Here is a 57,671-nt window from a genome sequence, read left to right as displayed (position 1 = left end):
GGATGACGGCCTTGTAGACGTCGGACCAGTGGTCGGGCAGCTCAGTGATGGGCTTGGAGTTGTGCCGTTTGAACCACTCGTCGGAGGCTTCGCCCTTCTCAACACGACGGGCGAGAACAATTTCGAATGCGCGCTCGCCGAGAGCAAGTTCGGGGACTTCTTTTTCAGGGGTTCGAAGGTCTTCTGAGTGCAGGTGGTAGAGCGAGTAGGTCTGCCAGTCCAGCTCCTCCTGGAGCGAAATCATGCGGGCGCGAGTAGATTCCCATTTTGCGCGTGCTTCACTGAGGAAGGAAAACGTAGGAGTTGGAGCGGAAATAATTTTCTGTGTTGAAGGGGTCGAGGTGGAGAGCTGCTGAGCGTGAGCGTCCAAGGCGGCGCTCAGAGTTATCGGATAACGCTCAGGTACGGGGAAATGCTGAAGTTTGGTTCCTGTGAATTCGTAGAACTGCTCCCAGAGTTCTGTTTTGATTCCGGATTGATGCCCCTCTGTTCCTTTGCTGTGGCTCATCATCTTGAGCCAGAAGCACGCGGTGGAAGTGTTGAGAAGTCCTAGGAGGCCGAGGTGTTGTGTCTTGTTCTCCGCATCCCGCAATTTGATCACGGGTGCATGGCGATTGAAAAACCTGCCTCCATAATCCAAGACGAAGTGATTGTGCGTTGCGACGCAAGCAAAAGCTATAGAGAGGGGCGTGCGTAGCTTGCTGGCTGTCAGGCGTCCATATTCAGACCACAGTAGTCCTCCTTGGATCTTCGTCTTCCCGCCGAACAAGATGCTTCGGGAAATTTCCGTCCTTCCTGGCCACATGTATCGGTGCAGCTCGCGATTTGATTCGACATTAATGGCTGAGAGGTTCGAGTCGTAGGGGAATACGGCCGTTTCCATCTCCCCCTCGGACCAGTCCCGCAATGTGTCGCCGGTTACCATGGGGCGTGTGAAGGCGTCCGGTAGTCTGTTTCTGTGTGCGCTATGAAACGGCAGAAGATATAGATCATCACTGAGGGTGAACCCTGTAATTCCCACGGAACTGGCAATGCTGCTGATGCGACTCTTGGTGCTGGCATTGATTTTTTTAACCATTTCTAGCCCGCCGTCGGCCAGCATCCATGGCTGCTTGCCAAAATACTCTTCGCGTCCCAGGTTATCTACAGACACCCATTGGCTAGTTGACCCAGGGTCATCGATCTGCTTGGTAATGGCCCTCCAGACCAAGCCTTCTTCAGCGTGTTCCGGTGTGGCCGGCTCGCCCTGGATGCTGCGAACGGTCCGCACTGAATCCGCGCGAATGCTTCCAGCTCGTCGCCGCCCAACAAGAATGACAGTCGGTGTTCCATGCCCCGGGATAAAAGCCCCAGAGGTATCGATGACTTCTGTCAATTCGACCTTATGGGCGAAGTACTCTTCAATCAGCTGGGTTCCGAACTCTCGCTTCATGAACGAATTGGCGGTGATCTGGCCAACCATGCCGTACCCCCGCCCACCAGGTCCACCTGTCTTTGCTAGCTGGAAAAAGCGCTCAGCAAAAGGAACGGATAGCGCGTATTTGCCAGCGCAAGACAAGTATAGTTCTCGATATAGTTTATTAAGGTTTTTGTCTTTGACTGTGATGTAAGGCGGATTTCCTACGACTACGTCGTACCGGCCCCGAGTCAAGATCCCCTTATGGTCGCGGATGTCTTCCGTGGCGTAGGAGAATTCCGCCAGCTCGTCCTTTTGGTCGGTGACGAACTCTAGTTCACTCTGTCCCTCGGTTCCGCGTACGCCGATCTCAAGCTGACGGTCTTGGATAAGCGAGTCCCCGACTGCCAGGTGGATAGGCCAGTCGTACTTGCTGGCCTTTGTCAGCGTCCGCACATTCGCAGCAGCCATCCCAGCCATCAACAACCGGAACCGCGCAATCGCCACCGCGAACGGGTTGATGTCCACACCGTGCACCGCGTTCAGCGCATCCCGCACCCGCTCGTGCACGTCCCGCCCCGGCTCTCGCTCCGCGAACAGCCGGACCATCCGCCGAAACGCACCCAGTACAAAGTGCCCCGACCCGCACGTCGGGTCGATCATCTTCAGCTCGCCGAACGTGCCGCCCAGCTCCCGTACCACCGGGTCCATCGTCCGGTCGAGGATGAACTCCTCCACGAACTCCGGTGTCTGAAGCAGCGCATACGTCTTCCGCGCCGACTCCGACAGCCACTGGTACAGGTCACCCAGGAACCGGGTGTCCCACCCCTTCGTGGGGTCGTCCTCGTCCAACGGGTCGGTGAAGTCATGGACCAGCCGGTCAGCGTCCTCGCCCTCACCCCGCTCGCGCCAGAACTCCACCAGCGCCCGCGCCGCATCATGTGACAGCGGAATCTGGTACAGCGGATTGCGCCGCTTGTCGAACAGCAGCTTCCCGGCTTGCCCCGCGCCCAGTTCCTCGAACGCCCGCTCCAGCCACCCGCGATACGTCGGGTCCGGGTCCTCCTCCACGTACTGCGCATACCGCGCCTCCGCCAGGTCCCGACGCTCTGCATCCGGCCCCGTCAGATACGGCTCGGCAATCAGCCGGTTGTCCTCACAGAACCGCACGAACACCGTGCCCAAGACCCATGCCACGGCGACCTGCGTGACCCGTTCGTCCAGCCACGCGTTCCACGTCGCCGCCGTACGACCCAGCTTCCGCGCCTCGTCGTACTCGGCCCGCAGCCGACCCGCGACCGCGTCGGCCGCCCGTACCCGCTCCACGCGGTCCGCCGACAACTCACTCTGAGCCGAACCCGACCCCAACCGCGCGTCCAGCCACGCACTCCACCTCGGAGTCGCTGGATCCGCCTTGCTCGCCTCCTCGTACTCCTGCCGCAGCGGTTTGAGGACCGACTCCCCGTCCTTGACCTGCTTGGCGAGATCCACCTCGATCGCCTTGACCTGCTTGATCAGGTCGGTCCGCAGCGCTGGAGCGTCAATCACGTCGTCACAACTCCCGTGTTCCCCGTTGTCCCCAATGTGCCCATTGCCTCGGCGGCTCCCACCCCGCCACTAGCCGTCCCCCGACAGGCCCGCGCGCGCCGCCAACGCCTCGGCCCGGTGGGCGTTGGCCACCCACGACTCGGGCAACTCGACCCATTCTCCCAGCCCGGACTGATACGGCACAGCAACCGCGCCCAGCCTCGGCGGTCGCGCCGGGTCGCTCTGCGGGCACAGCAGCCACAGCCCGCGTCCACCGTCCCGCGCCGCGTCGGCCAGCCGTTCCAGCACCGCCATCGCGTCGTACCGGGCGAACGCGCCCGCGTCCGTCAGCAGCACAGGAGACCCCGAGCCCGGCCCCCGCGCCCCCGACACCAGCTCCCGCAGCCGGGGCTCCACCGCGCCCCAGCTGGTCCGCGCGTACTCCCCGAACCGCATCGCCGCCTTCGAGCCCGGCTCCGCCGCGTCCGCGCGCAGGATCGTCTCCCACGTCGGCTTCGGTCGCGGGTCCACCTGTTCGTGCAGGGCCCGCACAAACAGGTCGGTCACCGACACCGCCTCCGCGCCGAAGCGTTCCGACGTCAGCTCGCCCACCGCGCGGCTCGCCAGCCCCGTCCGTACCGTCAGCACCCGGAAGCCGTCCCGGCGGGCCGAGGCGAGCAGCCGCTCCTCGGCCACGGCCGCGCCCGCGAGTTGCGGGTCGTCGGAGTAGCGGTGGGCGGTGAGGACGCCGGTGGCCTGGCGGGCGGCGTCCGACGACAGGTACGTGGACTGGCCGTCCCGCTGGCGCGGGATGTAGCGCAGCGTCCCGTGGCCCTCGCGGGTCTTCAGCTCCAGGTCGAATCCGGCCTCCCGCAGCGCCCGCGTCAGCGGCCCGTCCGTCGGCAGCGCGTGCCCGCGCCGCTCGTTCAGCAGCTCGGGGAAGCGGGCCCGGACCCGTTCGTGGATGTCCTTGGCCGTGAGCCCCGGCTGCCGCTCGTCCGGCACGCCGGGGATGCGCGGCACCAGGCCGGCCTGGGTGAGGCGCAGCGCCCGTACGAGCGGCAGATCGCGGGGGTAGATCTCCAGGCGGGGCGTCGCGGCGGCCCGGCGCGAGGCGGCGGCGGCGATCTCGACGATGCGCCGCTCGTCCCATTCCACGGCCGGGCTCGGAGGCGCGATGGCGCCCAACTCGGCAAGCACCGTGGCCGCCGTCGGCAGGGTGTCGAGGTCCGCCAGCCGGTCGGCGACCTTGCCCAGCCGCTGCGCGTAGTGGAGCAGACCCGGCCCGGAGGGGGTCTCGGGAGCGTCGTCGGGGCCGACCTCCAGGGCCAGGAGCCCCGCGCCCATGCCCTCGTCGGCCGCGTCACGGTTCGGCGTGTGCTGGAACTCGGCCTCGTCCGGTACGAGTTGCTCGACCTCGACCACCGCGCGTACGGCGGCCAGCGCCAGCGCCCGGCGCTGCTCGCGCTCCGGGAGCTGGGTGCCGCGCCGCACCGCCAGGGCGTCGGCGATCTCCGCCGCGGAGGCGACCCGGCCCAGTTCCCGCAGCAGGTCCAGGATCTCGGCGCGCAGCACCCGCACCGCCGGGTGCTTCTTCCACCCGGTGCGCTGCTTCTTCAGCATCTGCGGGATGCGGCCCGCCGACAGCCCCAGCGCGCTCGCCACATCCTTCTGCTTGGGCCAGACGCCGATGTCGGGCAGGGCGCCCCGCTCGTCGGGGAGCCGGAGCAGCAGCCGCACCATCTCGCACTCGTTGCGGTTCGCCTCGTCCTTCTTCAACTCCGGTACGAAGATGGTCGCGAGCGTGTCCAGGGTGACCCTGCGCAGGGCGCGTTCGGGCAGGCCCTCGGCGTCGCCGTTCTCCGCGATCGCGGTCGCGAGTGCGGCCTCCGCGACCGACAGCTCCTCCTTCGCGTCCTTGCGTCCCTCGGGGGTGAGCGGGGCGGCGGGCTGTTCGGCGAGCCGCTGCCGCCATTCCTTGATGCGGCGGAGGACTTCCTTACGGGTCTTGGCGCCCAGGCCGGGGGCGTTGACGAGCTGGTGGCGGCTGTAGTCGAGCAGGCCACCGACGTCGTTGACGTGCAGGCCGTAGACGAAGGACTGGGCGGCGGGGCTGAGGCCCGAGGCCGAGATGGGGGTTTCCCGGTCGGCCTCGGCCGCCAGCCGGTCGCGCTGCTGCTCGGCGCTCTCCTCCTCGGCGGCCGGGATCGGGGCTTCCTGAGCCTTTGCGGGCGACTCCCCGGTGCCGCCCGTACTGCCCGTACCGGCCGCGCCGCTCGCACCGCCCGGCGTGGCGGTGGGCTGACGGGAGCGGCGCGACGACGGCTTCGCCTCGTCCATGGCCAGGAAGATCTTCTTCCAGGCGTCCCGCATCGGCTTGAGATCGGGGTAGCGCCGGCCCGCGTCCCGGTGCAGCGCCTTGCGGAAGAAGTCGACGAGGCCGTCGCGCACCGCCGGATCGAAGGCATCGGCCGCGATCTTCGGGTACGGCTCCTTCTCGGCATCGGTCTGGCGCGGCGAGACCCGGCCGTCGCCCCAGACCGGAAGCTCCCGGGAGGCCATCTCGTGGAGGGTGACGGCCAGGGCGTACCGCTCGGCGTGCCCGTCGTAGACCGAGCGCTCGGTGAGCGTGCCGATGAACGGGTCCAGGTAGCCGTCCGTCCCGGCCCCGGTCTCCTGCACCGGATAGGCGGCCAGCGAGAAGTCGATGAGCACCAGCTCACGGGTGCGGTTCGGGCGGATGCGGATCGCGATGTTGTCCGGCTTGATGTCGCGGTGCCACACGCCCTCGCCCTCGAGGAAGTCCACCGCGCCGAACAGGTAGTCGCCGTACGCCTCGAGCTGGTCCACGGACAGGCGGCCGAACTCCCGGAGCTGGCGGGCGACGGTCTCCTCGCGCCGCCTGCTCCTGCGCTCCCCGGGCCCGGCTGGTGCGCCGTCCTCGGCTTCGCGCTCGTTCCCGACGTACTCCATGACGAGAACGGTGCGGCCGCCGATGCGCTGCGGCTCCGGCTCGACGAGGCGGATGATCCGCGAATCGGGGCGCAGCCGTCCCATGATCTCCGCCTCGCGGGCGAGCATCTCGCCCTTGCTGTCGGAGTTGGCGACCTTCAGCACCGCGAGGGTCTTCGAGAAGCGCACCTCCGGGCCCGCCGTCAGGTCCCGTACAAGGAAAGCGCGGCTTGTCGACCCCGTACCGAGGCGGCGCCTGACCTCCCAGCGGCCGGCCAGCACATCGCCCGCGACCGCTTCCAGCGGATCCTTCTCGGGCTGGGCCGGCCGGGCTGGCTCCGCGGGGGCGGGCTCGGTCAGGTCCGCCTCGACGACCTCCAGCATCTCCAGGAAGTCGTCCACCGAGTCCAGGCGGTGGTCGACGTGGTAGGCGGTGGCCGCCTGCACCAGCTCGTCGATGTACCCCGACAGGCCATCCACCACGGCGCTCGGCCGCAGCCCCTCGCCCGCCTCGTACCGGGCCAGCAGCTCGGCCTGGCTGGCGGCCGGGGCCTTGCCGGTGGCCAGCAGGTAGGTGAGGACGCCGAGGCCGTAGATGTCCAGCGCCACGGGGTCGGCCTTCAGCGCGGTCAACTCGGGGGCGAGATACGGGTCGGCGCCCTCCGCGAGATGGGCGCCCGCGCGGGAGAGCGTGGTCGGCGCGAACCGCTCGCCGCTGCTCGGCGTGCCGGACCCCGGGCCGCGCTGGACGGCGACCTGCCAGTCCGAGATCTGCAGATACGGGGTGAGCCAGGCCGCCTCCTCGCCGTTCCCGTTGGTGTGCGTGCTTCCGTCCGCGCCCGCCGCCTGCTTCCGGGGGCGGGGCATGACGTGGATGGCGCGGGCCGCGAGCGTGCGGTGGTAGATCCGGCGGCCGTGCGCCGAGCGCACGGTCTCGGCGAGCTGCCGGACCAGCGCCATGCGGCTGAGGATATCCAGCTTCTCGCCGTACTGCGCCAGGTACTCGTCCAGGCGCAGCGCCCGCGGATCGAAGTCGAAGATCAGCGCGGGGCCCGCCGAGTGCCCGGCCGGGTCGTACTGCTTGAGCTGGACGACCCCGGGGTGCCGGAAGCGCCGCAGCACCGCGGCCTCGCGCCGCGCCGCCCGCTCCACCGAGGCGCGCAGCTCGGCGTCCGAGCCGCGCTCCCGCAGGTAGACGCGGATCCGGGCGGCCTCGGGCAGCTCGCTGTGCCGGGCCAGGTAGTCCGCCCAGGTCGGGCCGGAGTCGAAGGACTTCCGGTGCAGCAAGTAGGGGCCGACCTTGTACTCGGCGTCGCTCCGGCCGATGCCCACCCCCTCCAGGGCCGACGTGATCCGGCGCGACCGGGTCCGGTCGATGCGGCGGCGCTCGTCGTGAGGGGGCTCCGCCAGCATCCGGGCGAGCTGGTGCACGGTGTAGAGGCCGTGCTGGTCGTGGGCGGGCAGCCGGTTCCTCAGCGAGGAGTCGGTGAAGCAGACGGCCTCCGACACCCATACCCGCTCGCCCTCCTGGGCCAGCAGGCCGGCCAGCTCCTTGGCCTTCTTGTTCGCCAGGTGCAGCGGGTTGCCGTGGGTGATCTGCCGACCGCTGGGCTGAGTCTGAAGCCAGGTGCCGTTACGGGACTCGACCGAACCGTGCCAGTCCTTCAGCTCGATCAGATGCACACCGCCGGGGGCGACCACCAGGAGGTCCACTTCCCTGACGTGGCCGCTGTGCGCGGTGAAGGTGAAGTTCGACCAGGCCCGCCACGGGTCGTTGTCGGGGAGCTTCTCGCGGATGGCCTCCAGCCCCCGGCGCTCGTGCTGGAACTCGGATTCGGTGACCGTGACCCACCGGCCGTCCCGCATGCGCCATCCCCGCTTCGTGTCTGTCGTCGATCTGTACCGATTGCGGCTGCTCGGCAGCAATATCCCCGGCCCAGATCGTATCGGTTACGAGGTGGGAGTCGGCAGCGCTGCGACGTGCTGCCCGCAGGGGCCTGGAATCGCCGTGGCGGGAGGGGCCGAGCGGGCCGCGCGGGTCCCAATTAGTGCGCTTCATGCGATTTTGCCCTGACTGAGAAGGCTCCTGTCGCGAGCTGACGACGCGCCAGTCATTGATATGATTATGTGTTCACGGCGACGCGGGGCCGCGTCGACCAGTGCGTCAGCGATGTGCATGTGACCCCTCACCTGTATGGAGACCGCTCCGTGCCACTCCTTCGCATGTCCGGACTTTCCCTGCTGGAGCGCAGCAACGCCGGAGTGCTCGTCACGGACCTCACGGAGCAGTACCGATCCGCACTCTTCAGCAGCCCTTCCTTCAGAGAGCAGCGGTCCTGGGAGAAAAGCCTCACCGCGCTGGGGGAGGTGCTGCGTGACGCCGGGCTCGGCCAGGTGGAAGTGCTGATCGAGCAGCGGTTGCCCTTGTCCAGTCTGCGTGCGGACGCTGTCCTCGCCGGTGTGCATCCGGAAACGGGCAAGCCGTCGTATGTAGTCGTGGAGCTGAAACAGTGGAGCGCGGCAAGGCTTGTGCCGTCCACGGACGACCTGTGTCTCGTGGAGAAGCTCGACGACCAGGCCCTGCTGCACCCCGTTTCCCAGGTCCGCCGGTATTGCGAATTCCTGGAGAATTTCACCAGTGTGCTGGAATCGGGAAAATATGACGTCTCCGGGATCGCTTACCTGCACAATGCCGATGACAGGAACGTTGCGGAGCTGTTCAGGCTGCCCGATGCTCGCGCGCAGCTCTTCACGAAGACGACGCGCGGCGCATTGATGGATCATCTGCGACGCTGTCTCGCTCCAACGACAGGAGCCTCGGCCGCGGACTTTCTGCTGGACAGTCCCCGTGAGCCGAGCCGCCCCCTGATGGATGCGGTCGCGGACGAGATAATAGACGGCGGTGAATTCACGCTCCTGGACGGGCAGCAGGTCGCCTTCTCTCTGGTCAAACGCGCGGTGGACCTGTCGCGTCAGTCCGACACGAAAGAAGTCATCGTCGTTTCAGGGGGCCCCGGATCCGGGAAAAGTGTCATCGCCGCGCAGGTCATGGGGTACTTGGGTCGGAACCGTCAAAGCGTTGTGCATGCCACCGGCTCCAGATCCTTCACCACGACGCTGCAGACGGTGGTCGGCAAGAGAAATGGAAGTGTTGCGGGACTGTTCACGTACTTCAACAGCTTCGCGGCGGCCGACCGTAACGGGCTCGACGTCCTGATCTGTGACGAGGCCCATCGAATCCGGGAAATCTCCCACACCGGAAAAGGTCGGCAAATAGATGAACTCCTTGACGCGGCCAGGGTTCCTGTTTTTCTGCTCGATGACTACCAGGGCGTGCGTCCTCGAGAAATAGGCAGCGTCAAGAAGATAAGCGATGCCGCCGCCGCGCGTGGACATACTGTCCGGCGTGTCGACTTGAATGAGCAATTCCGCTGCGGCGGTAGTCGCGCATATGAGAAGTGGGTTCTCCGTCTTCTGGGGCTTGAGCCCGGTGGTCCCCTGCGGTGGACCAATGAGAAAAACTTCCAGGTATATGTCGCCGACTCCCCCCAGGAGATGGAGGATTTTCTCCGAGTGCGGCAGGAGGCCGGACTCACCGCGCGGATGACGGCGGGCTTCTGCTGGGACTGGAGCAAGCCGAAAGCCGATGGAACTCTGGTTCCCGATGTGGATATCGATGGGTGGCGCAGGCCGTGGAACGTCGATAGTAAGCGATCCCTGAACGGAGCGCCCGCTTCATCGCTGTGGGCCACCGATCCGGCGGGCTTCGGCCAGATCGGTTGTATCTACACCGCTCAGGGCTTCGAGTACGCCTGGAACGGGGTCATCTTCGGTAAGGATCTGGTGTGGGCCGGCAACAAGTGGCGCGGGAACCAGGCAGAAAGCAGGGACACATCCGTTGCGGCCCGCACGAAGCCGGCTGAATTCGAGAGACTCATCCGCCATACCTACAAGGTTCTTCTTACCCGCGGCCTGGCGGGAACGGTTCTGTACTCGGATGATCCGGACACACAGGCCATGCTGCGCGAAATGGTCAACAGTGATATCCGTGCGCCGTGGCCATCGGAAGATGCGGAAGCCACTCAAGGTATGGAGCGCTGATGTCCACAACCGCGTACATCTACGTCTCCAAGCCCTCGAGCGGCAACCTTGAAATCGGACTCAGCCGTGGCCTGTGGGGCTGGCACACCAGCGGCCTGGACCGTGCCAACCACCGCGCTGCCGTCCAGTCCCTGGAGGAGGGCGACCTCGTCGTCTTCGGGTACGGGGGCCCTGCGAATCGTGTGCCGCCCGGAGAGTGGGCCGATGTCAGCCTCCGGCGTGTCGTCGTCACCCAAGTCAACAAGCCCTACTTCATCGAGCGCACGCCGGTATGGCCGGACGCCGAATACCCCGAGCGCATCGGCATCGACGTTCTCGACGAAGAGGAGGACGTCCACGGCAGTGCTTTGGGTGCCGACGGCATGGAAGCCCTCCGGCTGTCCTCGAACAAGCAAGGCGCTGCCATCCTGCAGGCCGGCACCGCGGTTGTCGCGAACCTGGCCGATGCCCTTCCCCCAGTGGAACCCGGTTCTGGGAACGGCAGCATCGATCACGACGGGGAAGAAAACGCGGTTGCTCAGGTGCTCGTCCGACGCGAGCAGGCCAAGCTCCGTAGGCGTCTCCTCAAGGGCGCTGCCCAGGCCACGTGCGCCCTGTGCGGACGCACCCTCCCTGTCCGCTTCATCCGTGCCGCCCACATCAAGCGTCGCAGCGCCGCCAGCCGCGAAGAGCGCCTCCAGCTCGCCAATATCATGCCGGCTTGCCTCCTCGGCTGCGACGAGCTCTTCGAGCATGGCTACGTGCACGTCACGAGCGACGGCAGTATCGCCGTGAGCGACAAGGCCAACACCACCCCGCACCTCGCGGAGGCGGCCAAAGCCCTCGAAGGGCGGACAGTCGCCGACTACGGCCCCAGCCGGGAGCCCTTTTTCACCTGGCACTGCGACAACGTCGCCGGCTGAACTCGGGATCAACCGCCGATGTGGCTCTAAGCCGTTCTGCGTGGCCGCCAGGCAGCGACATCGTGCCTGCTGAGTCCATGAGAGGCCCGCAGCTCGTCCAGGTGATGCTCGAATTCCTCGGCGTCTTGAGCTTCCCACTGGCGGACCCAGGGGAGCAGTTCCTGGATACCCGCGAGAAGGGGAGTCAGCTGGTACACGGTCGTGGCGCCTTCAGGGCAGGAGACGAAGCGTTCCCGTGGGATGTCCAGGCTGCCTCGGTGCAGCCAGTAGGCAGCATGCCGGAAGTCGTGCGCGCTGAACTTGGGCGGGACCGGGAGCCCGAGCGCCTCGCCCGTCCGGTCCTCGCTGCGCTGCCGTTCCCAGACCTGTTCCCACTGGGCGCGCTTGCGCGGCCCCGACTCCTTGTACCGCAGTGCCGAGACACAGGGCACATGCTCGGTGGCCAGGACCGCCGCCAGCACGTCACCGAGAGCCGGGTCCCGCATCCCCAGGTGATCTGCCGCGTAGAGGGCGGCGACGGAACGCAGGGCGGCGTCGTCACCGACCTCCTGAGCGAGCTGGCCTGCCGTCAGGGGGCGCGGGCGGGCAGCACCGCTCCCGCGGTCGAACCACAGCCGTTCGTCCTCACAGCGGTCGAGCAGCCAGGAGCGCAACGCTCGTTCCTCGCGCTGCTCCCACGGCTCCGAGGACCACCGACGCCTGCACTCCGGGCGCTCGACGAGAGTGATGGCCGGGTGCGACTCGACGGCGTCAATTCTTGCCTGCACGATTTCCCGACAGGCGGTCGGCCAGTGTGACGGGGGCTCGGTGATGCGCGTCGCACCGTTTCTCGTGAACCAGGAGTCCGTTGCTTCTTTGTCGTCCACCTTCCGGGCCAGCACGATTTCGAAGGCGCGCTCCCCGGGGCGCAGCGGAGGCGGCGCGGAGCCAGGAGGCATGGTCAGACGGGTTTGGTCGTCAGCGGTTAGCAGCCCGTAGGAGCCGTATACCTCCCAGTCCAGTTCCTCCTGATGAGCGATCATTTGGTGACGCAGTTCTTCGTGCGAACTTCGGGCCGCGTCCAAGGCGTCCCGGTCGAGCGGGCGCTGCTGCGCGCACACGGCGCTTGGTTCACGGGCAGCGAGGCTCCGTCCGAGGACGTGCAACGCCCGCGCATGGTCGAGCGGAGGGGCGGCGGGCAGCGGAAACCGCGAGAAGGATGCCGTTGCGAACGTGCAGGACCATGCCCATTCCTCGCCCGGCAGCGGAATGCCCAGCCCATCGGATCCGATGCTGGAGTTGACCTGCTTGAGCCAGAAGCAGGCCGTTGACGAGTTGAGGACTCCCAGGAGGCCGACATACTCCTCCTCGCCCGCGGTCGAGGGCAGCCGCAGGACCGGAGCGGTTTGGCTGAATGCTTTTCCGTCCTCCTCCAGCGCGAAGTGGTTGTGTGAGGCCATATACGCGAACGTGATGGCCGGCCCCTGGATCCCGCCGTGGGGCCAGCGCCTCCAGGCCCACCAGGGCCTTGCCCGCGACGACTGCTGAGACCCGGGTGCCGCTCGCAGTACCTGTCGTATCGTCCACAGATGTCTCCCCCACGAGGTGGTGAGGTCAGGGGGGAGGGGCCCGCGATCCGCGTCATAGGGAGCCAAGACTTCCGCCGCCACACCCGCACGCCAGTCCCGTACAGTGTGGCCCGCGACCATGCCGCGACCCAGCGCGGCCGAGTCGGGATGCCTAGTGAACCAGGGTCGGCCGAGAGTGAAGACGTCGTGCCTCCCCGGGTCGGTAAGGACGCTGACCGGAGCGGCGAGAACGTCGGCCAACTGGCGTGGAGCCCAGGAAAGCACGTCCATGAGGTCCGCTCCTCCACCACCCGTGAGAGTCCACGGGAAGCGGTGGAAGCGCTGACGGGGTTCGTCCTGGACACTCGCCCATTCAGAGGTGGTGCCGGGCTGGTCCACTTGGTCGAGGATCGCCTTCCACACGATCCCTTGGGCCGGATACACCGGCTGCCTCGGTTCTCCGTGCACGCCGAGGACCGATCGCACCGGCGTGTCGCGCATGCCCGGTGCATTGCGCCCCACCAGGATCAGAGTGGGGGTCCGATGACCTGCTACGAAGAGCCTTGAGGTCCGAGCCGGAAGCCGTAAATATGCGTCGTGTGGGGCCTGCTGGAGGTGGGGGCGCCAAGCTCCTGTGCGGCATCAGTTTGTCGACGCAGTGCGACCGATGGAAGACGATCAGGGACGCCGGTAGGTCCGGTCGGGTGGCTGGCGCCGACCGAGTGCCGGAGCTCGACCGGGCGCCCCGCTGGATGGGGTACGTCCAGCGGGGCCGGGCGTGGAAGCCTGAGTTGCGGGACTACGGCTCAGCCGAAGTTCACGTCGCTGCACAGGAAGTACGTCTGGTCCATATGCGATGCCTGCCAGATCGTGTAGACGACGTGGCGGCCGGTGTAGCCGGAGGTGCTGACGTCGATCGCGTAGTTCTGGTTGGGGGCGTACTTGCCGGTCGTGGTGACCAGTTGCAGGTCACTCCACTTGAGCGGCTGGGTGGTGGGGTCGTACCCCTGGCGGGACACATACACCTTGAAGTAATCCGCACCGTGGCTGGCCTGGTCGTACAGCTTGACGGTGAACTTGCCGCCGATGTTCGTCGTCTGCCAGGCGCCCGGAGTGTCCAGCGAGTTGTAGCGGCCGCCCTCGGTGTGGCCACCGCTGCACAGCTGCCCGTCCGGAATCACCGCCGGGAAGTTACCGGCGGAGCCGTTGCGGTACAGCCCGTTCCGGTTCCACATGGTGTTCGGGTTGTCCTGCCACGCCTGCCAGCACATGAGGTCCAACTGAGCCATCTCGGGGTTCTGGAAGTCGTCTCCCCAGCGCAGCCAGCAGCCGTAGTTGCGGGACGCGGGGTCGACGACGGATCCATGGGCGCTCGCGGTGGTGGACCACGGGATCAGACAAAGCAGCGCCGCGGCCAGCAGGCCGAGGGCGCGAGATGCCCAACGTAAGGAATTGCCGCGTTCATGACACATCATTTCGCGATCTTCCTCCATCGTCCTAGAGGGAGTGAGAGAGTGATGGGAGCGCTCCCAAAGTGGGGGGTTCCCCGAGAGGGAGCCCTCAAAGCGTAGAGCCCGAGATGGAGCCTCAGGCAGGGGACGCATCAAGGGCCGGTTCCCAGTAGAGGCCACAACTCGCCGAAGCTCAGAAGGCACTGAGCGGATCCCGTGTCCAGACTGCTGGCACCCCCCCTCTCATACATGACCGACCTGAGATGCCGCTCCCAACAACGGCTGCCCGCTGCCGGACCGGGCGCCTCTTGGGCGTGGTGTTGTTTGAGCAGCGGGCCGACATGCAAAAGGACCCCGATCTCAGCGTCTCCGCTGGTGACGGGGTCCATCAGGCACTCGCACGAGTGCCCCCGGCAGGATTCGAACCTGCGCACACGGCTCCGGAGGCCGTTGCTCTATCCCCTGAGCTACGGGGGCCTGTCGCCGCTGTCTCGCGGCGACAGGTAGAACACTATCAGCTCGCAGAGGGTGGTCATGAACGCTTATCGGGAGCTGGTGGGAGGGGGAGCGGAGGGGCGTATACCGCATGTGGAGGTGGGGGCGCAGGGGTCTTGGGGAAAGGTCCCTCGCACGGGGCGGAAGTGGGGAAAACCCGGACGCGGCCGTGGCTGCGCGCCTACTCTTCAGGGTGTGCCTGGCTTGTCCGGCCGGGTCCTTGTCGTCGACGACAACAAGGTCATCCGGCAGCTGATCAGGGTCAACCTCGAGCTGGAGGGCTTCGAGGTCGTGACCGCGGCCGATGGTGCCGAGTGCCTGGAGATCGTTCACCAGGTGCGGCCCGATGTGATCACTCTCGATGTCGTGATGCCCAGACTCGATGGGCTGCATACGGCGTCGAGGCTGCGCGCTGATGCTCGAACGTGTCATGTGCCCGTCGCGATCATCAGTGCGTGTACGCAGTACGAGATGGACAGCGGGAAGGCGCTGGGCGTCGATGCCTTCCTCGCGAAACCCTTCGAGCCCGTCGATCTTGTCGAGCTCGTACGGAGGCTGATGCGGCAGGGGGCGGCCGGTGCGGCGGCTCCTGGTGATGCCGAGCCGGTTGTGGGGCCCACCGGGTAGTGGTGGGCCCCAGGGCCGACCTGTCGCTTCCGGGCTGAGGGTCTCGGCTTTGGCTCTGTGTCGGTGCGCCCTGTGTCGGTGCGCCCCGCGCGCTCGTCCGAAGGGCGAAACCGGTTCGCTTTCGTACCCCCCTCCTCCCATACGCTGGTCCCGTGACTCCCGCCCAGCTCTCCCGCACTGTGCTGCACACCGTGCGTCGTGCCGTTGAGGACGACGAGCTGTGCGTTGCCGTGCCGGAGCGGGTGAAGGTGCGGACGCCTCCTCGGCCCGGGTGTGGGGATTACGCCACCAATGTCGCCCTGCTGCTGGCCAGGGGTGAGGGGGACGCGCTCGTTATCGCCGAGGTTTTGCGGCGGCGGCTTGTTCGCGCTCCTGGGATCGCCCGCGTTGATGTCGCCGCTCCTGGGTTCCTCAACATCACCCTCGAGGGCACCTCCCATGCTCAGCTCGTGCGGGCCGTCCTTTCCCAGGGGCTTCGCTACGGGCATGGGGATGCGCTCGCCGGGGTGTCGGTTCCGCTCGGGGCCAGTGATGAGGTCCGGGCCGCGCTCGTCGCCCATGTGGTGCGGGGGCTTGTCGACGCCACCGGGGGAGTCGTTGTTCCTGGTGACGGGCCCGTCGTGCGGGCCGTTCCGGTCTCCGGGCGTGATCTGCTCACCCGCCTCGGGCCCGACGCCGCCCGCTGGGCGCTGCTCCGGCCCGCCGGGCGCGATCTGCCCGATCTCGACCCCGCCCACCTGCTCTCCCAGCGCGAGGACAACGCCCTCTTCCGGGTTCAGTACGCCCATGCCCGCACCCGGGCCCTGATGCGGAACGCGAGCCAGTTCGGCATCACCCCCGAGCCCCAGTCCGAGGCCTACGACGACCCCGAGTCCGGTGCCTACGGCCATCCCGCCGAGACCGCCCTGCTCGCTCTCCTCGCCGATCACCCCCGCACCCTCGAGGCCGCCGCCCGGCACCGTGCGCCCGATCGGCTCGCGCGGCACCTTGTCGCCACCGCCGACGCCTTCTTCCGGTTCCATGACGACTGCCCGGTCCTCCCCTCCGGGGAGTCCTCCGGCGAGCGCAAACCCTCGGCCGTCCACCGTTCCCGGCTGGCCCTTGCCGACGCCGCCGGGGCGGTGCTCGCCGGCGGCCTGCACCTGCTCGGCATCAGCGCACCCGAACATCTGTAAGACCTTGTGTAAGACCTTGAGAGAGACAGCAGAGACAGCATGAGCCGATCCGCCCATCCCGCCGGGCCCCGCCACGCCGATGTCCTTCCCGAGGGGCACTACGCCGCGCCGCCCGCCGATCTCAATCAGCTCGACCCCCGCGTGTGGTCCCATACCGTCGGGCGGAACGCCGACGGCGTCGCCACCGTCGGCGGGATCGACGTCAAGACGCTCGCGGAGGAGTTCGGGACCCCCGGCTACTTCCTCGACGAGGCCGACTTCCGGGACCGCTGCCGGGCCTGGCGGGAGGCGTTCGGGGAGGACGCCGACGTGTTCTACGCCGGGAAGGCGTTCCTCTCCCGTGCCGTCGTGCGCTGGCTGACCGAGGAGGGGCTCAATCTCGACGTGTGCTCCGCCGGGGAGCTGGCGACCGCGCTCGCCGCCGGGATGCCCGCCGAGCGGATCGCGCTGCACGGGAACAACAAGTCCACCGGTGAGATCGAGCGGGCCGTCGAGGCGGGTGTCGGGCGGATCGTGCTCGACTCGTTCCAGGAGATCGCGCGTGTCGCGCACATCGCCCAGCGGCTCGACAAGCGCCAGCGGGTGCAGATCCGCGTCACCGTGGGTGTAGAGGCGCATACCCACGAGTTCATCGCGACCGCCCACGAGGACCAGAAGTTCGGCATTCCGCTCGCGGGCGGGCTGGCCGCCGAGGCCGTACGGCGGGCGCTCAAGCTCGACGGGCTGGAGCTCATCGGGATCCACTCGCACATCGGGTCGCAGATCTTCGACACCTCGGGCTTCGAGGTGGCAGCCCACCGCGTCGTCGGGCTGCTGGGGGAGATCCGGGACGAGCACGGCGTCGAGCTGCCCGAGATCGACCTCGGTGGCGGCCTCGGCATCGCGTACACCTCGGAGGACGACCCCCGCGAGCCGCATGAGATCGCCAAGGCGCTGCGCGACATCGTCCACCGGGAGTGCGATGCGGCCGGGCTCGCGGTGCCGCGGCTGTCGGTCGAGCCGGGGCGGGCGATCGTCGGGCCGACCGCGTTCACGCTCTACGAGGTGGGCACGGTCAAGGAGCTGCCGGGGCTGCGGACGTACGTCAGCGTCGACGGTGGGATGTCCGACAACATCCGTACCGCGCTCTACGACGCGGAGTACTCCGTGGCGCTGGTCTCCCGCTCCTCCACCGCCGAGCCGATGCTCTCCCGCGTCGTCGGCAAGCACTGCGAGTCCGGCGACATCGTCGTACGGGACGCCTTCCTGCCCGCCGATCTGGCGCCCGGCGACCTGATCGCCGTCCCCGCCACCGGCGCGTACTGCCGCTCGATGGCGAGCAACTACAACCACGCGCTCCGGCCGCCCGTCGTCGCCGTACGGGACGGGCAGGCGCGCGAGATCGTCCGGCGCGAGACGGAGGAGGATCTCCTGCGGCTCGATGTCGGCTAGCGAGAAAAGGATCTCGGATACTGGACCTGGGGCAGGAAATCCCGTCCAGTGCCTGAGACTGGTGCACTAACGCGCTGATGCATGAACGCGATGGATGAGAAACGAGGTCGGATGATGCGTACGCGTCCGCTGAAAGTGGCGCTGCTGGGCTGTGGAGTGGTCGGCTCAGAGGTGGCGCGCATCATGACGACGCAGGCGGACGATCTCGCGGCGCGCATCGGGGCCCCGGTCGAGCTGGCCGGGATCGCCGTGCGGCGCCCCGGCCGGGTCCGGGAAGGGGTGCCGGCGGAGCTGGTGACCACCGATGCCACGGCCCTGGTCAAACGCGGGGACATCGATGTGGTGGTCGAGGTCATCGGCGGGATCGAGCCCGCCCGCACCCTCATCACCACCGCCTTCGACCACGGCGCGAGCGTGGTGTCCGCCAACAAGGCGCTGGTCGCCCAGGACGGCGCCGCGCTGCACGCCGCGGCCGAGCAGCGCCGTGCGGATCTCTACTACGAGGCCGCGGTCGCGGGGGCGATCCCGCTGGTGCGGCCGCTGCGCGAGTCGCTCGCCGGCGACAAGGTCAACCGCGTCCTCGGCATCGTCAACGGCACCACCAACTTCATTCTGGACCGGATGGACGGCAGCGGCGCCGGCTACAGCGAGGCGCTGGACGAGGCCACGGCCCTGGGCTACGCCGAGGCCGACCCGACCGCGGATGTCGAGGGCTTCGACGCCGCCGCGAAGGCCGCGATCCTCGCCGGGATCGCCTTCCACACCCGGGTCACCCTCGACGATGTGCACCGCGAGGGCATCACCGAGGTGACCGCCGCCGACATCGCCTCCGCCAAGCGCATGGGCTGCACCGTCAAGCTGCTCGCGATCTGCGAGCGGGCCGCCGACGGCCGCTCGGTCACCGCGCGGGTGCATCCGGCGATGATTCCGCTGAGCCACCCCCTCGCCTCCGTCCGCGAGGCGTACAACGCGGTCTTCGTGGAGGCCGACGCCGCGGGGCAGCTCATGTTCTACGGACCGGGCGCGGGCGGTTCGCCGACCGCCTCGGCCGTCCTCGGCGACCTCGTCGCCGCCTGCCGCAACAAGCTGGCGGAGGCCACCGGACCCGGGGAGTCCGCGTACAGCAGGCTCCCGGTGAGCCCGATGGGCGATGTGATCACTCGCTATCACATCAGCCTGGACGTCGCCGACAAACCGGGAGTTCTCGCACAGGTCGCCACAGTCTTCGCCGAGCATGGCGTGTCCATCGATACGGTCCGCCAGCAGGGGAAGGACGGCGAGGCGTCCCTCGTCGTCGTGACCCACCGCGCGAGCGACGCCGCGCTGTCGTCGACCGTGGAGGCGCTCCGCCGGCTCGACACCGTCCGCGATGTCGCGAGCATCATGCGGGTCGAGGGCGAGTAGAGGCCGGGTAGCGGCCGCGCTGAGGCCGAACAGAGGGTGAGCGGAGAGTAAGGGAAATCATGAACGCAATCGCCGACGCCGGGCCTCGAATGTCCGGCACCCGCCAGTGGCACGGCTGGCGGGGCATCATCGAGGAGTACCGCGACCGTCTCCCGGTGAGCGGGACGACGCCCGTCGTCACCCTGCGCGAGGGCGGTACGCCGCTGGTTCCCGCGCAGGTGCTCTCCGAGCGCACCGGCTGCGAGGTGCACCTCAAGGTCGAGGGCGCCAACCCCACCGGGTCGTTCAAGGACCGCGGGATGACGATGGCCATCAGCGAGGCCAAGGAAGCCGGCGCCAAGGCCGTCATCTGCGCCTCCACCGGCAACACCTCGGCCTCGGCGGCGGCGTATGCCGTACGGGCCGGGATGGTCTGCGCGGTGCTGGTCCCGCAGGGCAAGATCGCGCTGGGCAAGATGGGGCAGGCGCTCGTCCACGGTGCGAAGATCCTCCAGGTCGACGGCAACTTCGACGACTGCCTGACGCTGGCTCGCGGCCTGTCGGAGAAGTACCCGGTGGCGCTGGTCAATTCGGTCAACCCGGCCCGGATCCAGGGGCAGAAGACCGCCGCCTTCGAGATCGTGGACATGCTCGGGGACGCGCCCGACATCCATGTGCTGCCGGTGGGCAACGCGGGCAACATCACCGCCTACTGGAAGGGCTACAAGGAGTACGCGGCGCCGTTCGCCGACAGCGAGCCGCGCGCCTCCCGTACGCCCCGGATGTGGGGGTTCCAGGCGTCCGGCTCGGCGCCGATCGTGCGCGGTGAGCCGGTCAAGGAGCCGAGCACCATCGCGACCGCCATCCGCATCGGCAACCCGGCCTCGTGGACCTACGCCGAGCAGGCACGCGACGAGTCCGGCGGCTTCATCGACGAGGTGACCGACCGTCAGATCCTCGCCGCCTACCGGCTGCTCGCCGCGCAGGAGGGCGTCTTCGTGGAGCCGGCCTCCGCGGCGAGCGTGGCGGGTCTGCTGAAGGCGGCCGAGCAGGGGCTGGTCGACCCCGGCCAGCGCATCGTCTGCACGGTGACCGGAAACGGGCTCAAGGACCCGGACTGGGCGGTGGCGGGTGCGCCGCAGCCGGTCGTGGTCCCGGTGGACGCGGACGCCGCGGCCGTACGGCTCGGGCTGGTCTGATCCGGCCCCGCGAGGGTCTCGACACGGCGTGCCCCGGCCCGGCCCGGAACGGGGCCGCGACCTGGGGCGATGAGGGCTTCGGCGGGCCGCCGCTCCGCGGCTCGCCGGGCCTCCTCCAGGTCGTTCTCTAAAGATCCACTCAAGTGATGGCAGAGCAGGCGAGGGCGCGCGGAGCGACCCAGTAGAGTGGTCGCGGATGGTTGCAGGGAGCGCGACACGCATCGTGCGCCTCCCGTGCGCCCTATGTCGCCACAGAACCTTCCTTCGATAGGCTGTACTGAATCCGCCCCGACGCAGAGCGCTCGCCTCTGCGCGGCGTCGCCGTACGTGTCGCGGCCCCCGCGGTGTTCCGTACCTCTTCGAGCAATCACACGTCACCACAAGGAGAGTCATCGAGCGATGGCCGGTCCAGCGTTCCGCGCCGCCGCCGTCCGAGTGCGCGTCCCCGCATCGAGCGCCAACCTCGGTCCCGGCTTCGACGCCCTCGGTCTGGCCCTGGGCCTCTACGACGACGTGGTGGTCCGGGTGGCCGACTCCGGTCTGCACGTCGACATCGCCGGCGAGGGGGCGGAGACGCTGCCGCGCGACGAGAGCCATCTGCTCGTACGCTCCTTGCGCACCACCTTCGACCTGCTGGGCGGGCAGCCCCGCGGCCTCGAAGTGGTCTGCGCCAACCGCATCCCGCACGGCCGGGGCCTGGGCTCCTCCTCCGCCGCCATCTGCGCCGGGATCGTCGCCGCGCGCGCGGTGACCATAGGCGGCGCCGAGCGGCTCGACAACGAGGCGGTGCTGGAGCTGGCCACCGAGATCGAGGGCCACCCCGACAATGTCGCCGCCTGTCTGCTCGGCGGCTTCACCCTTGCCTGGACGGACGCGGGGTCCGCCCGGGCGATCAGGATGGACCCTGCGGATTCCATCGTTCCGGTGGTCTTCGTCCCTGGCCGGCCGGTGCTCACCGAGACCGCCCGCGGGCTGCTGCCGCGCGCCGTCCCGCATGTGGACGCGGCGGTGAACGCGGGCCGGGCCGCGCTGCTCGTCGAGGCCCTGACCAGGCGTCCCGAGCTGCTGCTGGCGGCGACGGAGGACCGGCTGCACCAGGAATACCGTGCTCCGGCGATGCCCGAGAGCGTGAGCCTGGTGAACCGACTGCGGACGGACGGCGTCCCCGCGGTCATCTCCGGTGCGGGCCCCACGGTGCTCGCGCTGGTCGAGGACGGTGCGGCCGACAAGGTCGCACGACTGGCGGGCGAGGGGTGGGCGGCCAACCGGCTGGCTCTCGACGCCGGGGGGGCGAGCGTCCTGCCGCTCACCTGACACCCCGGTCCGGGGCGTCCCGGACCCGGGAAAACTCGATAGCCGGTCTTGGAAAGGGGGAATGTTTGTTGGATCCGGTAGTGTTAACCTCAAGTCTGCACTTGATGCCTCTTGTATGTATTCGGAGGCGAGGTGCTCAGTGTCCCCATCCGGGACCACCCTTCTTCCGGGAGCCTCCCCCACTGCCTGAGCAGCCTGCCTGAGCAGTAGCGAGCACGCTCCGGAATCGGCGTGGCGGATCCCAGTGAACTCTCCGTCGCGTCGGAACCATGAATTGATCTCTCCGCCGTACCCCGGCGGACCACCGCCCCGGCCCGGTCCGTTACGGAAGGACCACAGCCGGACAGCACAACCGGTCGCCGAGCCAGACAGGCCGACGCCCGCTCCAGGGAAGGACCCTTCGTGAGCGACACCACCGATCTGATGGGCGTGAACGCCTCCGGCACCTCCGACAGCGGTGTCGGCAACAACGCGCCCGCCACGGACGCTTCCGCGCCCGCCACCGGTGCTGCCACTGGCGCTGCCCCGCGGCGACGCCGCTCGGGCACCGGCCTTGACGCCATGGTCCTGGCCGAGCTGCAGCAGCTCGCCTCGAGCCTTGGCATCAAGGGCACCGCACGGATGCGCAAAGGCCAGCTGATCGAGGTCATCAAGGAGAAGCAGGCCGCGGGCTCCGGCTCCGTCGAGGGCGCCGAGAGCACCCCGTCCGCCGCGGAAGGCGCGACCAAGCCCAAGCGCCGCGCCACCTCGCGGACCCGCACGGGCGATGACGCCGAGGAGAAGGCCGGCAGCGCCAAGTCCTCGAAGTCCGCCGGGAAGGCGGAGAAGGCCGGCAAGGCCGACGCCGAGGAGAAGGCCGTCGCCCAGCAGCAGATCGAGATCCCGGGCCAGCCCGGTGAGCCCGCGGGCGATGAGCAGCCGGTCGGTGAGCGCCGCCGCCGTCGCGCCACCGCGCCCGCCACCACCCCCGATGCCGGGGGCACGGCCACCGCTGTCGAGACCAAGACGGAGACTCGTACGGACGCCTCCGCCAAGACCGAGACCAGGACCGAGCCCAAGGGCGACGGAAAGGCCGAGGCCGCCGTCGACACCGCCGAGGGCAAGGGCGCCAGGGGCGGTGACCGCCAGGAGCGTGGCCAGAAGGGCGACCGCCGGGAGCGTCAGCGCGACCGCGGGGACCGCGGGGACCGCGGCGAGCGCGGCGACCGTCGCGGCAAGGGCGACGACGGCCAGCAGGGCGGCGGCCGCCAGCAGCGCGACGGGCGCGGCCAGGCCCAGCAGCGCCCCGACGAGAGCGATGACGACTTCGACGGCGGGCGCCGTGGCCGCCGCGGGCGCTACCGGGACCGTCGTGGCCGGCGTGGCCGCGACGACTTCGGCAACGAGCCGCAGGTGTCCGAGGACGACGTCCTGATCCCGGTCGCGGGCATCCTCGACATCCTCGACAACTACGCGTTCATCCGGACCTCCGGCTACCTCCCGGGCCCGAACGACGTCTATGTCTCGCTCGCCCAGGTCCGCAAGAACGGTCTGCGCAAGGGCGACCACGTCACCGGCGCGGTCCGTCAGCCGCGCGAGGGCGAGCGCCGCGAGAAGTTCAACGCGCTGGTGCGGCTGGACTCGGTCAACGGCATGGCGCCCGAAACCGGGCGCGGGCGGCCGGAGTTCGGCAAGCTGACGCCGCTTTACCCGCAGGACCGGCTGCGTCTGGAGACCGAGGCCGGCGGGCTCACGACCCGGATCATCGACCTGGTCGCGCCGATCGGCAAGGGGCAGCGCGGTCTGATCGTGGCCCCGCCGAAGACCGGTAAGACCATGATCATGCAGGCGATCGCCAACGCGATCACCCGCAACAGCCCCGAGTGCCATCTGATGGTCGTCCTCGTCGACGAGCGGCCGGAAGAGGTCACCGACATGCAGCGGTCGGTCAAGGGCGAGGTCATCTCCTCGACCTTCGACCGCCCGGCCGAGGACCACACCACCGTCGCGGAACTGGCGATCGAGCGGGCCAAGCGCCTGGTCGAGCTGGGCCATGACGTGGTCGTCCTGCTGGACTCGATCACCCGCCTGGGCCGTGCCTACAACCTGGCGGCGCCCGCCTCCGGCCGCATCCTGTCCGGCGGTGTCGACTCGACCGCGCTCTACCCGCCGAAGAAGTTCTTCGGCGCCGCGCGCAACATCGAGGACGGCGGCTCGCTGACCATCCTGGCCACCGCGCTGGTCGAGACCGGCTCGCGCATGGACGAGGTGATCTTCGAGGAGTTCAAGGGCACCGGCAACATGGAGCTCAAGCTCGACCGGAAGCTCGCCGACAAGCGCATCTTCCCGGCGGTGGACGTCGACCCGTCCAGCACCCGTAAGGAAGAGATCCTGCTGGCGCCGGAGGAGCTGAACATCGTCTGGAAGCTGCGCCGGGTGCTGCACGCGCTCGACTCCCAGCAGGCCATCGAGCTGCTGCTGGACAAGATGAAGCAGACGAAGTCCAACGCCGAGTTCCTGATGCAGATCGCCAAGACCACGCCCACTCCGGGCAACAACGGCGACTGAGCGGATATCCGCCGGAACGCTCCGTAGACGAGGCCCCCCGCATCGCGGGGGGCCTCGCCGCGTTCGGTGAGAGGTGAGCCACAGCCCAAGTCCGGGCCACGGACCGGTCCTGATCACGCTATCGCCCGCGAAAATGCAGGTCAGAGCGGTAAGGCGGACGAAGGGGGGCGAACGGAGCGCCTGGCGGCCCGGACGAAAACCGGCCATCGCACGTATGCAACCCTGGCGCTCGGCCTTCCATCTGTCAGGTCGGAATATGGGCCGGAACACAGGCAGACTCCACCGCGAAACCGCGACGCCACGCCTGACCGTGACGGCAGGGGGTACTCGGGCAGCACATAGAGGACTGAGGAGCACATGGCCGAGGACAGCAGCAACGCACCGGTAACCCCGGGCCGCCACCGCACCCGCGGCGCAGCGTCGGGCCGCCGCCGCAAGCGGCCCAGCACGCGCCGCAGGGCCGTGCTCTACACGGTGTGGACGCTGGCCGCCGTGCTGGTGCTGGGCGGTGCCGGACTCGGCTACCTCTACTACAAGCTGAACGGCAACCTCACCGGCGTCGACGTCAACGCCGCCCTCGGTGCCGACCGCCCCAAGAACGTCGACAATGGCTCGATGGACATCCTCGTCCTCGGCTCAGACTCCCGGGCCGGCAAGAACGCGAAGTACGGCAAGGACGAGGGCACATCGCGCTCCGACACGGCGATGATCGTCCACGTCTACAAGGGCCACAAGAAGGCCAGCGTCATCAGCATCCCGCGGGACACGCTCATACAGCGGCCCTCCTGCACCACCAAGGGGGGGCAGGAGACGCCGGCCGTGCAGGCGGCGATGTTCAACAGCGCGTATGAGGCCGGCGGCCCGGCCTGCACCATCAAGACCATCGAGTCCATGACGGGCATACGCATGGACCACTTCCTCGAGGTCGACTTCTCCGGCTTCAAGCAGCTGATAAACGACCTCGGCGGCGTCAACATCACCACCACCGCCCCGATTCACGACCCGAAGAGCCACCTCGACCTGGCTGCCGGCCCGCACACGCTGGACGGGGAGCAGTCCCTGGGCCTGGTGCGCACCCGGCACGGCGTGGGCGACGGCAGCGACCTCGGCCGGATCAAGCTCCAGCAGGCGTTCGTCAAGGCGCTGCTGGACCAGGTCAAGCACGTCGACGTGTTCGGCAACCCGAAAAAGCTCTACGACCTCGCCGACACCTCCACCAAGGCGCTCACCACCGACTCCGAGCTGGCCTCGGTGAGCAAGCTGAAGGGCTTCGCCGAATCCATGAAGGGCATCGGCTCGGGCGACATGAAGATGACCACGCTGCCCGTCGAGTACGACCCGCAGAACCCGGCCCGGGTGCTGCCCATGGAGCGCAAGGCCAAGCTGATATGGACGGCGCTCCGCAACGACCAGCCGGTCCCCGCGTCGGCCACCAAGGGCTCCGCGGGCGACGCCACCGACGCGGGCAAGGTCGTCGAATAGCCTCCCGGGAGGGGTCGGGAATATGCCGGCCCGACCCCCGGTTTTGGGAGATGCGGCCAGTACTGGCAAACTGGATCGTCGGTCCCGGTTCACGACAGGCATCCCGCCCGTCGACCCGGTGCCCTCCCGAACCTAGGAGATTCCCTTGAAGCGCGACATCCACCCGGAGTACGTCGAGACGCAGGTCAGCTGCACCTGTGGCGCCTCCTTCACCACCCGTAGCACCGTGAGCGGCGGCGCCATCCGTGCCGACATCTGCTCCGAGTGCCACCCGTTCTACACGGGCAAGCAGAAGATCCTCGACACCGGTGGCCGCGTGGCGCGGTTCGAGGCCCGCTTCGGCAAGAACGCCGGGTCCGCCAAGAAGTAGCGACCCGCACGGCGCCGGTCTTCGGTCGCCCCTTCCCTGGGGCGACCGGACCGGCGTTTTGTCGTCACCGGCCCTTCCGGCACTTCTTCTCCGCAACACCCCCACGCAGACCACTCAGGGAGCCCCCCGATGTTCGAGGCGGTCGAGGAACTGATCGGCGAACACGCCGACCTCGAAAAGCGGCTCGCCGACCCCGCGGTCCACGCAGACCAGCGGGAGGCGCGTCGGCTCAACAAGCGCTACGCCGAGCTGACCCCGGTGATCGCCGCCTACCGCGCCTGGAAGCAGGCCGGGGAGGACATCGAGACCGCGCGGGAGCTGGCCCAGGACGACCCCGACTTCGTGGACGAGGTCAAGGAGCTGGAGCTGTCCCGCGAGGAGCTGACCGACCGGCTGCGGCTGCTGCTCGTCCCCCGCGACCCGAGCGACGACAAGGACGTCATCCTGGAGGTCAAGGCCGGAGAGGGCGGCGAGGAGTCCGCGCTGTTCGCCGGCGATCTGCTGCGGATGTATCTGCGGTACGCCGAGCGCGTCGGCTGGAAGACCGAGATCCTCGACGCCAACGAGTCCGACCTCGGTGGCTACAAGGACGTCCAGGTCGCGGTGAAGACCAAGGGCGGGAACGGCGCCACCGAGCCCGGCCAGGGCGTCTGGGCCCGGCTGAAGTACGAGGGCGGGGTGCACCGGGTGCAGCGGGTGCCCGCCACCGAGTCCCAGGGCCGTATCCACACCTCCGCGGCCGGTGTGCTGGTCACGCCCGAGGCCGAGGAGGTCGAGGTCGAGATCGGCCCCAACGACCTGCGGATCGACGTCTACCGCTCCTCCGGCCCCGGCGGCCAGTCGGTCAACACCACCGACTCCGCGGTGCGCATCACCCACCTGCCCACCGGCATCGTCGTCTCCTGCCAGAACGAGAAGAGCCAGCTCCAGAACAAGGAGCAGGCGCTGCGCATCCTGCGCTCGCGGCTGCTGGCCGCGGCCCAGGAGGAGGCCGAGCGGGAGGCGTCGGACGCGCGCCGCAGCCAGGTCCGCACCGTCGACCGGTCCGAGCGCATTCGTACGTACAACTTCCCGGAAAACCGGATCTCGGACCATCGAGTCGGTTTCAAGGCGTACAACTTGGACCAGGTGCTCGACGGTGAACTCGAACCGGTCATCCAGGCGTGCGTCGACGCCGACGCGGCCGCCAAGCTGGCGGCCGCGGGCTGAGTGAGCCACCCACCGTCGTAGGCTTCGTGCTCTTGTCCGGACCGGCTGGAGGAATTCAGTGAACGTGCTGCTCGCCGAGGTGGCGCAGGCCACTCAGCGGCTGGCCGACGCGGGCGTGCCCTCACCGCGCTTCGACGCGGAGGAGCTCGCCGCCTTTGTGCACAGCGTCAAGCGGGGAGAGCTGCACGGCGTGCCCGACGCCGACTTCGACGCCCGCTACTGGGAGGCGGTCGCCCGTCGCGAGGCCCGCGAGCCCCTTCAGCACATCACCGGCCGCGCCTTCTTCCGCTACCTGGAACTCCAGGTCGGACCTGGCGTCTTCGTGCCCCGGCCGGAGACCGAGTCGGTGGTCGGCTGGGCGATAGACGCGGTCCGCGCGATGGACGTCGTCGAACCGCTCATCGTCGATCTGTGCGCCGGTTCCGGGGCCATCGCCCTGGCGCTCGCCCAGGAGGTGCCGCGCTCCCGGGTGCACGCCGTGGAGCTGGACGAGGGCGCCCTGCGCTGGGCCCGCAAGAACGTCGAGGGGTCCCGCGTCGTTCTCCATCACGCGGACGCGTTGACGGCCCTGCCCGAGCTCGACGGGCAGGTGGACCTCGTCATCAGCAACCCGCCGTACATCCCGCTGACCGAGTGGGAGTACGTGGCGCCGGAGGCCCGCGACCACGACCCCCAGCTCGCGCTCTTCTCCGGAGAGGACGGCCTCGATGTGATCCGTGGCCTGGAGCGCACCGCCCACCGGCTGCTGCGCCCCGGGGGCGTGGTGGTCATCGAGCACGCAGACACCCAGGGCGGCCAGGTGCCGTGGATCTTCACGGAGGAGCGTGGCTGGGCGGACGCCGCCGACCACCCCGACCTGAACAACCGGCCCCGGTTCGCCACCGCGCGGAAGGCCATGCCGTGACGGCGGCACCGCACCACACATTGGCCACGTACGAGGAGGTCCGTTAAAGATGGCACGGCGATACGACTGCGGGGACGCGACCGACCGCAAGACCGGCCTGCGCGAGGCCGCCTCCGCCGTCCGCCGCGGCGAACTGGTCGTGCTGCCCACCGACACCGTCTACGGGATCGGCGCGGACGCCTTCAACGCCGAGGCGGTCGGCGATCTGCTCGAGGCCAAGGGCCGCGGCCGCAATATGCCCACCCCGGTGCTGGTCGGCTCCCCGAACACCCTGCACGGCCTGGTCACGGACTTCTCCGAGATGGCCTGGGAGCTGGTCGACGCCTTCTGGCCCGGTGCGCTCACCCTCGTCGCCCGGCACCAGCCCTCGCTCACCTGGGACCTGGGGGAGACCCGGGGCACCGTCGCGGTGCGGATGCCGCTGCACCCGGTGGCGATCGAGCTGCTGACGGACTTCGGCCCGATGGCGGTCTCCAGCGCCAATCTGACCGGACACCCCTCTCCGCAGGACTGCGACGCCGCCCAGGACATGCTGGGGGACTCCGTCTCGGTGTACCTCGACGGCGGGCCGACCCCGGCCGCCGTGCCCTCCTCGATCGTCGACGTCACCGGCAAGGTGCCGGTGCTGCTCCGGGCGGGCGCGCTCACCGCCGAGCAGCTCCGGGAGGTCGTACCCGACCTCGAGGTGGCGAATTGACAGCCCCTGAGGGGCGTGGCATAGCGGAACACCGTGAGAAGAACGCCGAGGCCACCTTCCGCATCCTCCACGTCAGCACCGGCAATGTGTGCCGCTCGCCGATCACCGAGCGGCTGACCCGGCATGCCCTCACGCACCGTCTCGGCACCGTCCGCACCCGCGGTCTGATCGTGGAGAGCGCCGGCACCTGGGGCCATGAGGGCGCGCCCATGGAGGCGCACGCCGCGACGGTCCTGACCGACTTCGGCGCCGACCCGGCGGGCTTCCTCGGCCGTGAGCTGCTGGACGAGCACGTCATCCGCGCCGACCTCGTCCTGACCGCCACCCGCGACCACCGGGCGCAGGTCATCTCGATGGGGCACTCGGCCGGCTTGCGCACCTTCACGCTCAAGGAGTTCACCCGGCTGGTGCGGGCCATAGACCCCGCGACGCTGCCCGATCCGGAGGAGGCGGGCGGTGTGGTGGAGCGCGCCCGCGCCCTGGTGCAGGCGGCGGCCGCGCTGCGCGGCTGGCTGCTGGCGCCCACCGAGGACGCGGACGAGGTGCACGATCCGTACGGGGCGCCGATCACCTTCTTCCGCTCCATCGGCGACGAGATCAACCAGGCCCTGGACCCGGTCGTCACGGCCCTGACGGGGGTACCCGCCCCCGCGTAGCCCCCCTGGCGGGACCCCCGGGCGCCGCGGGCGGGGGTCTCCCGCGGCTCACGGCGCGCCACGAGGGCGCGTGGGGCCTACATTGGGGGTGACCACCTTCGACGACCCGCCGTCCCCTCCCAAGGCTGTGAGCACGCCATGGCCGTCACCCCCCGGGGCCCCGATTTCGGAGCGCTCGCCCGCCAGGACCCGGAGCTGGCGGGGATCATCCTGAGCGAGATCGACCGCGTCTCCGGCGGCCTCCAGCTGATCGCGGCCGAGAACTTCACCTCGCCGGCCGTGCTGGCGGCGCTCGCCTCGCCGCTGGCCAACAAGTACGCCGAGGGGTACCCCGGCGCCCGCCACCACGGCGGCTGCGAGATCGTGGACATCGCCGAGCGGGTCGCCCAGGACCGGGCGAAGGCCCTGTTCGGCGCCGAGCACGCCAATGTGCAGCCGCATTCGGGGTCCTCGGCGGTGCTGGCCGCCTACGCCGCGCTGCTGCGGCCCGGGGACACCGTGCTCGCGATGGCGCTGCCGCACGGCGGCCATCTCACCCATGGCTCACCCGCCAATTTCTCCGGCCGCTGGTTCGACTTCATCGGCTACGGTGTCGATCCGGCGACCGGCCTGATCGACTACGAGCAGCTCCGCGCGCTCGCTCACGCCCACCGGCCGAAGGCGATCGTCTGCGGTTCCATCTCCTATCCGCGCCATCTGGACTACGCCGCCTTCCGTGCCGTCGCCGACGAGGTGGGCGCGTATCTCATCGCCGACGCCGCCCATGCGATCGGTCTGGTCGCGGGAAAGGCGGCGCCGTCCCCGGTGCCGTACGCGGATGTGGTGTGCGCAACGACACACAAGGTGCTGCGCGGGCCGCGCGGCGGAATGCTGCTGTGCGGTGCGGAGCTCGCCGAGCGGGTCGACCGGGCGGTGTTCCCGTTCACCCAGGGCGGCGCCCAGATGCACACCGTCGCGGCCAAGGCGGTGGCGTTCGGCGAGGCGGCGGCGCCCGCCTTCACCGCCTATGCGCGGCGGGTGGTGGCCAATGCCCGGGTGCTCGCGGACGCCCTGGTCGCGGAAGGTCTCGCGGTGACCACGGGCGGCACCGACACCCATATGATCACCGCCGATGCGGCCCCGCTGGGCCTGGACGGACGGGCCGCGAAGGCCCGCTGCGCGGCCGCCGGGATCGTCCTGGACACCTGCGCGCTGGCGTCCGCCACGGAGCCCCGGGGGTGCGTCAAGGGGGTGCGGCTGGGCACCGCCGCGGTGACCACCCAGGGAATGGGAGCGCCGGAAATGGAGCGGATAGCGGCCCTGATGGGAACCGTGTTGCGGGACGAAGGCGTGGTACGGGAAAAGGTGGCGGAACTGGCCGGGAGATTTCCGCCCTATCCGGACGAGGGCCGAATCATGCAACCATCCGAAGGTGTAGGACGTCTGTAAGTACGTTCACCGCGAGGCGTCCGACACGCATAAGGTGTGAGGCTGTGATGGCCAGCGATACCTCTGGGGCAGCCTGTGCGTGAATACCTGCTGACTCTGTGCATCACGGCCGCGGTCACCTATCTGCTGACCGGGCCGGTGCGGAAATTCGCCATCGCGGCCGGTGCGATGCCAGAGATCCGCGCCCGTGATGTGCATCGCGAGCCCACTCCGCGGCTCGGTGGCATCGCCATGTTCGGCGGGCTGTGCGCGGGGCTGCTGGTCGCCGCCCATCTGACCAACCTCAAGGACGTCTTCGAGGTCTCCAACGAGCCACGGGCGCTGCTGTCCGGTGCCGGGCTGATCTGGCTGCTGGGTGTGCTGGACGACAAGTGGGGCGTGGACGCGCTGATCAAGCTCGGCGGCCAGATGATCGCCGCCGGTGTGATGGTGCTCCAGGGTCTGACCATCCTGTGGCTTCCGGTGCCCGGCGTGGGGCCGGTCTCGCTGACGCCCTGGCAGGGCACGCTGCTGACCGTCGCCCTGGTCGTCATCACCATCAACGCCGTCAACTTCGTTGACGGTCTTGATGGTTTGGCGTCGGGGATGGTGTGCATCGCCGCCGCCGCGTTCTTCATGTACGCCTACCGCATCTGGTACGGCTACGGCCTGGAGGCGGCCGCGCCCGCCACCCTGTTCGCCGCCGTCCTCATGGGGATGTGCCTGGGCTTCCTGCCGCACAACGCGCACCCCGCGCGGATCTTCATGGGCGACTCGGGCTCGATGCTGATCGGGCTGGTGCTGGCGGCGGGCGCGATCTCCATCACCGGCCAGGTCGACCCGGACGCGATGAAGCTGTTCGAGGGGTCCGAGCAGGCCGCGGTGCACGCCACCGTCCCGGTCTACATCCCGCTGCTGCTGCCGCTGACCGTCATCGCGGTGCCCTTCGCCGACCTCGTGCTGGCCATCGTCCGGCGCACCTGGCGGGGCCAGTCGCCGTTCGCCGCGGACCGCGGCCATCTGCACCACCGGCTGCTGGAGATCGGCCACTCGCACAGCCGGGCCGTCCTGATCATGTACTTCTGGTCGGCGCTGATCGCCTTCGGCGCCGTGGCGTACTCGGTGAACTCGGCAGGTGTGTGGTTCGTCCTCGCGATCGTCGCGCTGAGCGGGGTCGGGCTGGTGCTGTTGCTGCTGCCGCGGTTCACCCCGCGCGTTCCGCGCTGGGCCGAGGCATTCGTTCCGCCGCGCTATCGCCGCGCCAACCGGATCGCGCGGGCCGAGCGGAGTGCCGAGATGCCCGCGGAGCCGGTGGCGGCCGTGGCCGGCGCGGGCCCCGCACCGTCGGATCCGGAGATGGCCGCGCCCGAGCCGGTGGGCTCCGGGATGAACGGTGGGGCGAACGGCGGGATGAACGGCGGCGCGAGCGGCGGGGCGAACGGCGCCACCGCGATCGGCGACCGGTCCCGCTTCACCCACCGCCGCAGGATCGGCTCACCCCAGTAACCCTGCTGGTAATTCCCCCAGTAAGTGGCGGAGGGAACGGCCCGGAGAGAGCGCCGAAGATCACAGGACGGCGTCAGCACGGTACATAGCCGATAACTCTCCCGTGTGACGTGCAGCACATCCAAAGGGTAAAGACCTCATCAAATAGTTTGTGATACCGTTCACTAAACCCGGTGCTTAGACCCGAGGGGCCGTAGGGCGACGGCTCTTCGTCGTGAGGTCTCCTCTGTTCCCGGGGATACGCTCGTCCACGACGAATCGTTGCTTCCGACACTTGCCGGAGAAACCCTTCATGCAGTCCAACGACGCCAGAACGCTCCTGAGTTGCGCCGTGCCCACCGCCGTCGCCGGCGTGGTCGCCGTCGCTGTCGGTGCTGCGTTCGCAGGTGGCAAGGGAGCGATCGGCGCGGGCTTTGGCGCATTCGTCGCCGTGCTGGTGATGGCTTCGGGGCTGATCGTGCTGGAGCGCACCGCGAAGCATCTCCCTCATCTCTTCCAGGCCATGGGCATGGTGCTTTTCATGGCCGAGTTCCTGCTGGTGGCGGTCGTGCTCGCGGTGTTCCAGGACACCACGATGTTCAACGTCAAGGCCTTCGCCATCGCGCTGCTCGCCGCGACCCTGGTGTGGGTCGCCGCACAGACTCGTGCGCATATGAAGGCGAAGATCCTCTATGTGGAGCCCGAAGCCGAGGACGAACCTAAGCCCGAGGGGGCGAAGAAGTCCGCTCCCGCCGGGTCCACGTCGTGAGAAGTAGGGCCGGGATAAGAGCATGTGCGCTCACCTGCTATCGTCCGGTGCCATCTGAGGCACAGCGGGCGCAGGTAGCTGAACCCCCGGATTCCACGGGACGGAATCGGCGGCCCATGCAGCTGATGCCCGACATACCACTCGGCCACGCGCCGATCAGCCGCCCCCACATCCGTAAGACCAGTCCAGTGCCGTTCCGTGGCCGCGTGCCGCGCCGACACAACGAGGTTGCCGTACCCATGCGCCACGCTGAAGGAGCTCGCGGTGAGTTCTGACCAGACGCTCGCCTTCGAGACGAACTGCCACATCTTCGACGGGTGCGGCTTCCCGGCACCCGGACTCCATTCGTTCAAGTTCGAGCCGCTCTTCTCCGTCGGCGGCTTCGACTTCAACAAGCCGATGCTGCTGGCCCTGCTGGGTACGGTCGCCATCGTCTGGTTCTTCTGGGCCGCCTTCGCCCGGGCCAAGGTCGTGCCGGGCAAGCTGCAGATGATCGGCGAGGCGGGCTACGACTTCGTGCGCCGCGGCCTGGTCTATGAGGCCCTCGGCAAGAAGGAGGGCGAGAAGTACGTCCCTCTCATGGTCTCGATCTTCTTCTTCGTCTGGATCATGAACCTCTGGTCGATCATTCCGGTCGCCCAGTTCCCGGTGACGTCGATCATCGCCTTCCCGGCCGGTCTGGCCGCGATCGTCTACATCCTCTGGATGTACCTGACCTTCAAGAAGCACGGCTTCGTCGGCGGCTGGAAGAACATCACCGGCTACGACAAGGAGCTCGGCGCGATCCTGCCGATGATCGTCGTGATCGAGTTCTTCTCGAACGTCATCATCCGGCCCTTCACCCACGCGGTCCGGCTCTTCGCCAACATGTTCGCGGGGCATCTGCTGCTGCTGATGTTCACCATCGGCACCTGGTACCTGCTGAACGGCATCGGCATCGTCTACGCGGGCGCGTCCTTCGTGATGACGATTCTGCTGACCGCCTTCGAGCTCTTCATCCAGGCTGTCCAGGCGTACGTCTTCGTGCTCTTGGCCTGCAATTACGTCCAGGGCGCGCTCGCCGAGCACCACTGAGCACACCTGACTCCCAGACCATCAGACGTCCGGTGGCCAACCCCCACCGGCCCATGAAACGCAAAGGAAGAACCGGCATGTCCGCTCTCCAGACCCTCGCCGCCGACGGCATCACCGGCAACCTCGGCTCGATCGGTTACGGTCTCGCCGCCATCGGCCCCGGCGTCGGCGTCGGCATCATCTTCGGTAACGGCACCCAGGCCCTGGCCCGCCAGCCCGAGGCCGCCGGCCTGATCCGCGCCAACCAGATCATGGGCTTCGCCTTCTGTGAGGCGCTCGCGCTGATCGGTATCGTCATGGGCTTCCTTTTCAAGTCCTGAACGGACCGCTTTAACCACGACAGACGGAAGGCACTGATGTGAACGCCCTGGTACAGGTGGCGGCCGAGGAGAGTGAGAACCCCCTCATCCCGCCGATCCCGGAGCTGGTCATCGGCCTGATCGCCTTTGCCATCGTCTTCTTCTTCCTCGCCAAGAAGCTCCTCCCGAACATCAACCGGGTTCTGGATGAGCGCCGTGAGGCGATCGAAGGCGGGATGGAGAAGGCCGAGGCCACTCAGGCCGAAGCCCAGCAGGTCCTCGAGGACTACCGAGCCCAGCTCGCCGACGCCCGTCACGAGGCCGCGCGACTGCGCCAGGAGGCGCAGGAGCAGGGCGCCACGCTCATCGCCGAGATGCGCGCGGAGGGCCAGCGGCAGCGTGAGGAGATCATCGCTGCCGGTCACGCCCAGATCGAGGCCGATCGGAAGCAGGCCGCTCAGACCCTGCGCCAGGACGTGGGCAGGCTCGCCACCGACCTGGCCGGCCGGATCGTCGGCGAGTCGCTCGAGGACGTGGCCCGGCAGAGCCGCACCATCGACCGGTTCCTCGATGAGCTCGAGGCCAAGACGCACGACGGCTCGAAGGCCGAGGCCGGCCGATGAACGGAGCGAGCCGGGAGGCACTGGCAGCCGCGCGCGAGCGCTTCGACGCCCTGACGGACAACACCGCCGTCGACGCGTCGAAGCTCGCCGAGGAGCTGGCCGCCGTCACCGCGCTGCTCGACCGTGAGGTCTCGCTGCGCCGGGTCCTCACCGACCCGGCGCAGCCCGGCGAGGCCAAGGCCGAGCTGGCCGCGCGGGTGCTGGGCGGGCAGGTCGGCGGCGAGTCCATCGACCTGATCTCCGGCCTGGTCCGTTCCCGCTGGTCGCGCTCGCGCGACCTGGTGGACGCGCTGGAGCAGCTGGCCAGCGCCGCCGACCTGGTGGCGGCCGAGCGGACCGGCGCCCTCGACAACGTCGAGGACGAGCTGTTCCGGTTCGGCCGGATCGTCTCCTCCTCGTCCGAGCTTCGGGGCGCGCTCACCGACCGGCGCGCGAGCGTTACGGCCAAGGCCGGGCTGGTCCGCGAGCTGCTCGGCGGCCGGGCCGACCAGGTGACCGAGCGGCTGGTGATCCGTCTGGTGACCCACCCGCGGGGTCGTAGCCTGGAGGCAGGTCTCGACGAGCTGTCCAAGCTGGCGGCGGCGCGCCGGGACCGTACGGTCGCGGTCGTCACCTCCGCGGTGCCGCTCAGCGACCGGCAGAAGCAGCGGCTCGGCGAGGCACTGGGGAAGCTGTACGGACGGAAGATGCACCTCAACCTCGACGTGGACCCGGAGGTCCTCGGCGGGATCTCGGTGCGCATCGGCGACGAGATCATCAACGGGACCATCGCGGACCGCCTCGACGAGGCGACCCGTCGGATGGCCGGCTGACACAGCCACCAACTCAACAAGCATGTAAGCGGCCCGAGTTGGGCCGTGGTCAGACACTTCGGGCCCAACAAGGAGAGCAGGGAACCCAGATGGCGGAGCTCACGATCCGGCCGGAGGAGATCCGGGACGCGCTGGAGAACTTTGTCCAGGCGTACCAGCCGGACGCGGCCTCGCGCGAGGAGGTCGGGACGGTCAGCGTTGCCGGCGACGGCATCGCGAGGGTCGAGGGTCTTCCCTCGGCCATGGCGAACGAACTGCTGAAGTTCGAGGACGGCACCCTCGGCCTCGCCCTCAACCTCGAGGAGCGCGAGATCGGTGCGGTCGTCCTCGGGGAGTTCAGCGGCATCGAGGAGGGCCAGCAGGTGCACCGCACCGGCGAGGTTCTCTCGGTCGCCGTCGGCGAGGGCTACCTCGGCCGCGTGGTCGACCCGCTGGGTGCCCCGATCGACGGCCTCGGCGAGATCGAGACCGAGGGCCGCCGCGCCCTTGAGCTGCAGGCCCCCACGGTCATGGACCGCAAGTCGGTGCACGAGCCGATGGAGACGGGCTACAAGGCCGTCGACGCCATGACCCCGATCGGCCGCGGCCAGCGCCAGCTGATCATCGGTGACCGGCAGACCGGCAAGACCGCGCTGTGCGTCGACACGATCATCAACCAGCGCGACAACTGGCGCTCCGGCGACCCCAAGAAGCAGGTCCGCTGCATCTACGTCGCCATCGGCCAGAAGGGCTCCACCATCGCGTCCGTGCGCGGTGCGCTGGAGGAGGCCGGTGCCCTGGAGTACACCACCATCGTCGCCGCCCCGGCGTCCGACCCGGCGGGCTTCAAGTACCTGGCCCCCTACACCGGCTCGGCCATCGGCCAGCACTGGATGTACCAGGGCAAGCACGTCCTGATCGTCTTCGACGACCTGTCCAAGCAGGCCGACGCCTACCGCGCCGTGTCGCTGCTGCTGCGCCGTCCGCCGGGCCGTGAGGCCTACCCGGGCGACGTCTTCTACCTGCACTCCCGGCTGCTGGAGCGCTGCGCCAAGCTCTCCGACGAGATGGGCTCCGGTTCGATGACCGGTCTGCCGATCGTCGAGACCAAGGCGAATGACGTGTCGGCGTTCATTCCGACCAACGTCATCTCCATCACCGACGGCCAGTGCTTCCTGGAGTCGGACCTGTTCAACGCCGGTCAGCGGCCGGCGCTGAACGTCGGTATCTCGGTCTCCCGTGTCGGTGGCTCCGCCCAGCACCGGGCCATGCGGCAGGTCTCCGGCCGGCTCCGCGTGGACCTCGCCCAGTACCGCGAGCTCGAGGCGTTCGCCGCCTTCGGCTCCGACCTGGACGCGGCCTCCAAGGCGTCGCTGGAGCGCGGTGCGCGCATGGTCGAGCTGCTGAAGCAGTCGCAGTACGCCCCGTTCTCCACCGAGGACGAGATCGTCTCCATCTGGGCCGGCACCACGGGCAAGATGGACGACGTCCCGGTCGAGGACATCCGCCGCTTCGAGCGTGAGCTGCTGGACTACCTGCACCGTGAGCACAAGTCGCTGCTGACCAGCATCGTCGAGGGCGGCAAGATGTCCGACGACACGATCGCGGCGCTCGGCGAGGCGGTCGACGGCTTCAAGCGGCAGTTCGAGACCTCGGACGGCAAGCTGCTGGGCGAGGGCTGAGCATGGGTGCCCAGCTCCGGGTCTACAAGAGGCGGATCAAGTCCATCTCTGCGACCAAGAAGATCACCAAGGCGATGGAGATGATCGCCGCCTCGCGCGTCGTCAAGGCGCAGCGCCGGGTGGCCGCGTCGAGTCCGTACGCCAGTGAGCTCACCCGGGCGGTGGGTGCGGTTGCCACCGGTTCCACCACCCAGCACCCGCTCACCACCGAGGCGACGAACCCGACGCGGGCCGCGTTGCTGCTCATCACGAGCGACCGTGGTCTGGCCGGCGGCTACTCGTCCAACGTCATCAAGGCGGCCGAGCAGCTCACCGAGCGGCTCACCGGCGAGGGCAAGGAGGTCGACGCCTACATCGTCGGCCGTAAGGGCGTCGCCTACTACGGCTTCCGTGAGCGCAAGGTCACGGAGTCGTGGACCGGCTTCACCGACAACCCGACCTACGCGGACGCAAAGAAGATCGCGGGCCCGCTGATCGACGCTGTCCTCAAGGACACGGCCGACGGCGGCGTGGACGAGCTGCACATCGTGTTCACGGAGTTCGTGTCGATGCTGACGCAGACGCCGGTCACCGACCGGCTGCTGCCGCTCAGTCTCGAGGAGAAGGCGGACGAGCAGAAGGCGAAGGGCGAGATCCTTCCGCTCTTCGACTTCGAGCCGTCGGCGGAGGACGTCCTCGACGCGCTGCTGCCGCGGTACGTCGAGTCGCGTATCTACAACGCCCTGCTGCAGGCCGCCGCCTCCAAGCACGCGGCCACCCGGCGGGCGATGAAGTCGGCGACCGACAACGCCGAAGAGCTCATCAAGTCGCTCACGCGACTTGCCAACGCGGCCCGCCAGGCCGACATCACCCAGGAAATCAGCGAGATCGTCGGTGGCGCGAGTGCCCTGGCCGACGCCTCTGCGGGGAGTGACTGACACTATGACCACCACTGTTGAGCCAACCGCTGTGGCCTCCGGCCGCGTCGCGCGGGTCATCGGCCCGGTCGTCGACGTGGAGTTCCCCGTCGACTCGATGCCGGAGATCTACAACGCGCTGCACGTCGAGGTCGCCGACCCCTCCCAGGAGGGGGCGAAGAAGACCCTGACCCTCGAGGTCGCGCAGCACCTGGGCGAGGGCCTGGTCCGCGCCATCTCCATGGAGCCCACCGACGGTCTGGTCCGCCAGGCCCCGGTGACCGACACCGGCGACGGCATCACGGTGCCGGTCGGCGATGTCACCAAGGGACGGGTGTTCAACACCCTCGGCAAGATCCTCAACGAGCCCGAGGCCGAGTCCGAGGTCACCGAGCGCTGGTCCATCCACCGCAAGGCCCCGGCCTTCGACCAGCTCGAGTCCAAGACCGAGATGTTCGAGACCGGCCTGAAGGTCGTCGACCTGCTGACCCCGTACGTCAAGGGCGGCAAGATCGGTCTGTTCGGCGGTGCGGGCGTCGGCAAGACCGTGCTCATCCAGGAAATGATCATGCGTGTGGCCAAGCTGCACGAGGGCGTTTCCGTGTTCGCCGGCGTCGGCGAGCGCACCCGTGAGGGCAACGACCTGATCGAGGAGATGGCCGAGTCCGGCGTGCTCCCGCAGACCGCGCTGGTCTTCGGCCAGATGGACGAGCCCCCGGGCACCCGTCTGCGTGTCGCCCTGGCCGGTCTGACCATGGCGGAGTACTTCCGCGATGTGCAGAAGCAGGACGTGCTGTTCTTCATCGACAACATCTTCCGCTTCACCCAGGCCGGTTCCGAGGTCTCGACCCTGCTCGGCCGGATGCCCTCCGCGGTGGGCTACCAGCCGAACCTGGCCGACGAGATGGGCATCCTGCAGGAGCGCATCACCTCGACCCGTGGTCACTCGATCACCTCGATGCAGGCGATCTACGTCCCCGCGGACGACCTGACCGACCCGGCCCCGGCGACCACCTTCGCGCACCTCGACGCGACCACGGTGCTCTCCCGGCCGATCTCGGAGAAGGGCATCTACCCGGCGGTGGACCCGCTGGACTCGACGTCCCGGATCCTGGACCCGCGCTACATCTCGCAGGACCACTACGACTGCGCCTCGCGCGTGAAGTCGATCCTGCAGAAGTACAAGGACCTCCAGGACATCATCAACATCCTGGGCATCGACGAGCTCGGCGAGGAGGACAAGCTCACCGTCTTCCGCGCCCGCCGCATCGAGCGCTTCCTGTCGCAGAACACCCACGCGGCGAAGCAGTTCACCGGCCTCGACGGATCGGATGTGCCGCTGGACGAGTCCATCGCCGCGTTCAACGCGATCGCCGATGGTGAGTTCGACCACTTCCCCGAGCAGGCGTTCTTCATGTGCGGTGGCCTGGACGACCTCAAGGCCAAGGCCAAGGAGCTGGGCGTCTCCTGAGCCCCGTAGCTCCGCGGGAGGGGTGGGCCCGGTCCCACCCCTCTCCGTACGCCCGTTATTCTTTGACGAAAGCCCTGCCCGACCCGGCAGGGAGAGACCCGAGGAGCCACGTTGGCTGCTGAGCTGCACGTCGAGATGGTCGCGGCGGACCGTAGTGTCTGGTCCGGTGCGGCCACCTTGGTCATCGCGCGCACCACATCGGGTGACATCGGCGTCATGCCCGGCCACCAGCCGCTGCTCGGTGTGCTGGAGTCCGGCCCGGTGACCATCCGTTCGGTCGACGGCGGGACGGTCGTGGCCGCGGTGCACGGTGGGTTCATCTCGTTCGCGGACGACAAGCTCTCACTGCTGGCCGAAGTCGCGGAGCTGTCCGACGAGATCGATGTCAAGCGCGCGGAGCGGGCGCTGGAGCGTGCCAAGTCGGAGGCGGACGCCGCCGCCGAGCGGCGCGCCGACGTCCGGCTGCGTGCGGTGGCGGGAGCGCACTGAGCCTGTCACGTACGGTCGGAAAACCTCAGCCGCGGACCTCGCTGGAGCCCTTTCAGCGGTCCGCGGCTGAGGCGATGCAGGTGCGGTTTTTCCGGATGACGCGAGGAGGTCGGTGAAGATGGTCCTCGCTCTGCTTGTGGGCGGCGTGGTCGTCGCGCTGGTGGTGGTCGGACTCTTCGTCTTCGGTCTCCGGAGGCGGCTGATCCAGCGGTCCGGCGGCACCTTCGACTGTTCCCTGCGCTGGGACCCACCCGCAAGCGAATCCGAGACCAGCGGCAAGGGCTGGGTGTACGGGGTCGCCCGCTACAACGGCGACCGCGTCGAGTGGTTCCGCGTCTTCTCCTATGCGCCCAGGCCCCGGCGGGTGCTGGAGCGCGCCTCGATCGAGGTGCTGGAGCGGCGCACCCCCAAGGGCGAGGAGGAGCTGGCGCTGCTTTCCGACGCGGTGGTGCTTGCCTGCCGGCACGGCGGCACCCGGCTGGAGCTGGCCATGAGCGAGGACGCCTTGACCGGCTTCCTGGCCTGGCTGGAGGCCGCGCCCCCCGGCCAGCGCGTCAACGTCGCCTAGCCACCTCAGCACCCGCGGCACCCAGGTCATCCCGTGCGCTATCGCACGCCCAGTTCCTGGGCCAGCACCGCGGCCTGGACCCGGCTGCGCAGTTCCAGCTTGTTCAGCAGCCGGCTGACATGTGTCTTCACCGTCGCCTCCGCCATCCTGAGCCGCGCCGCGATCTGCGCGTTCGACAGCCCCTGACCGAGACAGGCCAGCACCTCCCGCTCCCGCGGGGTGAGCGAGGCGAGCGCCGAGGGACTGGGCGTGGTGGGGGAGGGAGCGGCCTGGGGCCGGGCGAACTCCGCGATCAGGCGGCGGGTCACCGCCGTGGCGATCATCCCCTCGCCGCGCCCCACGGTACGGACCGCCTCGATCAGATCGGCCGCCTCGCTGTCCTTGAGCAGGAACCCGGAGGCGCCCGCGCGCAGCGCCCCGAAGACGTACTCGTCGAGATCGAACGTGGTGAGCACCAGCACATCGGCCAGCTGTTCGGCGACCACCTGGCGGGTCGCCGACACCCCGTCCAGCCGTGGCATCTGGACGTCCATCAGCACCACATCGGGGCGCAGCGCCCGGGCCATCTCCACCGCCTGGAGGCCGTCGACCGCCTCGCCGACCACCTCGATATCGGGGGCGGACCGCAGGATCAGCACCAGCCCGGAACGCACCGCGCTCTGGTCCTCGGCGACCAGAACCCGGATCGGCTCGGACGCGGTGCCTGAGGGCGGGGCGGGCGGGGTCACGGTGGCTCCTGGTCGTCGAAGGGTCATGGCACACTCTGAGCGCTCTCGTCACCCCGGGGCAGCGCGGCCCGCACCTGCCACACCCTGCCCCGGGGCCCGGTGACGGGTCCGGCGTCGAGGGTGCCGCCGAGCAGGTTCACCCGCTCGCGCATCCCGATCAGCCCGGTGCCGGAGCCGGGCGCCCGGGGGCCCGAGCGGTCGCCGTAGGGGCTGATGACGCTGACTTCGAGCGGGCCGTCCGCGCGATGCGCCAGCGTCACGTCCACCCGGCCGGGTGCGGCGTGCTTGAGGGCGTTGGTGAGCGACTCCTGGACGATGCGGTACGCGGCGAGCTCGACCGGGGCGGGCAGCGGGTCGGCGCCGGCCGGCCGCTCGTCGCACAGGACGATGTCCTGCCCGCCGGGGCGGGCGTTGGCGCGGGCCTGCTCCAGCAGGGTGTCGAGCGCGTCGAGCGTGGAGATGGCGACCGGTTCCGCCGTGTCCCCGGGGTCCCGCAACAGCCCGATCAGCCGGCGCATCTCGGCCAGGCCCCGCACGCTGTTCTCCCTGATGACGCCGAGCGCCTCGTCGGTCGCGGCGGGGTCCTTCAGGGAGAGCGCGGCGCTGGAGTGGATGGCGATGGCCGACAGGTGGTTCGCCACCATGTCGTGGAGTTCGCGCGCCATCCGGGAGCGCTCGGAGGCGACGGCCTCGCGCCGGTCCAACTCGGCCAGCAGGGCGACGCGTTCCGCCTCCAGACGGGCCGCCGCGGCCTCTTCGCGGTGGTTGCGGACCACCGTCCCGGTCCACGCCGGGGTGAGGGTGAGCAGCGCGACGAACGGGCCGACCAGCAGCGCCACCGGGTCGCCGAAGATGGCCAGCGGCACCACGGTCGCCAGCCCCGTGAGCAGACCGCAGATCTGGGGGATACGCCGGGCGGCAAGGGGGCCGGAGTACATGACGGCCGCGTACACCAGGTCGGTGTAGATCAGGAACGTCACGGCCAGCCCGCCGCTGAGGATGTCGACGCCGAGCGCGGCGGTCCCCACGCCCAGTCCGATGAGGGGCCGGGAGCGGCGCAGCAGCACGGCCGCCGAGATCACGACCAGCGCGATCAGCCCCAGCCATCGGGGCGTGTGGAAGAACGATTGGTTGTTGTGCACCCCCACCGCCCACATCAGGGCCCCGCCGAGCAGTCCGCAGAGGCCGATCAGGACGTCATGCCGGTGTGGGCGCGGGAGGTGGGGGCGGGACGGCATGGCACCCATCACACCACGTGGCGCGCCGGGTGGGCCTCCCCCTTGGGTCCGGGGCCGCCGCCCGGCGGCGTACATCGAAGGATGCAGCCGGGTTTCATCGCCGACGACGACGCGGGCGCCCTGATCGCCGGGAGAGGGTGGGGCCAAGGGCAGAGCGAGAGAGGAACCATCGTGGTTGTCGCGTTGATCATCGCCTGTGAGGTCGGCTTCTGGGTGCTGCTGGCCATGGGGCTCCTGCTGCGGTACGTGGCGAAGATGCCGAAGGCCAGCACCGTGGTGCTGCTGTGCGAGCCGCTGCTGGAGCTGGTGCTGTTCGTGACGACCGTGATCGACCTGAGGAACGGCGCCGAACCGGACTGGAAGCACGGCCTCGCCGCGGTCTACATCGGATACTCGGCCGCGCTCGGCCATTCGACGATCAAATGGGTCGACGCCCGGGTGGCCCACCGCTTCTTCGGCGGCCCGCCGCCGGTCAAGCCGGCCAAGTACGGCGCGGCGAAGACGCTTCACGAGTGGAAGACGGCCGGCCGCTGGGTGCTGGCGGCGGTCATCGCCATCGCTCTGCTCCAGGGCGCGATCTGGTACGTCGGCGACGACGGCGAGATCGGCTCGCTGCGCGACTGGCAGGTCAAGATGCTGTTCCTGATCGGCATCAACGTGGCCATCGCGCTCAGCTACACACTCTTTCCCAAGCGGGAGCGCTCGGCTTCCTCTGCCCGCTAACCCCCGTAGCGGGCAGGTCACCGAGCCCCGCCCCCGCCCGTCGGCCCCGGCCGCGCATCCGCGTAGCTCCGGGGCCGACGGGACCGGGGGGCCTCAGCGGTTCTCGCCCGGGACCCACAGGACGTCGCCGACCTCCTTGTTGGCCGCGCGGGCCAGGATGAACAGCAGGTCCGAGAGCCGGTTGAGATAGGTGGCGGTGAGCGCGTTCATCGACTCACCGTGCTCGGCGAGCGCCGCCCAGGTGGAGCGCTCGGCGCGGCGCGCCACCGTGCACGCCTGGTGCAGCAGCGCGGCGCCGGGGGTGCCGCCCGGGAGGATGAAGCTGCGCAGCTTCTCCAGCCCCTCCAGGAAACCGTCGCAGTCCGCCTCCAGCATGTCGATATAGCCCTGCTCCACGCGCAGCGGGGGATGGGCGGGGTTCTCCACCACCGGCGTCGACAGATCCGCGCCCACGTCGAACAGGTCGTTCTGGACGCGGACCAGCACCTTGACGATCTCGGCGGGCAACTGGCCCAGTGCGATGGCCACCCCGATCGCGGCGTTCGCCTCGTTGGCGTCGGCGTACGCGGCGATCCGCGCATCGGTCTTGGAGGTGCGGCTCATATCGCCGAGGGCGGTGGTGCCCGTGTCCCCGGTACGCGTATAGATGCGGGTGAGATTGACCATGGGTCCGAGCCTACGCGGCGGCCCTACGCGCCGGCCTGCCGGAAGAGCCGTGCGCCGAGGGTGACGGCGACGACCGCGAGCGCGGAGGCGACCAGCGAGGCCAGCGCGATCTTCCCGTCCCCGTACTCGCCCGCGAAGGCGGCCCGCACTCCGTCCACGAGATAGCGGAACGGCACGAAGTGCGAGGCGATGTCGAGCCAGCGGGGCCCGAGCGACATCGGCAGCAGAATCCCGGACAGCAGCATCGCGGGCATGGTGATGGAGTTGATGACCGGCGCGAACCCCTGGGGGGACGCCACCCGCATCGCCAGCGCGTAGGAGAGCGAGGCGAGCGAGACGGTCAGCACGCCGACGAAGACGAAGCCGATCGCCACGCCCAGCACCGGGGCGCGCAGCCCGAGCACCACGGCGACGCACACCAGCAGCAGGGACTGCACCAGCAGCAGTGCGACGTCCTTGAGCACCCGGCCCATGAGCAGCGCGAGCCGGCTGACCGGGGTGACCCGCATCCGCTCGATGACGCCCGTGCGCCGTTCGAGGATCAGCCCGATCCCGGTGAACGAGGCGCTGAACAGGCCGAGTTGGACGAGGATTCCGGGGACGATGGTCTGCCAGGAGCTGGCCCGGCCGCCCAGCGGCAGATCGGTGAGCAGCGGGCCGAAGAACACGAGGAAGAGCAGCGGCTGGACCATCCCGAAGATGAGGGCGGGTTTGGAGCGCAGCGTCTGGCGGGCGTAGCGGCCGAATACCAGGGCCGTGTCGGAGACGAGTGGGGGCATGGCGCCTTCCTTGGGGGTCGACTTCTTCCGGGACTTGCGGTGCTGGGGGTGGTTCGGGTGACTGTGCGTCAGACGGCGAGCGGGGCGGGGTTCTGTGGGGCGGTGCCGCGCCCGGTGATGGCGATGAAGGCGTCCTGGAGCGTGGCGTCCGGTGAGCCGCCGTGCTCGGCCTTGAGCCGCTCCGCCGTCCCCTCGGCGGCCACCAGGCCTTGGTCGACGATGACCAGACGGTCGGCCAGCGCCTCCGCCTCGTCCAGGTAGTGGGTGGTCAGGAAGACCGTCATGCCGTGCTCGGAGCGCAGCCGGCGGATCAGCTGCCACAGATCGGCGCGGCTGCCGGGGTCGAGGCCGGTGGTCGGCTCGTCCAGGAAGAGGATCTCGGGCCGGTGGACCAGGCCGAGGGCGATGTCCAGCCGCCGCCGCTGTCCGCCGGAGAGCGCGGCACAGGGGCGGTCCAGCAGTTCGGCGAGGCCCAGGTCCCGGGCCAGCTCTCCGGCGCGGGCGGTCGCCTCGGCCTTGGTCATCCGGTAGAGCCGCCCCTGGGTGACCAGTTCCTCCCGTACGGAGACGGTCGGATCGACCCCGCTGGACTGGGCCACGTATCCGATCCTCCGGCGCACTCCCGCCGGATCGCGGGCGAGGTCGCGCCCGGCGACGGTGGCGCTGCCGCCGGTGGGCGGGAGCAGTGTGGTGAGCATGCGCAGCGTGGTGGTCTTGCCCGCTCCGTTGGGTCCGAGGAAGCCGAGGATCTCACCGCGCTCGGCGGTCAGGTCGATACCGCGCACGGCGGTCACGGGGCCGCGCTTGGTCCGGAAGGTGTGGGTGAGGCCGTTCGTCGTGATGACTGCCATGCGACTCAGAAAAACAGAGACTCACTAATTTTGCAACGACCCCAAAAATCAAGCAGCCCCAGCGAAGCTAGGATGAGGTCATGGCGGAAGGACTCAGGGAGCGGAAGAAGCGGCAGACCAGGCAGCACATCTCGGACGTCGCGACCGGGCTGTTCATGGAGCGCGGCTTCGACGCGGTCACGATCGCGGAGATCGCCGAGGCGGCCGAGGTCTCCGTCAACACGGTCTACAACTACTTCCCGGCCAAGGAGGACCTCTTCGTCGACCGCGAGGAGGAGGTCGTCGACCGCCCCTCCCGGCTCGTACGCGAGCGCGCGGCCGGACGGTCGGCGGCGCAGGCGCTGATGGACCGGCTGCGCCAGGACATCCGCGAACGGCACGCCTACGTCGGGCTGACCGAGGGCTATGAGCGGTTCCGTCAGGTCATCGTGGAGTCCCCGACGCTGATGGCCAGACTCTTCGCCATCCAGGGCAAGACGGTCCACCAGCTCGGTGCCACCCTGCGCGAGGAGGCCGCCGCCGACCCGCGGGACCCGACGCCCGAGTTCATCGCGCACCAGCTCATCGGGTTGCAGAACGCCGTTCTGCGCTCCATCATCCGCGGGCTCGCGGAGGGCGGCGGCGTGGACGAGGTCGCCGAGGACGCCCTGCGCAACGTCGATGTCATGGAATCGCTTCTCAGCGACACGGTGCTCAACTATGCGGTGAAGAACACACCGTGACGCGCGTTACGAGGGGCTGCCCGCGGGGGTGAACGGGCGTTAAGGTCCGGCACATCGGACTGTTGACCAGATCAGATGGAACAGAGGGGTGTGTGTCGTGGCCAAGAAGCTCGCGGTCATCGGAGCCGGACTCATGGGGTCCGGTATCGCGCAGGTCTCGGCCCAGGCGGGCTGGGACGTGGTGCTGCGCGATGTGACCGACGAGGCGCTGCGCCGCGGCACCGACGGCATCAGGGCCTCGTACGAGAAGTTCGTCTCCAAGGGCAAGCTGGCGGCGGAGGAGGCCGAGCGGGCGCTGGGCCGGATCACCACCACGACCGACCTCGGCGCCGCCGCCGACGCGGATGTCGTGGTGGAGGCGGTCTTCGAGAAGGTCGAGGTCAAGCGGGAGATCTTCCGTACCCTCGATGAACTGGTCAAGGACGACACGATCCTGGCCTCGAACACCTCCGCCATCCCGATCACCAAGATCGCCGCGGCCACCCGGAGCCCGGAGCGGGTCGTCGGCACCCACTTCTTCTCGCCCGTCCCGATGATGGGACTGTGCGAGCTGGTCCGCGGACACAAGACGAGTGACGAAACCCTGGCCGCCGCACGGGAGTTCGCGGAGGGCGTCGGCAAGACCTGTATCGTCGTCAACCGCGATGTCGCGGGCTTTGTCACCACCCGGCTGATCTCCGCACTCGTCGTGGAAGCGGCGAAGCTGTACGAGTCGGGGGTCGCCACGGCCGAGGACATCGACACGGCCTGCAAGCTGGGCTTCGGCCATGCGATGGGACCCCTCGCGACGGCCGACCTGACCGGCGTGGACATTCTGCTGCACGCCACCGACAACATCTACACCGAGTCGCAGGACGAGAAGTTCGCACCGCCGGAGATCATGCGCCGGATGGTCGACGCGGGGGACATCGGCCGTAAGAGCGGCGAGGGCTTCTACCGCTACTGAGGGCCCTGGTGCGGCGCCAGGCCCGGAACTCACCCTCCCGGGTGAATTCGGTATCGGTTCGCTTACAGACGGCAACTTCCGCGTGTGAGAGGCAGTCAGTTCTGTAGACAGAAATGGCGCATTGACGACACGACGCACCGTATAGGGGAGCGCATATGCACATCAGGGGCGACCACGCCGAGCTGGTCGTCGGGGGCCGACTGGACGTCCGGAGCGCGGCGGACGCCCGTACGGCCCTGCACACCGCCGTCGACTCCGGCGGCGGGGATCTCGTTCTCGACCTGACCGAACTGGACTCCTGGGACGCCACCGGGCTCGGGGTGATCATGGGCGCGCACCGCCGCGCGGGCCGGGTGGGCAGACGGCTGGTGCTGCGCGGGGTGCCGCCCCAGATGCAGCGGCTGCTGGTGGCCACCCGGCTGCATCGCATCCTGGCGATCGAAGGCGGGCTGGAGGCGGAGTCACTTCCGCGAGTGTGAGCCGCGCGGGCCGGATATCCGGGGGTGGTGGGTTACCCGGGGTGGCGTGGGCCCCCTCCCGCGCGGTGGATACTGTGAGCAGGTCCAGGCCGTGTGATACGGCCCGGGGTTCGGTGGATGCCGGACACATTCCCTACGGCGGCACCGGACCAGAAGCGAAGGCAGGCCGGGGAGCCTTACAGCACGCCACGCATCTGGGGGGCAAGGACCATGGACCCGAAGAACCGCGGATCGCAGGAGCACGGCTGGGACGAGTCCGGGCCGGGTGCGGCCTCCGGTGCGCCGCATGCCGCGGACAGCGCCGGCGCCGGCTCGCCGTCGCGCCCGCCCGCGCCGCCGGGGGACGTACCGACGCCGCCTCTGGGCAGCCCGGTGCCCGGCTCCTCCGCCTCCTCGGCCTCCTCCGCATCTTCCGTTTCTTCTGATCCTTCTGGGCCTCCCGCCCGCACCGCGCGCATCGTCACCGGTGACTACCTGCTCACGGTCAATCCCGTCGACGGCAGTGAGATAGAACCCTGCCCGCCCGGAGAGCGCCCCGCCCGGCCCGAGCGCCACGGCCCCGACGAGCGGGCCGAGCTGCGCCACGCCGCCGCCGCGCCGCGTCCCTCCGGCACCGTCCTGCCCGACCTGCCGATGCTGGAGCGCGACGAGGAGCGGGAGCGGCTCGCCCGGCTGCTCGCCCGCGGCCGCTCGGTGCGGGTCACCGGGCCCTCCGGCTCGGGGCGCAGCACCCTGCTGGAGGCCGTCGCCTCCGACTGCGAGCGGCTCGCGCCCGACGGTGTCGTACGCCTCTCCGGGTACCACCGCACCCCCGCCGACCTTCTCCACGACCTCTACGCCGCCGTTTTCAGCGCCCCGCTGTACCGGCCCGAGCGCGCGGAGCTGCTGGACGCGGTCCAGGGGGTCGGCGCGGTCGTCGTCCTCGACGACATCGAGTTCGGCGGCGCCGCGCTGGACGAGTTCCTCGACGCGACCCCCGAATGCGCGTTCCTGATCTCCGCCACCCCCGATGTCCCGGCGCCCTCCGCCGATTCCCACCTCGAAGAGGTCTTCCTCTCCGGGCTCAGCCGTACGGCCGGTCTCGACCTGCTGGCGCGGGCCGCACGACGGCCCCTGGAGGAGGACGAGGCGAGCTGGGCGGCGGACCTGTGGTTCGAGTCCGAGGGGCTGCCGCTGCGCTTCGTGCAGGCGGGCGCGCTGCTGCGACAGCGGGACGCCCTGCGCGACGACCCCTCCGCGCGGGAGGCCGGCGGGGGCCATGACGTCCCGCTGCCCTCGATCGCCGAGGCGGCGTCCCCTGCCGCGCTGCTCGCCGGACGGCTGAGCGAGGCGGCACACGACGCCCTGCGGTTCGCGGTCGCGCTCGGCGGCGAATGCCCGCACCAGGTGCATCTGCGCGCGCTGTCCGCGGACACCCACGCGGACGCGGCCCTCGGCGAGCTGCTCGGCTGCGGCCTCGTCACCGCGGCCGGGGCGCACCACCGGCTGGCGGCGCGCGTCACCGCCCAGCTTGCGGAGGAGGGCTACGCCGACGCGGACGCCGGGCGCGCGCACGCCGTCGCCGGGCACTACGCCTGGTGGGCCGGGCATCCCTCGGTGGCCCCCGAGCGCGTCGCCGCCGAGGCCGACGCGATCCTCGCGGCGATGACTGCGCTCATCGGCAGCCGCGAGGCGGGCCACGCGGACGCCGCCGTACTCCTCGCCCGCGCCGCCGCGCCCGCCTTCGCCGCGGCGCTGCACTGGGGCGCCTGGGAGCGCGCGGTGCGGCACGGCCAGGAGGCCGCGCGGCTGGCGGGACAGGTCGCGGACGAGGCGTACTTCCACCATGAGCTGGGCGTGCTCGCGCTGTGCACGGGCCATCTGGACCGGGCCCGCGCCGAGCTGGAGGCGTCCATCGGACTGCGGGGCGTTCTCGCGGACAAGCGGGGCACGGTCGCGGGTCGGCGCGCGCTGGCGCTGGTCGCCGACCGCTCGCCCGGTTCGGCGATGGCCGGGGCGTTCGGGACGGGCGGCGGAAGCCGTAAGGGCGAGGACGTGACGCCCCCGGCGGCGGGCGCCGCGCCGGACGACACCGAGACCACGATCGTCACCCCGAAGGCGGCCACGACGACGCCGATGGCCGCCATGGGCACCCCGGCCCCGACAAAGGCGGTGACGGCGGTGGTCCCGGCCGTCTCCCGGACCACGGTGGCCGCCTCCGCCACCCCCTCGCCCCTCGCCTCCCCTTCGGCCCCCGCTCCCGGCGGGCCCTCGGGCGGCGAGCCGCGCGGTCTGCGCCGGCTGGCGGTGCAGGGTGCCCGGCGCAATGTGGTCGCGGCGTCCGCGGGGGTGCTGCTGGTGGCCGTGCTCGGCACCGTCGTGACCCTGGGCGCCACCTCGGGCGACGACTCCGACAGCCCCTCCGACAAGGTCAAGCCGGACCGGTCGGCCTCTCAGCAGGACGACGACAAGGGTCTGACCGCCGACGAGCCCACGCACGGCACCGGGCAGGGCCCCCAGCCCGGCCTCAGCGGGACACCCAAGGCGTCCACCTCCCCGACCGCGCCGAGCAGCAGCGGCTCGCCCAGCGGCACCACGGCGTCCGGCGACCCGTCGTCCGGCAGCGGCTCGCCCTCCGATACCGAGCAGCCGCCCTCGCCGCCGTCGTCGCACCCCACGACCGGCGGTCCGCGGCCGACGACCAAGCCGCCGACGACCAAGCCGCCGACGCCGACCGGCGAGCCCACCAAGCCGACGCCCACGACCTCCGCCCCGACCCCGACGTCCACCGGCGACACGTCCACTACGGCGAGCGCGCCCACGACTCACACGGCGTCGAGCACCGCCTCTCCGGTCGCGTAGCGGGGGGAGCGCCGCACGGGGGCGCGGGCCGCCGGATCACGCCAGACAGCGCCCCGCCCCCGTGGCGTGATCTCGTCGCCCCATGGCCCGTACGACGAAAGAGCGCCGGGGCCCGACGGCCCCGGCGCCTCAGTGCCGGCCCGGCGTCAGCCCCGTGTCAGAACAGGCGGAGCTTGTCGTCCTCGATGCCCCGCAGCGCGTCGTAGTCCAGCACCACACAGCCGATGCTCCGGTCCGTGGCGAGGACGCGGGCCTGGGGCTTGATCTCCTGGGCGGCGAAGATGCCCTTCACCGGGGCGAGATGCGGATCCCGGTTGAGAAGTTCGAGATAGCGGGTGAGCTGCTCGACACCGTCGATCTCACCACGGCGTTTGATCTCCACGGCGACCGTCGTCCCGTCCGCGTCGCGGCAGAGAATGTCCACGGGACCAATAGCAGTGGGGTATTCACGCCGAATAAGCGTCCAGCCATCGCCGAGTGTCTCGATACGATCGGCGAGCAGCTCCTGCAGATGGGCCTCCACGCCGTCCTTGATCAGGCCGGGGTCGACGCCGAGTTCATGCGAGGAGTCATGGAGGACCTCCTCCATGGTGATGATGAGCTTCTCGCCCGCTTTGTTCACGACCGTCCACACATCGTCGTCGCCTTCCTTCAGCGTGCACGGCGGAGACATCCAGTTGAGCGGTTTGTAGGCCCTGTCGTCCGCGTGGATGGACACACTTCCGTCGGCCTTGACGAGGATCAGGCGGGGTGCCGAGGGGAGGTGGGCGGTGAGGCGGCCGGCGTAGTCCACGGAGCACCGGGCGATGACGAGACGCATGGTCGGCAACGCTACTCGACCACCGCCACCCGACGCGATTCGTCCGTCGATGGACCCTTCGGGGATGGCTGGTTGTGTGCCCATTCTCCTGGTGCGGGCGCAGTGGCCGAATTACCGTTGAAGCGGGCGGTCGTCGGACGGGTACGCTGCGTCGCCGTCCGCCCTTCCCATCCCTGAGACCCCGCTCGCGGGGTCGCGAGAGGAGAACCCATGTCGCTCGACGTCTCACCGGCGCTGCTCGAACAGGCCGAGCGAGGCGAGGTCGACGAAGCAGCCTTCGTCGACTGCGTCCGGAACTCCCTACCCTACGCATGGGAGATGATCAGCTCGCTGGTGGCCCAGCTGAGGGTGGACGGCGGAGAGTTCGCCGACAACCAGACGCCGCCGCCCAACGAGCAGGCACGCGGTCAACTGCTTCGCGCACTCGCCAGTGACGCGATACGCGGCGCGCTGCAGCGCCACTTCGGGGTGCGGCTGGCCTTCCAGAACTGTCACCGGGTGGCCGTCTTCCCGATGGACGCCTCGGCCGACGAGCGCCTCGCCCGCTTCACCTCGGTCCGGGGGCAGCTGCTCAACCAGTCACCCACACTCCGCGACTGCTGATGGGATGTCCGCTGCCGCTCCACCAGGGGGAGGTGTATCAGCGCAGGAGCGGCAGCACCTCACCACCGAGCCGTCGTACGTTCTCCTCCGTGGCGACCAGGTCGCCCGACCCCTCGACCAGCAGCGCGAACCGGCGGATCCCGGTGCGCTCCGCGGTCGCCGCCAGCCGGTCGGCGCACAGCCGCGGCGATCCCACCGGATGCAGCTCGCACAGCAGCTCCGCATAGGCCACGGGGTCGCGCATCCGGCGCTCCCGGCCGTCGACCGTCACATGCGCCTCAAGGCCCTGCCGCAGCCAGCCGGGCATCGCCTTGGTGAGGACCTCGGCCGCCGCGGGGCGGTCGTCCGCGATCTGCACCACCCCGGCCGAGACATGGCGTGCCGCCACTGCCTCGACGTCCTCCGGTGAACGGCCCGCCTCCAGCGCGGACTTCCGCCACAGGCCGACCATCTCGGCCTTCTCCTCGTCCCCGCAGTGCATGCCGAGCAGCATGGGCAGCCCGCGCTCGGCGGCCAGCCGCACGCTGGCGGGCGAGGTGGAGGCGACGACCACCGGCGGGGCGTCCACGGCCTGCCCGGTGAGGGCGTCGTCGGAGCGCGGCACCACCGCCACCTCGCGGAAGGCGAACCGCTCACCGTCGGCACCCACCCGTGGCTCGTGCAGCCAGCGCAGCAGCAGATCGAGTGATTCGGGGAAGCCCCGCTCGTACGCCCGCAGCCCCGAGCCGAAGACCTCGAGGTCCACCCAGGGGCCGCCACGGCCGACCCCGAGCGTGAACCGGCCACCGGAGAGGAGATGGAGCAGTGCCGCCTGCTCACCCAGTGCGACGGGATGCGCGGTCGGCAGTACGCTCACCGCTGTACCGACGCCGATCCGGCGGGTACGTCCCAGCAGCAGCGCGGCGAGGGTGACCGCGGACGGGCAGACGCCGTACGGAACGAAGTGGTGCTCGGCGACCCAGACCGCGTCCAGCCCCGCCTCCTCGGAGAGCTCGGCCGACCGCACCGCCCGGTGCAGCGCCTCCTCCTGCCCCTGGCCTGGGAATTGAGCGGCCAGGATGAAAGCCCCCACATCCATCGGATCCCTGCCTCCTTGTCGCGGCTGATGTGCCGGCGCGGGCATCCCCCCTGTAGGCATTAACGCCTGACACGTGCCAAGGGCACGGCCGGGCATGAATTTTTCATGATGATCAGAGGGTGAGTGTGGACGGCGACTTTCCAGGACGGTGACCGTAGCGCGTACGCTGGTCACAGCCCGTTAGCCACAGTTCTGTCGAGGTGCCCCGTGTCTCCACGCCGAAACCGCCCGCGAGGCGGCGAGAAGCCCGTCGGCCACGAGAGTGCGAATCGCTACGGCCTCGATCGCATGGAGACCTGGCAGGGCGAGGAATGGGTGGTCCGGCAGGTCGGCGGCGGGGCGGCCGCCAAGCACTACCGCTGCCCGGGCTGTGACCAGGAGATTCCGCCGGGGGTGGCACATGTGGTCGCCTGGCAGCAGCACATGGGCGCGGACGACCGGCGCCACTGGCACAAGGCGTGCTGGAGCGCACGGGACCGCCGGAGCGCCAAGCTCCAGCGGTCCCGTAACGCACCGCGATACTGACTCGGGCCCTGACCTCTACAGGGGCTACGGAGCGCTACACATCGCGCTTCTCCAGCAGCGCATACGCGGCGATCATCGCCGCCGCCGTGACCACGGCCAGCGCCGACAGCTGGGGCCAGCCGCTGTTCAGCTCCTCGTCGATGCGGAAGAGGGAGGCCAGCGACTGCGGCGAGGAGTACTCCAGCATCTTCCTTCCCAGGTCGCGCAGGCTGTCCGACATCATCAGGAACGCGGGGAGGATGGCCGGCAGCAGCACCACACCGAGCATCGTGGTGATCGCGCCCGCGGAGTGCCGCAGGATGGCTCCGACGGCCAGCGAGAGCAGCCCCAGCAGCGACACATAGAGTCCCGCGCCGACCGTCGCGCCCAGGATCTGGTCACCCGTCGGCTCAGCGACCTCCGGCCCGCTGTGCATCCCCATGCTCGCGTAGGCCACCAGCGCGAGCGAGACGGTCGTGGTGGTGAACGAGAGGGCGAAGAAGACCAGCGCCTTGGCGGTGAGCACCCGTGAGCGCTGCGGGGAGGCGGTGAGGGTGGTCCGGATCATCCCGGTGCCGTACTCGGAGGTGATCACGAGCACCCCGAGGGTGACGATGCACAGCTGGCCGAGCAGAGTGCCGAAGAACCCGGGGAGGGTGGTGGGGAGGGTGCGGTAGTCGGCGTCGTTCGTGGTCGCCGCCACGAGGAGCCCGATCCCGAGCACCAGCGCGACCATGACGCCGAGCGTCCAGATGGTGGAGCGCACCGACTTGATCTTGGTCCACTCGGAGGCGAGGGCGTTGCCGAGGTGGGTGCGCCGGACCGGGATCGGCGAGGTGTACGGGCCCATACCGGCGTACGGCTGCGACGAGGGCCCGGACGGCACCGGCTGCTGGTACGCCTGGGGCGCGGGGTGGTGTGGTGCCATCTGGTGCGGGGTTGCCTGGTGGGGGGTTGCCTGGTGGGGGGGTGTCTGGTGCGGGGCTGCTTGGTGCGGTGCCTGCGGCGGCATCTGCGGGGCTGCCTGCGGGGCGGTCTGGGGAGGACCCTGCGGAGGGCCCTGGGGGGCCTGCGGGGGGACGGGCGCCTGGGACTGGTGCTGGTACGGGGTCGTCATCGGGCGTCGTCCTCGTGGTCGCTCTTGGTCAGATCGGCGGGGGCGGGGGGCGCCGCGGGTGGCTGAGCCGGGGGAGCGGGGGGAGCCGGGGGCGGCGTCGCGGGGGCGGCTGGAGCGGAGGTGGCCGGAGCGGAGGTGGCCGGAGCGGCGGGAGGCGGAGCGGCAGGGGCTCCGGGCATGGCCATGCCCGGAGCGTGTGACTGCGGCGGGGCCGGCGGTTCGGCGTATCCCGGCAGCACGGTCCCCGGCGGAAAGGCCATCGGCGCGCCCTGCGCTCCCGGAGCGCCCGGCCCATAGCCGTACGGCGCGCCCTGCGGCACCGCGCCGGGCATCTGCTGCTGCAGGGCGGCGCGCTCGTCGACGGTCGAGCGGTAGTCCACCGCACCCTGCGTCATCCGCATGTACGCCTCTTCCAGCGACGCCTGGTGCGGGGAGAGCTCCCACAACCGGACGTCCGCCCCATGCGCCAGATCGCTGATGCGCGGCAGCGGCAGCCCGGTCACCCGCAGCGCGCCGTCCTGCTCGGGGAGCACCTGGCCGCCCGCCTCGCTCAGCGCGGCGGTCAGCTTCTCGCGCTGCCCCGGGTCGCCCTCGGGGGTGCGGACGCGTGCGAAGTCCGCCGAGTTGTAGGAGATGAAGTCCTTGACGTTCATATCCGCGAGCAGCTGACCGCGCCCGATCACGATCAGATGGTCGGCGGTGAGCGCCATCTCGCTCATCAGATGGCTGGAGACGAAGACGGTGCGGCCCTCGGATGCCAGTTGCTTCATGAAGTTGCGGACCCAGAGGATGCCTTCGGGGTCCAGGCCGTTGACCGGCTCGTCGAAGAGCAGCACCTGCGGATCGCCGAGGAGGGCGGCCGCGATGCCCAGACGCTGCCCCATGCCGAGCGAGAAGCCCTTGGAGCGCTTGCGCGCCACGTTCTGCAGGCCCACCACGCCCAGCACTTCATCGACCCGGCGGGCCGGGATCCCGGAGAGCTGGGCCAGGCAGAGCAGATGGTGACGTGCGCTGCGGCCGCCGTGCACCGCCTTGGCGTCGAGGAGCGCGCCCACCTGGCGGGGGGCGTTGGGCAGCTTGCGGAACGGGTAGCCGCCGACCGTGACCTGGCCCGCGGTGGGCTCGTCGAGGCCCAGGATCATCCGCATCGTGGTGGACTTGCCCGACCCGTTGGGCCCGAGGAATCCGGTGACGGCGCCGGGCCGCACCTGGAAGGACAGGTTGTACACGGCCGTCTTGGCGCCGTAGCGCTTCGTCAGACCGACTGCCTCGATCATTCTCCGCCCCTCATGAGCATGGGTCGGGCGTGCTCGCCCCCGGTGAGGGTTAGGAGGATAGCCGGGGTGTTGACGGTTCCCGCTATTCGGGAGATGTGAGCGCACCGTAACTCTTGGGGCCTGCGAAATCTGCGGAGTCTTTGGGACCTGTGGTGCTTGCGGGGTCTGTGGTGCTTGCGGGGTCTGTGGTGCTTGCGGGGTCTGTGGGGCTTGCGGGGTCTGTGGCGTCTCTGAGGCCGCCGGGGCCGTCGTGCTCGTCCTCCGGGCAGCGGAGGAGGTCGGGCTGCGGCAGTGCCCAGCCCTCCTCCTGGAAGATCCGGGTGCCGGACTTCCGTACGGCGGGGTCCGCGCCCGCGCGGGCGACCCAGGTACCGGGGTCGGGCCCGAGGAGTTCGCGCAGCCGCGGCGAACCGGCGAGCAGGCGGGTGAGCAGGGCGCTCTGGTCGCCGCCGCCGGGGAGGGGGCGTTCGGTGCCGCCCGGGGACATCAGCACTCCGCGTTCGCCGACGTAGAGATACGCGCCGCCGAGCCGCTCGCCGGACGGCATCACCATCGGGTACTCCGTGCCGGGCAGCAGGACGCGGCGGTAGTTGGGGTACTCGGTCGCGTCCACGGCGGCCAGCTGCTCGGTGTCCAGCCAGCTGATGACCAGGGTGGTACGGGCTCCCGGCGCCGTGTACGGGGCGGAGGCCACATAGCCGTACCGGGCGATGTGGGCCGAGCAGCCGACCGCGATGCCGTGCACGTCGACCGGGATCATGGGGACGGTGGCCGGGTGGCCGGGGCGGGACAGCTTGTGGTGCAGCTGGGCGGGGGAGGCGTTGGAGCCGACCGCGATGATGGGGTGGCGGTTGGCGGTTGGGGGGTGGCCGAGGGTGGTGAGGATGGCGTCGAGCGGCTCCCGGCTTTCTTTCGGCCCTTCGCCGGGGCTGGTGTCGACTGCCCAGGTGCCCAGGCGGCCGCCCGGTGTTGTGGGGTTGAGTTCCCACAGCTCGCCTGCGGTGAGGAGGGTGGGGCGGGTGATGGGGCGTCCGGGGTAGGTGAGGGGGTGTTTGGCGGGGATGTCGGTGAAGCCGAGGGTGGGGAGGGTGCGGTCGGTCACGGAGGGGTGTCTCCCCCACCCCGCCCCTTCCCGAAACCGGGCCCCGGCCCGGCCCCGGCCGGGGCTCCGCCCCTGGACCCCGCTCCTCAATCGCCGGAGGGGCTGGGTTTCCTCGCGTGCCGGTGGGGTTGGGTTGCCCGGGCTGCGTCCCGGCCTTGTGCGGGGGCTCCGCCCCTGGACCCCGCTCCTCAATCGCCGGAGGGGCTGGGTTTCCTCGCGTGCCGGTGGGGTTGGGTTGCCCGGGCTGCGTCCCGGCCTTGTGCGGGGGCTCCGCCCCG

The 57,671-nt window shown here is 69.7% G+C and carries 47 protein-coding genes, 1 tRNA gene and 1 pseudogene (1 of these 49 running past the window's edge); 34 read left to right on the top strand and 15 right to left on the bottom strand.

Features of this window, described 5'->3' with window-relative positions:
- Together pglX (ACFYOY_RS01890) and pglW are read right to left on the bottom strand one after the other, a co-directional pair.
- Positions 1–2,776, bottom strand: the 5' portion of a protein-coding gene (pglX, locus tag ACFYOY_RS01890) for a BREX-2 system adenine-specific DNA-methyltransferase PglX (protein ID WP_388584576.1). 869 nt of this gene lie to the left of the window's left edge; the window shows 2,776 of its 3,645 coding nt (coding positions 1–2,776); its start codon is at positions 2,774–2,776; its stop codon lies beyond the left edge, outside the window.
- A 237-nt stretch (positions 2,777–3,013) separates the two neighbouring features.
- Positions 3,014–7,741, bottom strand: coding sequence for a BREX system serine/threonine kinase PglW (gene pglW, locus ACFYOY_RS01885; protein ID WP_388584191.1), 4,728 nt, complete (start codon positions 7,739–7,741; stop codon positions 3,014–3,016).
- Positions 7,742–8,098: 357 nt separating this feature from the next.
- On the opposite strand from pglW, the gene ACFYOY_RS01880 reads away from it, so the two are divergent.
- The gene (locus tag ACFYOY_RS01880; protein ID WP_388584188.1) at positions 8,099–9,976 is read left to right on the top strand and encodes a DNA/RNA helicase domain-containing protein; all 1,878 of its coding nucleotides are present in this window, start codon (positions 8,099–8,101) and stop codon (positions 9,974–9,976) included.
- Positions 9,976–10,878 carry a hypothetical protein gene (locus ACFYOY_RS01875; protein ID WP_388584187.1) on the top strand — a complete coding sequence of 301 codons (903 nt, stop codon included), beginning with the start codon at positions 9,976–9,978 and terminating at the stop codon, positions 10,876–10,878. The genes ACFYOY_RS01880 and ACFYOY_RS01875 overlap by 1 nt, the downstream gene beginning before the upstream one ends.
- A gap of 26 nt (positions 10,879–10,904) precedes the next feature.
- Here the strand turns inward: ACFYOY_RS01875 and pglX (ACFYOY_RS01870) are convergent.
- The 3 genes and pseudogenes from pglX (ACFYOY_RS01870) to ACFYOY_RS01860 form a co-directional block, all read right to left on the bottom strand.
- Positions 10,905–12,983: pseudogene (gene pglX / locus ACFYOY_RS01870) on the bottom strand (BREX-2 system adenine-specific DNA-methyltransferase PglX); the annotation flags it as partial.
- A 248-nt stretch (positions 12,984–13,231) separates the two neighbouring features.
- Complete coding sequence (locus ACFYOY_RS01865; protein WP_388584184.1) at positions 13,232–13,900, bottom strand: lytic polysaccharide monooxygenase; 669 nt, start codon at positions 13,898–13,900, stop codon at positions 13,232–13,234.
- A gap of 381 nt (positions 13,901–14,281) precedes the next feature.
- Positions 14,282–14,353, bottom strand: a tRNA-Arg gene (locus ACFYOY_RS01860).
- A gap of 213 nt (positions 14,354–14,566) precedes the next feature.
- Between ACFYOY_RS01860 and ACFYOY_RS01855 the strand changes: the two genes are divergently transcribed.
- The 25 genes from ACFYOY_RS01855 to ACFYOY_RS01735 all read left to right on the top strand — a co-directional run bounded on the left by ACFYOY_RS01855 (position 14,567) and on the right by ACFYOY_RS01735 (position 40,919).
- Positions 14,567–14,998: a response regulator gene (locus ACFYOY_RS01855; protein ID WP_232546197.1), complete on the top strand. Its 432-nt coding sequence runs from the start codon at positions 14,567–14,569 to the stop codon at positions 14,996–14,998.
- 152 nt (positions 14,999–15,150) lie between these two features.
- Positions 15,151–16,173, top strand: a complete 1,023-nt coding sequence (nrtL, locus tag ACFYOY_RS01850) for an ArgS-related anticodon-binding protein NrtL (protein ID WP_388584180.1) — start codon at positions 15,151–15,153, stop codon at positions 16,171–16,173.
- A 39-nt stretch (positions 16,174–16,212) separates the two neighbouring features.
- Positions 16,213–17,604, top strand: a complete 1,392-nt coding sequence (gene lysA / locus ACFYOY_RS01845; RefSeq protein WP_388584177.1) for a diaminopimelate decarboxylase — start codon at positions 16,213–16,215, stop codon at positions 17,602–17,604.
- Between the two features lie 111 nt (positions 17,605–17,715).
- On the top strand, positions 17,716–19,008 hold the full coding sequence (locus ACFYOY_RS01840) for a homoserine dehydrogenase (protein WP_078643647.1): 1,293 nt from the start codon (positions 17,716–17,718) through the stop codon (positions 19,006–19,008).
- A 59-nt stretch (positions 19,009–19,067) separates the two neighbouring features.
- Positions 19,068–20,186, top strand: a complete 1,119-nt coding sequence (gene thrC / locus ACFYOY_RS01835; protein ID WP_351880205.1) for a threonine synthase — start codon at positions 19,068–19,070, stop codon at positions 20,184–20,186.
- A 399-nt stretch (positions 20,187–20,585) separates the two neighbouring features.
- Positions 20,586–21,500, top strand: coding sequence for a homoserine kinase (thrB, locus tag ACFYOY_RS01830; RefSeq protein ID WP_351880208.1), 915 nt, complete (start codon positions 20,586–20,588; stop codon positions 21,498–21,500).
- Between the two features lie 402 nt (positions 21,501–21,902).
- Positions 21,903–24,047 (top strand): transcription termination factor Rho, encoded by a 2,145-nt coding sequence (gene rho / locus ACFYOY_RS01825; RefSeq protein ID WP_388584172.1) that lies wholly within the window; start codon positions 21,903–21,905, stop codon positions 24,045–24,047.
- A 357-nt stretch (positions 24,048–24,404) separates the two neighbouring features.
- Complete coding sequence (locus ACFYOY_RS01820; protein WP_351880214.1) at positions 24,405–25,529, top strand: LCP family protein; 1,125 nt, start codon at positions 24,405–24,407, stop codon at positions 25,527–25,529.
- Between the two features lie 145 nt (positions 25,530–25,674).
- On the top strand, positions 25,675–25,899 hold the full coding sequence (rpmE, locus tag ACFYOY_RS01815) for a 50S ribosomal protein L31 (protein ID WP_059147681.1): 225 nt from the start codon (positions 25,675–25,677) through the stop codon (positions 25,897–25,899).
- Positions 25,900–26,028: 129 nt separating this feature from the next.
- Positions 26,029–27,108, top strand: a complete 1,080-nt coding sequence (gene prfA, locus ACFYOY_RS01810) for a peptide chain release factor 1 (RefSeq protein WP_211123646.1) — start codon at positions 26,029–26,031, stop codon at positions 27,106–27,108.
- 58 nt (positions 27,109–27,166) lie between these two features.
- The gene (prmC, locus tag ACFYOY_RS01805) at positions 27,167–28,012 is read left to right on the top strand and encodes a peptide chain release factor N(5)-glutamine methyltransferase (protein WP_059147679.1); all 846 of its coding nucleotides are present in this window, start codon (positions 27,167–27,169) and stop codon (positions 28,010–28,012) included.
- A gap of 49 nt (positions 28,013–28,061) precedes the next feature.
- A complete protein-coding gene (locus ACFYOY_RS01800; protein WP_014054918.1) occupies positions 28,062–28,709 on the top strand; it encodes an L-threonylcarbamoyladenylate synthase in 648 nt (215 codons plus the stop codon).
- Positions 28,706–29,365, top strand: a complete 660-nt coding sequence (locus ACFYOY_RS01795; RefSeq protein ID WP_351880220.1) for a protein-tyrosine-phosphatase — start codon at positions 28,706–28,708, stop codon at positions 29,363–29,365. Before ACFYOY_RS01800 ends, ACFYOY_RS01795 begins: the two co-directional genes overlap by 4 nt.
- A 138-nt stretch (positions 29,366–29,503) precedes the next feature.
- The gene (glyA, locus tag ACFYOY_RS01790; protein WP_351880223.1) at positions 29,504–30,793 is read left to right on the top strand and encodes a serine hydroxymethyltransferase; all 1,290 of its coding nucleotides are present in this window, start codon (positions 29,504–29,506) and stop codon (positions 30,791–30,793) included.
- Positions 30,794–30,856: 63 nt separating this feature from the next.
- A complete protein-coding gene (locus tag ACFYOY_RS01785; protein ID WP_351880999.1) occupies positions 30,857–32,278 on the top strand; it encodes an MraY family glycosyltransferase in 1,422 nt (473 codons plus the stop codon).
- A gap of 292 nt (positions 32,279–32,570) precedes the next feature.
- A complete protein-coding gene (locus tag ACFYOY_RS01780; protein ID WP_388584166.1) occupies positions 32,571–33,026 on the top strand; it encodes a hypothetical protein in 456 nt (151 codons plus the stop codon).
- A 264-nt stretch (positions 33,027–33,290) separates the two neighbouring features.
- Entirely contained in the window at positions 33,291–34,100 is an 810-nt protein-coding gene (atpB, locus tag ACFYOY_RS01775; protein WP_059147674.1) for a F0F1 ATP synthase subunit A, read from the top strand.
- Positions 34,101–34,177: 77 nt separating this feature from the next.
- Entirely contained in the window at positions 34,178–34,420 is a 243-nt protein-coding gene (gene atpE, locus ACFYOY_RS01770; protein ID WP_037951036.1) for an ATP synthase F0 subunit C, read from the top strand.
- Between the two features lie 38 nt (positions 34,421–34,458).
- The gene (locus ACFYOY_RS01765) at positions 34,459–35,022 is read left to right on the top strand and encodes a F0F1 ATP synthase subunit B (protein ID WP_351880230.1); all 564 of its coding nucleotides are present in this window, start codon (positions 34,459–34,461) and stop codon (positions 35,020–35,022) included.
- A complete protein-coding gene (locus ACFYOY_RS01760) occupies positions 35,019–35,834 on the top strand; it encodes a F0F1 ATP synthase subunit delta (protein WP_351880233.1) in 816 nt (271 codons plus the stop codon). The genes ACFYOY_RS01765 and ACFYOY_RS01760 overlap by 4 nt, the downstream gene beginning before the upstream one ends.
- An 89-nt stretch (positions 35,835–35,923) precedes the next feature.
- Positions 35,924–37,495, top strand: coding sequence for a F0F1 ATP synthase subunit alpha (atpA, locus tag ACFYOY_RS01755; protein ID WP_093464699.1), 1,572 nt, complete (start codon positions 35,924–35,926; stop codon positions 37,493–37,495).
- A gap of 2 nt (positions 37,496–37,497) precedes the next feature.
- Positions 37,498–38,412 carry a F0F1 ATP synthase subunit gamma gene (locus tag ACFYOY_RS01750; RefSeq protein ID WP_093464700.1) on the top strand — a complete coding sequence of 305 codons (915 nt, stop codon included), beginning with the start codon at positions 37,498–37,500 and terminating at the stop codon, positions 38,410–38,412.
- Positions 38,413–38,416: 4 nt separating this feature from the next.
- On the top strand, positions 38,417–39,862 hold the full coding sequence (atpD, locus tag ACFYOY_RS01745) for a F0F1 ATP synthase subunit beta (RefSeq protein ID WP_351880237.1): 1,446 nt from the start codon (positions 38,417–38,419) through the stop codon (positions 39,860–39,862).
- A 111-nt stretch (positions 39,863–39,973) separates the two neighbouring features.
- Positions 39,974–40,351, top strand: coding sequence for a F0F1 ATP synthase subunit epsilon (locus ACFYOY_RS01740; protein ID WP_211123639.1), 378 nt, complete (start codon positions 39,974–39,976; stop codon positions 40,349–40,351).
- A gap of 118 nt (positions 40,352–40,469) precedes the next feature.
- Entirely contained in the window at positions 40,470–40,919 is a 450-nt protein-coding gene (locus ACFYOY_RS01735) for a DUF2550 domain-containing protein (protein ID WP_059147806.1), read from the top strand.
- A gap of 38 nt (positions 40,920–40,957) precedes the next feature.
- On the opposite strand, the gene ACFYOY_RS01730 is transcribed toward ACFYOY_RS01735, so the two are convergent.
- Positions 40,958–41,674: a response regulator gene (locus tag ACFYOY_RS01730; RefSeq protein ID WP_388584158.1), complete on the bottom strand. Its 717-nt coding sequence runs from the start codon at positions 41,672–41,674 to the stop codon at positions 40,958–40,960.
- Complete coding sequence (locus tag ACFYOY_RS01725; RefSeq protein ID WP_351880243.1) at positions 41,671–42,885, bottom strand: histidine kinase; 1,215 nt, start codon at positions 42,883–42,885, stop codon at positions 41,671–41,673. The genes ACFYOY_RS01730 and ACFYOY_RS01725 overlap by 4 nt, the downstream gene beginning before the upstream one ends.
- Positions 42,886–43,056: 171 nt before the next feature.
- Here ACFYOY_RS01725 and ACFYOY_RS01720 point away from each other — a divergent pair, with 171 nt between their 5' ends.
- Positions 43,057–43,608 (top strand): hypothetical protein, encoded by a 552-nt coding sequence (locus ACFYOY_RS01720; RefSeq protein WP_351880245.1) that lies wholly within the window; start codon positions 43,057–43,059, stop codon positions 43,606–43,608.
- 93 nt (positions 43,609–43,701) lie between these two features.
- Here the strand turns inward: ACFYOY_RS01720 and ACFYOY_RS01715 are convergent, their stop codons facing one another.
- From ACFYOY_RS01715 to ACFYOY_RS01705, 3 genes are all read right to left on the bottom strand, one after another.
- Positions 43,702–44,274, bottom strand: a complete 573-nt coding sequence (locus ACFYOY_RS01715) for a cob(I)yrinic acid a,c-diamide adenosyltransferase (RefSeq protein ID WP_351880247.1) — start codon at positions 44,272–44,274, stop codon at positions 43,702–43,704.
- A gap of 23 nt (positions 44,275–44,297) precedes the next feature.
- Positions 44,298–45,053: an ABC transporter permease gene (locus ACFYOY_RS01710; protein WP_351880249.1), complete on the bottom strand. Its 756-nt coding sequence runs from the start codon at positions 45,051–45,053 to the stop codon at positions 44,298–44,300.
- A 68-nt stretch (positions 45,054–45,121) separates the two neighbouring features.
- Complete coding sequence (locus ACFYOY_RS01705) at positions 45,122–45,904, bottom strand: ATP-binding cassette domain-containing protein (protein WP_351880251.1); 783 nt, start codon at positions 45,902–45,904, stop codon at positions 45,122–45,124.
- An 80-nt stretch (positions 45,905–45,984) separates the two neighbouring features.
- Here ACFYOY_RS01705 and ACFYOY_RS01700 point away from each other — a divergent pair, with 80 nt between their 5' ends.
- The 4 genes from ACFYOY_RS01700 (at position 45,985) to ACFYOY_RS01685 (ending at position 50,892) form a co-directional block, all read left to right on the top strand.
- A complete protein-coding gene (locus ACFYOY_RS01700; RefSeq protein ID WP_351880254.1) occupies positions 45,985–46,626 on the top strand; it encodes a TetR/AcrR family transcriptional regulator in 642 nt (213 codons plus the stop codon).
- A gap of 97 nt (positions 46,627–46,723) precedes the next feature.
- Positions 46,724–47,572, top strand: a complete 849-nt coding sequence (locus ACFYOY_RS01695; RefSeq protein WP_388584153.1) for a 3-hydroxyacyl-CoA dehydrogenase family protein — start codon at positions 46,724–46,726, stop codon at positions 47,570–47,572.
- A 155-nt stretch (positions 47,573–47,727) separates the two neighbouring features.
- Positions 47,728–48,051, top strand: a complete 324-nt coding sequence (locus ACFYOY_RS01690; protein WP_351880260.1) for an STAS domain-containing protein — start codon at positions 47,728–47,730, stop codon at positions 48,049–48,051.
- A 210-nt stretch (positions 48,052–48,261) separates the two neighbouring features.
- Positions 48,262–50,892 (top strand): ATP-binding protein, encoded by a 2,631-nt coding sequence (locus tag ACFYOY_RS01685; protein ID WP_388584150.1) that lies wholly within the window; start codon positions 48,262–48,264, stop codon positions 50,890–50,892.
- Positions 50,893–51,049: 157 nt separating this feature from the next.
- On the opposite strand, the gene nucS is transcribed toward ACFYOY_RS01685, so the two are convergent.
- A complete protein-coding gene (nucS, locus tag ACFYOY_RS01680; RefSeq protein WP_203348529.1) occupies positions 51,050–51,712 on the bottom strand; it encodes an endonuclease NucS in 663 nt (220 codons plus the stop codon).
- A 210-nt stretch (positions 51,713–51,922) separates the two neighbouring features.
- Here nucS and ACFYOY_RS01675 point away from each other — a divergent pair, with 210 nt between their 5' ends.
- A complete protein-coding gene (locus tag ACFYOY_RS01675) occupies positions 51,923–52,315 on the top strand; it encodes an SCO5389 family protein (RefSeq protein ID WP_351880266.1) in 393 nt (130 codons plus the stop codon).
- A 37-nt stretch (positions 52,316–52,352) separates the two neighbouring features.
- Here the strand turns inward: ACFYOY_RS01675 and ACFYOY_RS01670 are convergent, their stop codons facing one another.
- Positions 52,353–53,393: an LLM class flavin-dependent oxidoreductase gene (locus tag ACFYOY_RS01670; RefSeq protein WP_351880269.1), complete on the bottom strand. Its 1,041-nt coding sequence runs from the start codon at positions 53,391–53,393 to the stop codon at positions 52,353–52,355.
- Positions 53,394–53,600: 207 nt separating this feature from the next.
- Here ACFYOY_RS01670 and ACFYOY_RS01665 point away from each other — a divergent pair, with 207 nt between their 5' ends.
- A complete protein-coding gene (locus ACFYOY_RS01665; protein WP_059147802.1) occupies positions 53,601–53,918 on the top strand; it encodes a hypothetical protein in 318 nt (105 codons plus the stop codon).
- A gap of 34 nt (positions 53,919–53,952) precedes the next feature.
- On the opposite strand, the gene ACFYOY_RS01660 is transcribed toward ACFYOY_RS01665, so the two are convergent.
- From ACFYOY_RS01660 to ACFYOY_RS01650, 3 genes are all read right to left on the bottom strand, one after another.
- Positions 53,953–55,014 (bottom strand): ABC transporter permease subunit, encoded by a 1,062-nt coding sequence (locus ACFYOY_RS01660; RefSeq protein WP_351880272.1) that lies wholly within the window; start codon positions 55,012–55,014, stop codon positions 53,953–53,955.
- Positions 55,011–56,291 (bottom strand): ABC transporter ATP-binding protein, encoded by a 1,281-nt coding sequence (locus ACFYOY_RS01655; protein WP_388584145.1) that lies wholly within the window; start codon positions 56,289–56,291, stop codon positions 55,011–55,013. The genes ACFYOY_RS01660 and ACFYOY_RS01655 overlap by 4 nt, the downstream gene beginning before the upstream one ends.
- An 82-nt stretch (positions 56,292–56,373) precedes the next feature.
- A complete protein-coding gene (locus ACFYOY_RS01650; RefSeq protein ID WP_388584142.1) occupies positions 56,374–57,393 on the bottom strand; it encodes a hypothetical protein in 1,020 nt (339 codons plus the stop codon).
- Positions 57,394–57,671: the final 278 nt, after the last annotated feature.

The organism is Streptomyces sp. NPDC007875, from assembly GCF_042868035.1.
Classification (GTDB): domain Bacteria; phylum Actinomycetota; class Actinomycetes; order Streptomycetales; family Streptomycetaceae; genus Streptomyces; species Streptomyces antimycoticus.
Note: the sequence above shows the minus strand (reverse complement) of the source record. Positions and strands in the feature narration are given on the sequence as shown.

What these genes read in the sequence shown, in the direction of transcription:
- ACFYOY_RS01670 (WP_351880269.1), bottom strand. Translation starts at nt 53,393, where the DNA reads ATGGATGTGGGGGCTTTCATCCTGGCCGCTCAATTCCCAGGCCAGGGG.
- ACFYOY_RS01760 (WP_351880233.1), top strand. Translation starts at nt 35,019, where the DNA reads ATGAACGGAGCGAGCCGGGAGGCACTGGCAGCCGCGCGCGAGCGCTTC.
- ACFYOY_RS01705 (WP_351880251.1), bottom strand. Translation starts at nt 45,904, where the DNA reads ATGGCAGTCATCACGACGAACGGCCTCACCCACACCTTCCGGACCAAG.
- pglW (WP_388584191.1), bottom strand. Translation starts at nt 7,741, where the DNA reads ATGCGGGACGGCCGGTGGGTCACGGTCACCGAATCCGAGTTCCAGCAC.
- ACFYOY_RS01660 (WP_351880272.1), bottom strand. Translation starts at nt 55,014, where the DNA reads ATGACGACCCCGTACCAGCACCAGTCCCAGGCGCCCGTCCCCCCGCAG.
- ACFYOY_RS01800 (WP_014054918.1), top strand. Translation starts at nt 28,062, where the DNA reads ATGGCACGGCGATACGACTGCGGGGACGCGACCGACCGCAAGACCGGC.
- ACFYOY_RS01820 (WP_351880214.1), top strand. Translation starts at nt 24,405, where the DNA reads ATGGCCGAGGACAGCAGCAACGCACCGGTAACCCCGGGCCGCCACCGC.
- ACFYOY_RS01735 (WP_059147806.1), top strand. Translation starts at nt 40,470, where the DNA reads ATGGTCCTCGCTCTGCTTGTGGGCGGCGTGGTCGTCGCGCTGGTGGTG.
- ACFYOY_RS01875 (WP_388584187.1), top strand. Translation starts at nt 9,976, where the DNA reads ATGTCCACAACCGCGTACATCTACGTCTCCAAGCCCTCGAGCGGCAAC.
- glyA (WP_351880223.1), top strand. Translation starts at nt 29,504, where the DNA reads ATGGCCGTCACCCCCCGGGGCCCCGATTTCGGAGCGCTCGCCCGCCAG.
- ACFYOY_RS01700 (WP_351880254.1), top strand. Translation starts at nt 45,985, where the DNA reads ATGGCGGAAGGACTCAGGGAGCGGAAGAAGCGGCAGACCAGGCAGCAC.
- ACFYOY_RS01710 (WP_351880249.1), bottom strand. Translation starts at nt 45,053, where the DNA reads ATGCCCCCACTCGTCTCCGACACGGCCCTGGTATTCGGCCGCTACGCC.
- prfA (WP_211123646.1), top strand. Translation starts at nt 26,029, where the DNA reads ATGTTCGAGGCGGTCGAGGAACTGATCGGCGAACACGCCGACCTCGAA.
- ACFYOY_RS01840 (WP_078643647.1), top strand. Translation starts at nt 17,716, where the DNA reads ATGATGCGTACGCGTCCGCTGAAAGTGGCGCTGCTGGGCTGTGGAGTG.
- nucS (WP_203348529.1), bottom strand. Translation starts at nt 51,712, where the DNA reads ATGCGTCTCGTCATCGCCCGGTGCTCCGTGGACTACGCCGGCCGCCTC.
- atpE (WP_037951036.1), top strand. Translation starts at nt 34,178, where the DNA reads ATGTCCGCTCTCCAGACCCTCGCCGCCGACGGCATCACCGGCAACCTC.
- ACFYOY_RS01880 (WP_388584188.1), top strand. Translation starts at nt 8,099, where the DNA reads ATGTCCGGACTTTCCCTGCTGGAGCGCAGCAACGCCGGAGTGCTCGTC.
- thrC (WP_351880205.1), top strand. Translation starts at nt 19,068, where the DNA reads ATGAACGCAATCGCCGACGCCGGGCCTCGAATGTCCGGCACCCGCCAG.
- ACFYOY_RS01865 (WP_388584184.1), bottom strand. Translation starts at nt 13,900, where the DNA reads ATGATGTGTCATGAACGCGGCAATTCCTTACGTTGGGCATCTCGCGCC.
- ACFYOY_RS01685 (WP_388584150.1), top strand. Translation starts at nt 48,262, where the DNA reads ATGGACCCGAAGAACCGCGGATCGCAGGAGCACGGCTGGGACGAGTCC.
- ACFYOY_RS01715 (WP_351880247.1), bottom strand. Translation starts at nt 44,274, where the DNA reads ATGGTCAATCTCACCCGCATCTATACGCGTACCGGGGACACGGGCACC.
- ACFYOY_RS01780 (WP_388584166.1), top strand. Translation starts at nt 32,571, where the DNA reads ATGCAGTCCAACGACGCCAGAACGCTCCTGAGTTGCGCCGTGCCCACC.
- atpD (WP_351880237.1), top strand. Translation starts at nt 38,417, where the DNA reads ATGACCACCACTGTTGAGCCAACCGCTGTGGCCTCCGGCCGCGTCGCG.
- thrB (WP_351880208.1), top strand. Translation starts at nt 20,586, where the DNA reads ATGGCCGGTCCAGCGTTCCGCGCCGCCGCCGTCCGAGTGCGCGTCCCC.
- ACFYOY_RS01690 (WP_351880260.1), top strand. Translation starts at nt 47,728, where the DNA reads ATGCACATCAGGGGCGACCACGCCGAGCTGGTCGTCGGGGGCCGACTG.
- ACFYOY_RS01725 (WP_351880243.1), bottom strand. Translation starts at nt 42,885, where the DNA reads ATGCCGTCCCGCCCCCACCTCCCGCGCCCACACCGGCATGACGTCCTG.
- ACFYOY_RS01730 (WP_388584158.1), bottom strand. Translation starts at nt 41,674, where the DNA reads ATGACCCTTCGACGACCAGGAGCCACCGTGACCCCGCCCGCCCCGCCC.
- ACFYOY_RS01655 (WP_388584145.1), bottom strand. Translation starts at nt 56,291, where the DNA reads ATGATCGAGGCAGTCGGTCTGACGAAGCGCTACGGCGCCAAGACGGCC.
- ACFYOY_RS01750 (WP_093464700.1), top strand. Translation starts at nt 37,498, where the DNA reads ATGGGTGCCCAGCTCCGGGTCTACAAGAGGCGGATCAAGTCCATCTCT.
- atpA (WP_093464699.1), top strand. Translation starts at nt 35,924, where the DNA reads ATGGCGGAGCTCACGATCCGGCCGGAGGAGATCCGGGACGCGCTGGAG.
- ACFYOY_RS01675 (WP_351880266.1), top strand. Translation starts at nt 51,923, where the DNA reads ATGTCGCTCGACGTCTCACCGGCGCTGCTCGAACAGGCCGAGCGAGGC.
- lysA (WP_388584177.1), top strand. Translation starts at nt 16,213, where the DNA reads ATGAGCCGATCCGCCCATCCCGCCGGGCCCCGCCACGCCGATGTCCTT.